Raw genomic sequence first — 57,671 nt, 5'->3', positions numbered from 1 at the left:
CGTCCCCGATGTAGTGGACGGCACGGAGCCCCGGACAGCGGGGCCGCACCTCGTCGACGAGCGCGCGGTAGTCGCTGCTCTTGTGGGCCTGCGAGGCGACGAGGACGGAGACGCCCGCCTGCTTGAGCACGAACTCCAACTCATGGGCTCGGTAAGCCGGATTGATGTTCACCATGATGGCGCCGATGCGCGCGGTGGCGTACTGCACGAGCACCCACTCGGCACAGTTCACCGCCCAGATCCCGACGCGGTCCCCCTTGGCGACGCCCGCCCCGATGAACCCGCGCGCCAACTCGGCGACGGCGGCGCCGAACTCGGCGTACGTCCACCGCGTGCCCGCGGCGACATCCACAAGCGCGTCCCGCTCCGGCCAGGCCGCCACGGCCCGGTCGAGGTTCCGCCCGATGGTGTCACCGAGCAGTGGCGTGCCGCTCGTGCCGTGCGCGTAGGACAGGTCACTCATCGGAAGTCCTCCTCGCGGTACTCGGCGTCCGAGCCCGCGGCGGTCGCCTCGCGCAGCTCGATGCGGCGGATCTTGCCCGACACGGTCTTGGGCAGCGCACCGAACTCGATGCGGCGCAGCCGCTTGTAGGGGGCGAGCACCGCGCGGGAGTGCTCGAAGAGCAACTTCGCCGTGTCCGGGCCGGGTTCGAAGCCCTCGGCGAGTACGACGTACGCCTTCGGGACGGCGAGCCGCACCGGGTCGGGCGCCGGCACGACGGCCGCCTCGGCCACCGCCTCGTGTTCCAGGAGCGCGCTCTCCAGCTCGAACGGCGAGATCTTGTAGTCGGACGCCTTGAAGACGTCGTCGGCCCGGCCGACATAGGTGATGTAGCCGTCGGCGTCGCGCGACCCGATGTCACCCGTGCGGTAGTAGCCGCCCGCCATGGCCTCCGCCGTGCGCTCGGGGTCGCCGTGGTAGCCGGCCATCAGGCCCACGGGGTCCGCCCCGAGGTCGAGGGCGATCTCCCCTTCCGCCGCGCCCGGCGCGCCGGTCACCGGGTCGAGGAGTTCGACGGCGAAGCCGGGCGTGGGCCGGCCCATGGAGCCGGGCTTCAGCTCCTGCCCGGGCGAGTTGGCGACCTGGACGGCGGTCTCGGTCTGCCCGAAACCGTCGCGGATGGTGACGCCCCAGTCGCGCCGCACCTGCTCGATGACCTCCGGGTTGAGCGGCTCCCCGGCCGCGACGACCTCGCGCGGCGGGGTGCGCAGCTGCGTCAGATCTGCCTGGATGAGCATGCGCCACACCGTGGGCGGCGCGCAGAACGACGTCACACCGGCCCGGTCCATCTCCGCCATGAGCCGCCCCGCGTCGAAGCGGGCGTAGTTGTGGATGAAGACTGTCGCCTCGGCGTTCCAGGGGGCGAAGAGGTTCGACCAGGCGTGCTTGGCCCAGCCGGGCGACGAGATGTTCAGATGGACGTCGCCGGGCTTGAGGCCGATCCAGTACATCGTCGCCAAGTGCCCGACGGGGTACGACACGTGGGTGTGCTCGACGAGCTTGGGGCGGGCGGTGGTGCCCGAGGTGAAGTAGAGCATCAGCGGGTCGTCGGCGAGGGTGATGCCTTCGGGCTCGAACGCCTCTGGGGCGTCGCCCGATCCGGCGTACGGCGACCAGCCGGGGCGCTCGCCGCCCACGACGATCCGGGTGTAGTCACCGGGCACGTCGTCGAACTTCGCGGTGTCCTCGGCGCGTACGACGACGTGCCGGGCGCGGCCCCGGTCGATGCGGTCCCGCAGGTCGACGGGGCCGAGCAGCGGCGTCGCCGGGATGACGACGGCGCGCAGCTTCATCGCGGCGAGGGCGATCTCCCACAGCTCGGCCTGGTTGCCGAGCATCACGACGATGCGGTCACCGGCCCGGACACCGCCCGCCCGCAGCCAGTTGGCGACGCGGTTCGAGCGGGCGGACAGCTGCGCGAAGGAGAACCGGGTCTCCGCACCGTCCTCCTCGACGATGTGCAGGGCGGTCCTGTCATTCCCCTCGGCGATGACGTCGAACCAGTCGAGCGCCCAGTTGAACCGCTCGGGCCGCGGCCAGGCGAAGCCCTCGTACGCGGTGGCGTAGTCCTCTCGATGCCGCAGGAGGAAGTCCCGTGCGGTACGGAACTGCTCCGTGGCACTCGTCCCGTCAGTCGTCATATGCACCTCTGCTCCTCGTGCCGCCGTACTCATTGCCGGACGCTACGCGACATCGTGTAATTCGTGATGCGGGTTGCACTACCCCCGGACGGGGGTGTCGCGGGACGAGAGGGCGGATGCGTGTCGGCTGACGGCGGCGAGACGGCGGAGATGCGGACCGCCCTGCTGCGGCTGCGCCGCGGCACGGGTCTCCCGGTGGCCTTCGGCGGTCTCCTCGACGGCCCTGGCCAGGTGCGGATCGGCGAACTGAGCGGCACGGGGACGCACGCCCTGCAAGGCCTCGCCATCTCCTCCGGGAACGGCCTCGGCGGCAAGGCGGTCGCGCTCTCGCGGCCGTGCGCGGTCACCGACTACCACGGGTCGCGGCACATCAGCCACGAGTACGACACGGTGGTGGCGGCGGAGGGCCTGCGGTCGGTGCTCGCGGTCCCTGTGGTGGTACGTCGCCGGGTGCGTGGAGTCCTGTACGGCGCCCTGCGCGCGGCCCAGCCGCTCGGCGACCGGACGCTGTCGGCGGCGGTGGCCGCGGCGCGCGACGTGGAGCAGGCCCTTCTCGTACGGGACGAGGTGCGGTCGCTGCTCGCGGTGGCCCGGGGGTCGGTGGCTGGGCCGGGGGTGCCCGGCGCGGTGGCGGGGCCGGGGGTGCCCGGCGTGACGGCGGGCCCGGGGACGCCCGGCGCGGTGGCGGATCCTGGGACGCCCGGCGCGGTGGCGGACCCGGGGGCGTGGGAGCGGGTGCGTGAGGCGCACGCGGCGCTGCGGGCCCTGGCGCCGCGCATCGTGGACGCGGCGCTCCGGGCCGAACTCGTCGCGGTGTGCGGCCGGTTGGAGTCGGCGGTGACGGTCCCGGACCGCACCGGAACCCGCCCTGTCGCCCTCGCTCCCCGCGAGGTCGACGTGCTGTCCTGCGTGGCCGCGGGCGTGACGAACGCGACCGCGGCCGAGCGGCTCGGACTCCGCCCGGAGACGGTGAAGGGGTATCTGCGCTCCGCGATGCGGAAGCTGGGCGCGCACACACGCCTGGAGGCGGTGGTGGCGGCGCGGCGGACGGGGTTGCTGCCGTAGGGCCCACCCGGTTGACACCGGGCGTGATGGGCTCGCCCGGTCAGGCGTCGACGACGGCCCCGAAGCGGATGTCGTACGACGAGGACGTCTCCGCGATCCGCGTCAGCATGCGCTCCGCCTCCCGGACCAGTTCGTCGCGCTGAGCGCGCCCGGGCCGCCCGAACGGCTCGATGGTGACCACGGCACTCCCACACCCGGCGCTCCCGCTCTTCGTGTCCTCGGTCAGCCGCCACACGCCGGCAAGGAACCCGTCGAGCAGAAAGACGGAGTAGGAGTAATTCCCCTTCCAGGTACGGCCCTTGTATTCGGCGGGGACGACGCGGGACCGGTCGGCGTGCGAGAGGAGGAGGTTGTCGTACTCGGGCAGGAAGCGGGCCGGGGCAGGGGTGTCGGCGTCGGGGCGCGGCGCGTCGGGCAGGTCGAAGAGTTCGACGCCGTTCTCGTCGCGGAAGGTGACCAGCCGGGGCCGGAGCCGCTCGAAGACCTCGCGGAGCCGGGTGAGGCGGGCCCAGGTCTGCATGTCCTGGACGGAGGCGGGCCCGAAGGCGGCGAGGTAACGCAGGACGGTGCCGTCGAGGGAGGCGGCATCGGCTTCACGGCCGCCATCACCCTCACCGTCGCCGAGCCACGTCCCGAGGGTGGTGAGCGCGACCTGCCCGCTGCGCCGCCACAGCCCGCGCGGGGTGACCTGGACGAGCGGCAACGTGCAGCGGGCGGCGACGGCGAGGGACTGGGGATCGGCGTCGGGCCACCGGACGAGCAGCAGCTCGCGGAGCTGCTTCATGGTGCGGGGCTCCACTTCGACGGCCTCGCGGGCGAGCTCGGCGAGCTCGGTCAGGTCGACGCCGGCCAGCCCCGCGCGGAAGGCCGACAGCTCTCGTGCGCGCGCGTCCTGCACGAGCGGGCGCAGGGTGCGGGCGTCGGCGGCGGTGTGCAGGTGGATGGTGGAGCGCAGGGTGACGATACGGACCAGCTCGCGTGCTTCGAGGAGCGCGGAGAGCTCGGCGGGATCGAAGTGTTCGAGGCGCGCGGCGAGAGCGTAGTAGGGCGGTTTGACGTTCTGCGCCTGGAGGCCGACGAGGTGGGCCACGGCGTCCTTGACGGACAGGCCGTCCGCCCGCCGCAGCAGGAGCTGCCGCTCAAGAGTGGCCCGATTGAGGTCACGCACCCCCAGGACGGGTACGGAACCTGCCGGGACCGGTTTCGTCGTCTTCATGGCGGCACGCTAGCGCGGCCCGAGGACAGATACGGTCCGCAACCACACGAGGCTCTGCGCCCACCGAACACCGGAGGCCCCGGACATCAGAGCCCCCCCCCCCGCACATCGGAGGCACCGCACATCGGAGGCCCCGCACATCGGAGGCCCCGGACACCGGAGGCACCGGACATCGGAGCCCCCGGCCCGCCGCGCCCGCCCCGCCCGCACCTTTTGGCCCGCATATCCTGCTCCGTGACCATATAGGCGAGCGATCGACGAAGGAGGCGGCCAGCATGGCGGAGCGCCGCACCCGTCCCACACCGACCGCGAACACCAAGAAGCACACATGGCGGCGTGCGACGCGCCCCCCGGCGGCCCCGCCTCCCGAGAGCACCCAGCCACACCCGGAGCCTCCGGAGGCCCCTCCCCGGCCGGCCGCGGGCAGCGTCGTCGAGGCGGCGCTGTACCGCGACGGCGTCCGCGTGGCGACGCCCGGCACCCTGGCCAACACCTTCCGCGAGCTGCGCGACGCACCGGACGGAATGGCATGGATCGGCCTGGCACGCCCGACCGAGGCGGAACTCCTCTCCCTGGCCGAGGAGTTCGACCTCCACGAGCTGGCACTCGAAGACGCGATGGAGGCCCACCAGCGCCCGAAACTGGAACGCTACGGAGAGACACTCTTCGTCGTCCTGCGCGCGGCCCGCTACCTCGACGCGCCCGAGGAAGTCGAGTTCGGCGAACTCCACGTCTTCGTGGGCCCCGACTTCGTCATCACGGTCCGGCACGGCGCGGCCCCCGACCTCTCGGCGGTCCGCCGCCGCATGGAGGACTCCCCCGACCTCCTCAGGCTCGGCCCCGAGGCGGTGCTGTACGCGATCCTCGACGCGGTGGTCGACGGCTACGCCCCGGTCGTCTCCGGCGTCCAGAACGACATCGACGAGATCGAGACGGAGGTCTTCCGCGGCGACCCGGAGGTCTCCCGCCGCATCTACGAACTCTCCCGCGAAATGGTCGAGTTCCAACGCGCCACCCGCCCCCTGGTCAGCATGCTGCACGCCCTGATGGCGGGCTTCGCGAAGTACGGCACGGACGAGGAACTCCAGCGCTACCTCCGCGACGTCGCCGACCACGTCACCCACACCAGCGAACGAGTAGACGGCTTCCGCCAGGCCCTGGCCGACATCCTCACGGTCAACGCGACCCTGGTCACGCAACAACAGAACGCGGAGATGCGGGCCCTGGCGGAAGCAGGCTTCGAACAGAACGAGGAGATCAAAAAGATCTCGTCATGGGCGGCGATCCTCTTCGCCCCCACCCTCGTCGGCACGATCTACGGCATGAACTTCGACACGATGCCCGAGCTGAAGTGGGCGGTCGGGTATCCGTTCGCGATTCTGCTGATGGCCGTGGTGTGCGTGAGCCTGTACTTCATCTTCAAGCGAAGGGACTGGCTGTAGGGGGCGGGGTGGGGTCCGGCCGCGTGCGGTCGACTTCCGTGACGCTCAGTACGTTGATGAGCTTGTCGAGTTGCTTGGTCACCTGCTCCAGCGGGGAGCGGTCCGCGTCCACCACGAGGGTGACGCGGGAGAGGCCGTCCCCCTCGGTCGGGGCGACGGCCAGGGAGTCGATGTTGAAGCCGCGCCGGCTGAAGAGCGCGGTGATCCGGGTGAGCGCGCTGGGCTTGTCCTCGACCAGGACCGACAGCGTGTGTTTGCTCATGATGCGTCGCTCTCCCACTTCGGAGTCATGTCTCGGGCGATCTGAATGTCGTCGTTGCTGGTGCCGGCGGGGACCATGGGCCAGACCATGGCGTCCTCGTGGACCACGAAGTCGACGACCACCGGCACGTCGTTGATCTCCATCGCCTTGGCGATGGTGGCGTCCACGTCCTCGGGCCGGGTGCACCGCAGGCTGACGCAGCCGTAGGCCTCCGCCAGCTTCACGAAGTCGGGGACGCGCTCGGTCGTCTGCAGGTCGGAGTTGGAGTACCGCTGGCCGTAGAAGAGCGACTGCCACTGGCGGACCATGCCGAGTTTGCCGTTGTTGATGACCGCGACCTTGATCGGCGCGCCTTCGAGCGTGCAGGTGGCCAGCTCCTGATTGGTCATCTGGAAGCAGCCGTCCCCGTCGATCGCCCAGACCGTCGCGTCCGGCCGGCCCATCTTGGCGCCCATCGCGGCGGGCACGGCGAAGCCCATCGTGCCGAGGCCGCCGGAGGTGATGAAGCCGCCGGGCTTCTCATGGCCGATGAACTGGGACGCCCACATCTGGTGCTGGCCGACGCCGGCCACGTAGAGGGCGTCCGGTCCGACGAGGGAGCTCAGCCTTTCCAGGACGTACTGCGGAGCGAGCTGGCCGTCCGCGAACTCCTCGTACCCGAGCGGGTAGGTCTCCTTCAGGCCGTCGAGCAGTGCGCGCCACTTGACGTAGTCACCGGGGCGGTCGATCGCGTGGACGAGGGCGTCGATGACCTCCCGGCAGTCCCCCACGATGGGCACGTCAGCCGTCCGGTTCTTGGAGATCTCCGCCGGGTCGATGTCCGCGTGGATGACCTTGGCCCGCGGTGCGAACGACGACAGCTGCCCGGTGACCCGGTCGTCGAACCGCACTCCCAGGGCGATGAGCAGGTCCGCCTTCTGCAACGCGCCTACCGCCGGCACGCTGCCGTGCATGCCGGGCATCCCCATGTGGAGCGGGTGGCTGTCGGGGAAGGTGCCCCTGGCCATCAGCGTGGTGACGACCGGAATACCGGTCAGCTCGGCCAGGCGGAGCAGTTCCGCCGAGGCGCGGGCCTTGTGCACGCCGCCGCCGACGTACAGGACCGGCCGCTCGGCCTCGGCGATCAGCCTGGCCGCCTCCTGGATCTGCTTGGCGTGCGGCCGGGCGACCGGCCGGTAGCCGGGCAGCTGTGGCGTCGGTTCCCAGTGGAACTCGGTGCGGGCCTGGAGCGCGTCCTTGGAGATGTCGACCAGTACCGGGCCGGGACGGCCGCTGGAGGCGAGGTGGAAGGCTTCCGCGATGGTGCGCGCGATGGCGTCGGGGTCGGTCACCAGGAAGCTGTGCTTGGTGATCGGAAGGGTGATGCCGCAGATGTCGGCTTCCTGGAAGGCGTCCGTGCCGATCATGCCGCTCGACACCTGACCGGTGATGGCGACCATCGGGACGGAGTCCATGTACGCGTCGGCGATCGGGGTGACCAGATTGGTGGCGCCCGGGCCCGAGGTGGCCATGCAGACGCCGACCTTGCCGGTGGCCTGGGCGTACCCCTCCGCGGCGTGTCCCGCGCCCTGCTCGTGCCGCACCAGTACGTGGCGGACCTTGGTCGAGTCGTAGAGCGGGTCGTAGGCGGGGAGGATGTGGCCGCCGGGATACCCGAAAACGGTGTCGACTCCGACGTGCTCCAAAGCCCTGACCAGAGCTTGAGCACCTGTCATCTGTTCAGCCATCTGTGGTTCCTATGAGTTCGGTGTTGCGAAGCCGACCGGGGTCGGCGGGAAGCCTCCGGGTCACGCGGCCGTCGCGGGGCGCCGCGGCACCAGCTCCGTCAGGTAGTAGAGGGCCGCCAGCAGCGGGAAGGCGATGCCGCACCATGCGATGCCCTCCCAGCCGTACGTCGCGTACACGGACCCGGCCACGGCAGAGCCGACCGCGCCTCCGATGAAGAAGATCGCCATGTACAGGCCGTTGAGCCGGCTCCGTATCTCCGCCCCCAGCGAGAAGATCGCGCGCTGGCCGAGGACCAGGTTGAACGAGATGCCGACGTCGATCAGGAGCGCCGCGAAGAACAGGGCCGCGACCATGTGCCCGCCACTCGCGAACACCAGGAGGAAGCAGGCGACGACGGTCAGGATCGCGAAGGCCGTCGCGGGCTTTGTCAGACCGCGGTCGGCGACACGGCCCGCTATCGGCGCGACGAAGGCTCCTGGGACCGCCGCCAGGGAGAACAGGGCGATGCCGCCTTGGCTCAGACCGCACGCCGGGCTCGCCAGGATCAGTGGCACCGCAGTCCAGAACAGACTGAACGCCCCGAACAGCAAGGCGTGGTAGAACGCCCGTCGCCGCAGGATCGGCGTGTGGACGAGCAGTTGGCCCATCGACCCCAGCAACGTCAGGTAGCGGAAGGACGTGCTCGGCTTCCGTTCCGGAAGGACCGAGCGCAAGGTCACGGCGAACACCAGCATCAGTCCGGCGGAGATGGCGAATATCGCACGCCAGCCGAGCAGATCCGTCGTCATGCTGGCCACGGGCCGCGCGAGCAGGATGCCCATCAGCAGGCCGCTCATGACATTGCCGACGGCCTGGCCACGGGTTTCCTCCGGGGCGAGATGGGCGGCGAAGGGCACCAGCATCTGCACCACGACCGAACTCAGGCCGATGACCAGAGAAGTGGCAAGGAACAAGCCGGCGTTCGACGCGACGGACGCGCTCAGCAGCGCCGCCATGCATGCCACCAGCGTGACCATGATGAGACGCCGGTTCTCGAAGATGTCACCCAGCGGAACCAGTACGACGAGGCCGACACCGTAGCCGATCTGGGTCAGGGTCACGATCAAACTGGAGGCGTTCTCGGTCAGGCCCACGTCGGGGCCGATCAGAGCCACCAGGGGCTGCGCGTAATAGATGTTGGCCGCGACCGCGCCGCAGGCCAGCGCCATCAGGAAGGTCAGTCCGCGTGACATGCGCAGCTGCGTCGGCCGGCTTGTTGCACTCTCAGTGGTCATTGCTCTCTCGACAGAATAGGAATTCGACGTTTACACGGCGCGTGCTTGGACGACCGAGAATTCGGGACGCGCGGACAGCACCTGAGGGGCGGAAAAGCCTGCCGCGTGCAGGAGCCGCTTGAAGTCGTCCAGGGTGCGCTCGCGCCCTCCGTGCAGCAGCTGCATCTGCAGATCCAGCACCAGGTCGAGCGGGTCGCACTCCTGCGGTGATTCCTGCAGCACGCGGTCCACGACCACGAGTCGTGCGCCGGCGTCCATCGCCTCGCGGCAATTGCGGAGAATGGTCTCGGCCTTGTCGTCCGGCCAGTCGTGCAGAATCCACGACAGGATGTAGATGTCCCCGCCCGTCGGTACCGCGTCGAAGAAGCTGCCCGCACGCGTGCTCAGCCGTTCGTCCCCGGACGCCGCGGGCCAGGCCGAAATGACGCTGGCCTGGTCGTACACCACTGCTTGCGCGCTCGGATTCCTTTCGAGAATCGTCCGCGCCAGGCTGCCGGTTCCACCGCCGACGTCGATCACCCGTTGACCCGGGGCCACGGGGAGCACATCGGCGATGGCCGCGTAACGCCCCGGATAACCACTCGCCATGTAGCGCTGATAGAGCGCTTCCTCTTCAGGGCTTCCGTTCATGTACGAGAAGAAGTCCTGACCGTTGACGTGGGCGAACGCTTCCTCGCCGGTGTCGACGCAGTGACTCAGTGCTCCCCAGGACCGCCAAATGCTCGGCATCGCCCAGAACCGTGCGGTCCAATGGAGCGTGGGGCCGGGGGCGGTTCTCAGGAGCCGCGAGGCCTCGTTGTGGCGGATTCTGCCGTCCGCCTCGACCTCGAACACGCCGAAGGACGACAGTGCTCGGGCCACCCGGGTCAGGACATCTGTGTGGACCTTCAGGTGCTCGGCCAGGGAGGCCAACGAGGTTCCCTCGTCGTCCACCGCGTCGGGCAGTCCGACTTCGCAGGCCGCAGCGATCAGCTGCGTGACCGCCATACCGCGGATCAGCTCTTGCATCCTGCGGATGGTGCCGGCTTCCGGCACCCCGGCCTCGGCCCCGACCTCGGCCTCTACGTGCGTAACGGGCTCCGCCTGGAAAGACGTCTGGATAGTCATGCGCACCTTCTCTACTCGGCCATCGCCATATCCGGACGAGCCGCTGAGGCTCGCTCATCATCTCGACCAAGAATGTCGAGCAAGGCTGCGCGCAGCGATTCCTCGGCTTCGCCAGAATCCGCCTTGCGCCAGGCGATAAACGAATCCGGTCGCACCAGGAGACAGCCGTCCTCCGGTATCTCCGCGGCCTCCGCCCAATCTCCGTAGAGGTCCTGCAAGGCGTGTCCGGGGCCGATGACATGCGCGGCGATCTCGATGTCCAGCTCTTTGGAGACGCGCTCGGCGGCAGCAAGCCACACTTCGCCGTTCAGCCCCGTCAGCAGGGAGAACTTGCCCTTGCCCACCACGTCCAGGCTCGAGATCTGCGTACCCTGCCGGTCGAGCCACGCATGCGGCAAACGGGCGCCGGGCCGGCTGGACGCCTGGTAGTACAGCTCAGGGTCGCGGAGCCAGGCGGGCTGCGCGGTACCGTCCGGGCGGACGGCGTCGGATGCGTAACGCTGGTTGAGTTCAACGCCTTGCGTGGCAAATTCGTACGACTTGAGCTCGATGGCCTCGCGCAACATTCTGCGCTTTTCGGCACCCGCGGCAGAACCCTCCTTCAAGAGGGACATGTTGGCGCGCATCTGCTCCGCATCGAGGTTTGCGTCCAGGCCGAGTGCAGAGAAGATGCCTCCGAACTGCTCGATGCTCTTGTTCGCGCGCTCCACGATCTGCTTGCCGATCGGCGCGCGTTCCTGGTCGTACGTATTCAGCAGTCGGTCCGAAGCCTGACCCTTCAGGACCATCGCCATTTTCCACGCCAGATTGTAGGCATCCTGAATCGACGTGTTCGAGCCCAGGCCGTTGGACGGGGGATGACGATGCACCGCATCGCCCATACAAAATACCCGCCCTTGGGAATACTTGGTGGCGTACTTCTGGTTCACCGTCCACGTCGAGACCGAGCGTATGGTGATGTCCACCGAATCGTCGCCGATCAGTTGACGGGCAATGCCGACCGCGTCGATTTCGGAGACGTCGGGCTCGCCGGCGCTCATGTCGTAGCCCCACACGATCTGCCACTCGTTCCACGGCCTGACCATGCGCAGGAGGCCCATGCCGATGCCCCCGACATTGGCGCCCGGCTGCATGATCCACCAGAGATAGCCGGGCCGGTGCGCCACGAGGTGGGAGAGATCCGCGTGCAGAATGATGCTGATGCTGCCGGCGAGCCCCATGTGGCCTTCCATGGGCAGACCGAGCTGCTCCGCCACACGGCTGTTGCCGCCGTCCGCCCCGATCAGGTACTTGGCCCGAATCTCGTACGGCTCGCGCTTCAGCCTGTCGAAGACATGCGCGGTGACACCCTGCTCGTCCTGGTCGAGCCGCAGGAATTCCGTGTCGAAGCGCACATGGCTGCCGCGCGCAGCGGCATTGGACAACAGGATGGGTTCGAGGAGGGTCTGCGGCAGGTCGCAGTGCTCGGCGGGGCTGGCCAACGCGTAATCGCTCTGCCGTTGTGGCCTGTTGGCGCCATAGGGCAGGCGGCCCAGTTCCTCGCCGACCAGACTGGTGCAGAAGACGACATTGCCCATGACCTCTTTTGGCGAGGCCTTGGCAAGGATTTCGTCCGCCACGTTCAGGTCCCGGAAGACCTCCATGGTGCGCTGGTTCTTGTAGTGCGCGCGCGGGGTGTCGGCGAGCCAGCGATGCTTCGTGATCACGAGGTTCTCGATGCCGTACGTGCTCAGCATCAGTCCCGCGGATGACCCCGCCGGACCGCTCCCGACGATCAGGACGTCAGTGTCGTACACGTGATGTGTCTCCTGAATTCATGTTCAGCCGTCTCATGTGGCGGTGAGGGCGCTGGACCGGCGCGGCACCAGATCAGTGGTCATCGCGTCATGGCTGAAGACCCAAGCCGGGTCTTCGGCGTCCTTGAGCCACGAGTTGTCGGCGGACACGGCCTGGACCCGGCCGGTCCGTTGCTTACGGCTCTCCGCGTAACGCCAGAACGCCGCCTCGATCTCGTCCTCGCCTTCCAGGCAACGCAGCAGCAGTACGCCGTCCTCGATGGCCATGGCCGCGCCTTGGGCCATGTGCGGCCTCATGGGGTGACAGGCGTCGCCCAGGAGCGCAATGCGCCCTCGGCCCCATTGCTGCAACGGCGGGCGCTCGAAGAGCGGCCATTTGCTCAAGGATTCCGCCGCGTTCAGCAGGTTGAGGACTTCGTCGCAGGAGCCGGTGAAGGCGTCCAGCAGCTCGTCCTTGTCGCCGCCGACCCAGGACTGGGGATGCGTCCATGCGTCAGCCGCCGTGCCGGCGACGAAGTAGTAGTCGTCGCTCCGGGAATCGGTCGGGTAGCCGATGACGAAACTGTCGTCGGCCCACCACTTGGTGATGCACCGCCTGTCGACGGGGACCCGGATGTGCGCAGGCACGATCGCCCGGTACGCGATCTGGCCGGCGAACGCGGGGCGTTCAGCGCCGTGCATCACCGCACGGACCTGAGATCCCAGACCATCGGCGCCAATGACGCAGGAGGCTTCGACGGTGCTGCCATCGGCGAAGCGCAGCCGCACCGACTCGCCACCGTCGTCGAGCGAGACCAGTCGCTTGCCGTATTGCACGCTGCCCGGCCGCAGGGCGTTGATCAGTTCCCGATGGAGCACGCCGCGGCCGACGGTGAGATAGGGAGCTCCATACCTCTCCGTCGCCGGGCCACCGAGCGTCAAGGTGCACCTGACGGAATTCGATGCCAGGTTCCGACTCGTGAATGATGCGGGCAGGTAACCGGACCTGATCAGCGCATCACCGATGCCTATGTGACTCAAGATGCGCATCACATTGGGCGTCAGATGAATTCCGGCGCCGGCGGGCTCGAATGTGTCCGCCTGTTCGTATACCGCTACGGAGTAGCCTGCTTGCTGCAGCAACGCTGCGGTCGCGGCGCCGCCCAGACCGCCGCCGACGATGGCAATGGAGTTCATGTACTTTCCCCCTGATTCGATGGCGTAAAACTAGGCCTGCGCCTCAATTTCATCATGCATCAGGTTGAGGAGAGTCATGCGCCGGTCGCTCGGCAGCCAGTCAGGTCTGTCCTCCACGACGTCCTTGACGAAGTCCCAGAAGTCGGCACTCTGATTGATGCCGTAGTCGCGAGCCATGGTGACCAGACGAATACGGGACATGAAATCGGGCTCTGTGATGTCCTGGTTGCTCTTCACGACCTTGCCCGCGTTCATGAAGTACGGGAGGATCGAGCTCTCCGGCGTGTCCGGCGTCCAGACCAGCCACATCTCTTGGGTGACATTGGATGTGTTGACGAAGCCATGCGTGTAGTTGCGCGGAACGTAGAGCAGTTCCTTCGGGCGCATCGGCAGCATGGCGACTGTTTCCTTGTCGGCACCATTGCCAGGGGTGACGTCCAAGTCGGGGAATTCGTTGGGCCCCATGAAGATGCTGAAGCCGCCGTTCGGCGCATAGAACCATTCGTCGGTACGGTGATGGATATGCGGCGGCGGCCCGACGTGCGGCGGCACGGTGAGCTTGGAGAACAAGTACTTGCCGCCGTTGCTCTCGCCCGTCTGCACGAAGTTGAAGACCTCGCCGGCCGGGCCGAGTACCAACGGCTTCTCCGGGCCTGGCTTGACCTCCGGAAAGTCGAACACTTCGTATTCTGTGGTCATCGATATTGCCCTTCTTCTCGGGGAGCCGGCGTCCCCACGCCGTCCAGCATCACGGGTTCGCGACCAGGGAAGCAGTTGCTGAATTCATCGCCGCCGATGTGACCTCGCGCAGCGCGGTCATGCCTTGTCGCGCCAGCGGCGCAGGCGGCCGCAGCTTGTATTGGTCATTGAAGATTTCGAGTGAGACCGGGCCGTCATAGCCGTTGGCCAATACGGGTGCCAGGAACGCTGCTACGTCGAAATCTCCCTCGCCGGGCAGGCAGCGGTGATGCCGGCTCCAGGACCGCACATCCAGATCCATCCAGGGGGCATCCGATACCTGGATCAGCGCGATGCGATCAGCGGGTATGCCGGCCAGATCCTCGAGAGAGTCGCGCAGTGCGAGGGTGTGAAAGCTGTCCAGCACCAGGCCGATGTTGTCGGCGCCGGAGCGCTCGATCATGCGCCAGGCCTGACGGAACGTATTGACTCGCAGGCCCCAGGACAGTGCTTCGTAACCGATCGAAAACCCTCTGGCGGCGGCCCGTTCGCCCAGGCGCGCCAGATCATCGGCGAGGACACCGTCGTCGAGGTCCGAGACGTCGCTGACGTTGCTGCACAGGATCAGCGTGCTCGTCCGCAACTGCTCCATACGGTCGAAGATGCGCTCGATGCGGTCCAGCCTCGGCACCAACTGGTCCCTGGGGCCGCCTTCGAAGTCCCTGAGCGGCTGATAGTTCACGATCTCGAGGCCGAGGTCTGCCGCCATGCCCCGGGCGGCAGACGCCGAATACTCCTGCAGGTCCCATTCCATCAATTCGACACAAGAGAAGCCTGCGTCAGCGATTGCTTGCATCTTGCCCGGCAGAGGGCCACCCAAGGTGACCGTAGCAATACCGTAGTCCACTTCGCTTACCCCTCGATCACGGAATGGCACGTCACAGTGCGGACGGCCAAAACTAGAAGAGGGGTCGACCCGTCAGCAATATCGTTATGCCGAAGGAGACATCAGAATGTCTCCAAAGACTCATGCCCGCCTCGGCGAGACGTGTCCCGGCAGGTTGCCTGCTCTCGGTCCGCGCGGCATCGGCGATGCACTGCACCCGGGGCCGGGTTGTGTCTTTAGTTGCAGACGAGGCACATTTCCGTCCGACCGACTGCGGAGTGCTTGTATCCTCCACCTGTGGCTGAGTTCATTCGCGCCCCATGGTCGGATATTGACGACCCTTCAGGGCGCATTACGTTGCGCAGAGTTGCGCGGGCAGCGCGGCTGTGTGTGAGGGAAGCTCGGCCGGTCGTCCAGGTGGTTTTCGTCCTGAGGTACGTGGTGGGTGTGGGACTCGCGATCCACCAGCCCGTGCACCCGCTCCACGTGGCACTCGGCGGGCTCGCATGGTGGTGCGCGATCGTCTTCGTCTACCTGATCAACGGCGTCATGGATGTCGAAGAGGATCGCCACAACAACTCGAATCGTCCCATTGCCCGCGGGGACCTCGCGTTGCCGACCGCCGGCGTGTTCACCGCTGTCCTGGCCCTGGGAGCACTCGGAATAGCCTGGTGCGTACCGGGACTCATCGGATGGGTCGCTGCCTTCTTGGCCCTCGGGTGGGCCTATTCGGCACGGCCGTTCATGGCGAAACGGCACAGTACCTCCTGCGCGCTCGTCGTATTCGGGCTCGGCTGGACCTCCTATGCGGCCGGAGTGGCGGCTGCCGGCGGCGACATGGGAAGCGCCGTGCCCGTGATGTTCGCCAGTGTCATGGCCGCATGGATGGCGCTGGTGGGCGCGGTGGTGAAGGATCTGGGGGACGCCGAAGGAGACGCCGCGGCGGGGCGGCGCACCTTCGCGGCCGTGAGGGGGCCGCAAGCGGCGACGCGGCTCGCGGTACTCGGCGCGGTACTGGTCGGTGGAGCGAGTCCGGTCGCCGCGGCGATCTGGGCGCCCGTGGAAATCCCCGGTGCGACGGTGCTGTCGTTGGGTGCGGTCTGGGTCACCGTGGAATGCCTGCGCTTCAGCCGGTCGGCGACGCAAGGAGGAGACCGGAATGCCCGCCGCAGCGCCTACCGGGCCTTCATGTTCACTCAGTACGCGGCCAATGTCGTGATGCTCGCGGCATTGCCCATCTGGAGCGGTGCGGGCTCACTCGCCTCATGAATGCGCCGGGCCAGGACAAGTAGGCTAGGACAAGCGGGCTGCGGCCGCCTTGCGCACCGCGTCCATGCGGGAGGAAGCACCCAGCTTTCCGAAGATATTGGAGAGATGGCGTTTGACCGTTCCTTCGCTTATCCCCAGATGGTGGGCGATCTGCCGGTTGGTCATGGCATGGGAAACGGCGTCGATGACCTGGCGCTCCCGCGTGGTCAACTCGTCGCGCTGTTGCCCGCCCTCTTCCGTTTCCGGCGAAGACTCGCTGTGGGGCACGGGCTGGGTGCTCTGGCGTTCGAGGGCGAGAATGCGGCTTCTGGTCTCGTCGTAGCCGAGTGTCCCCGCGTAAAGACGCTCGCTTGTCGCCCGCCGAAAGGCCGAGTTGACCGTTTGCCAGACCAGCAGCCGGTGCGCGGGGGCTTCGCAGGTCGTGGCGACGTGCACCGCGGCTTGCAGGGACGACCAGAGGACCTCGACGGCACGGATGGACTCGGCCGCGGGGATGCGCTGCAGTGCCCGATGGGCCCCCAGCAGCCGGGTGTACCCATCCGCTTCCGTCGCCTGCGGAGAGGCACCGCTCTCCAGGCTGGCCACGCATTCCCGGATGATCGCCACCGCCTGACGACGGCACTGTTCCCATGCCTCCGGATGCAGGACGAGCAAGCTGTTGAGGCGGAGGAGTCCCATGCGATAGGACTCAACAATGCCTGGTAGGGCCGAACTCAGACTCTGGGCCGCCAGCGGATGCGACATGTCTCCCCGTTTCGTACTCATACATCGCGACGTCTGGTTCGCTTTCGCTCGATGATGTACGACGGTGTACGGAATCTATCGATCGAGGTAGACCTGAGTCGCTGCTGCTGTGTCGTCCGAGGTTTGTGGCCTTGATGACAGTCGTCAGATCCCAACGCGGTCGGCAGGAAGCTGCCTTGGGCTCGTGACCTTGATGGCAGTCGTTGAATCCTCAACGCCGATGTGGATGGCAATGTAGATCAACTAGGTGGTTGGTGCAAGATTGCAGTGAGCGTATTTCCGGCTTCCCGGAATGATCGGTCCAAACCTGCCTGAATCCACCGACCGAAGGCCCGCGGCGTCCGCATGCACTACGTCATGGGTGACGAGCCGCCGACTGCAACCACCATCAGATTGCGACGCCTTCCTGTCTTGATCTGTCATTTCGCGGCATCTGTCGCCACGCCCCGGACGTCGGCGGAGATCCGGACTACTCTCCCGCTCACAGAACGTGAGGGGGCGAGGGATCGCAGCGCTCCGTCCGGGCCAGGAAGGCGCATCGTTGGAGCCGACTGAGCGGCGGCCGGGAAACCTGCCGCCGGAGACCACGAGCATGGTCGGCCGCAGCCTCGAACTGCGGCAGCTGGAGCGGCTGTGCGGCCGGTCCCGGCTGGTCACGGTGACCGGGGTGGGCGGCGTGGGCAAGAGCAGACTCGCCCGGCGGGCGGCCGCCGGGCTGCGGCCCCGGTTCGCGGACGGTGTCTGGTGGGTCGAGCTCACCGGGCTGCGGGAGGGCGCCCTGCTGGCCCACTCGATCGCGGAGGCGCTGCCCCTGGCCGACCAGTCCACCCGGCCCCTGCTCGATGTGGTCGCCGACTATCTGGCCGACCGGGAGCTCCTTCTGGTGTTCGACACCTGCGAGCACCTGACCGACGCGTGCGCGATGGCCGGCGAGGCCCTGCTGCGCGCCGCGCCGGGACTGCAGATCCTGGCCACCAGCCGGCGCCGCCTCGGTCTCATGGCGGAGGAGGTGCTGACCCTGGAGCCGCTGCGGGTGCCGCGCGGCCGGGAGGACATGGACGACTCGGAGGCCGTGACGCTGCTGGTCGAGCGGGCCGCCGACGCCGTGCCCGGGTTCACCGTGTCCGCCGCCGACGCGGCGGATGTCGTACGCCTGTCCCAGCTACTCGAAGGCCTGCCCCTGGCCATCGAACTCGCCGCGGCCCGGCTTGGCCGGCTGCCCGTCGACGAGCTGGTCAAGCGGCTGCCGGACCGCTTCGAGGTCTTGCAGGAGTCCGTGGCGGCTCCCGAAGACGGGGCGCCGGAAGACAAGGCCCACGGAGGCGACGCTCCGGAAGCCCCTCCCGCCCCGGCCACCCGCCCGCGCCCCGCCCCAGAAGTGCCCCCCTGGCACCGAGCCCTGCGCACCACCATCGGCTGGAGCCACGAGCTGTGCACGCCCGCCGAGCGGCTGCTGTGGGCACGGCTCTCCGTCTTCGCCGGGTCCTTCGACGCCGACGCGGCCGTGGCGGTCTGCGCCGACGAGCATCTGCCCGAGGACGACATCCCGGGGCTGCTCGGTGTGCTCGTGGACGACTCCGTCGCCAACTGGCTGCCGTCGCCGGAGGGTTCGGAGCGGTTCCGGATGCTGGAGACCGTACGGGAGTACGGCGCGTACTGGCTGCGCGAACTGGGCGAGGAGGAGCGCATGCGCCGGCGGCATCTGGCCCACTACCGCGCGTTCGCCCGGCGGGCGGACGCCGAGTGGCTCGGCCCGGAGCAGCTCACCTGGTACGCGCGGACGGCCGCGGAGTACACCAACCTGCGCGCCGCACTGGACCTGAGCCTCCTGCGGCCGGACGGACACACCGCACTGGAGCTGGCCGGGAACCTCTGGTTCTTCTGGCACGCGTGCGGGTTCCCGAGGGAGGGCCAGTACTACCTGGCACAGGCCCTCGCCGCGGACCGCGCGCCGAGTCCGGAGCGCGGCAAGGCGCTGTGGGCCGAGGGGATGGTGTACGCCACGCTGGGAGAACCGGCGGAGATCACGGCTCGGGTCGGCGAAATCGCCGCCGCGGGCGCCCGGTTCGGCTGCGCCGCGGCGGCCGACCGCGCCGACACCCTCGCTTCGATCGCGGCGGTGATGGCCGGCGACCACGCACGCGCCGCCACCCTCTCCCAGGCGGTCCTCGACCGGCACCGGTGCACCCCGATGGCCCAGCCCACCCAGTCCGCCGGCTGTGTCCGCAGCCTGGCGTACCTCAGCGAAGGCCGCGTCGACGAGGCCGTCGCCGTGCTGGAGCACCTGCGTGCCGACTGCGACCGGCACGGCGAGCAGTGGTCGCGCGCCTTCGTCGACTACATGTGCGCACGCGCCGAACTGGCCCGCGGCCGGGTGGAGGCCGCGTTCGCACACGGCCGGGCCTCGTGGCTCACCAAGCGGCGTCTCGACGACTCGCTCGGGATGGCCGTCGCCCTGGACGTCCTCGGCGCCGCCGCGGCCGCGTCCGGTGACGCCCGGCGCACCGCCCACCTGCTCGGTCTCGCCCAGCGGACGTGGGACACCCTCGGCGTACCGCAGCTCGGCATCTCCGAATGGATGGCCACCCGGCGGACCTGCGAGGAGCAGGCCCGCCGGGCCCTGGGCGACGACGTCTACACCGCCGTCTTCGAGAACGGCTACCGCACGCCTCAGGACGCCCCCGACCCGCTGACCCCCGAGGCGGAGGCGGCGCCCGGCCACCGGCAGGGTCAGTGAGTGCCGGGCAGGAGTGCGGTACGCAGCCGTTCGTACGTCGGGGCGAGCCGGCGCAGGCGGTCGGCCAGGGTCGGGTCGTCGCCGGTGACGAGCGGGTGCTGGAGGCTGCCGATCAGCCGGGACTGCTCGGTCGCGACCGCCGCAGCGCCGGAGAGTCCCAGGGACGCCAGGCAGTGCGCGGCGTCGGCGGCGCGGCGTGCGCCGAGGCGGACGGCGAAGTGGGCCATGAGGTCGCGCGTCGCCGCGTCGAGTCCGCCGTCGGCGCGGGCTGCCAGGGCCGCCAGGCCGGCGGCCCCGCCGAGTGTTCCCGGCGCCACGGGCAGGTCGTCGCGGCCTGCCAGCCAGCGCCGCGCGTCCGGCAGGGAACGCCGCAGCGCCTCTTCCGGCGCGACCTGCCGCTCCCGTACGAAGTTTGTCCGCAGTACGTAGGGGGCGTCGATGTAGTCGATCGTCTTCGCCTCCCACGCGGTGAGGAAGTCCGCCACCGGCAGCGTCGCGTACGGATGGCCGTGCGGGTCGTGGAAGAGCACGGTGTTGTCGTCTACCTCCAGCGCGACGACGTAGTGGTCGGCGCCGTCGTCGCCGGTGGGTGTGCCCGGCTGGTGGAGCAGCAGCCCCATGTCGACGGGGCCGACCAGGACGGGTCCCCGGGCGGCCGCCGCGCGCAGCCGGTCCGCGGCCTCCTCGGCCGTGCCCCCGGCGGTCCGCTCACAGCGGACGCCGAGCAGCGACACGGCCGCGTCCAGACCCAGGTCGGGGTTCCAGCCGTAGGGGTCGAACAGCGGCAGCCTGCCGGCGATGAACTGGAAGCCGAACGGCGAACCGGTCAGCACCTCGATCACGGCGGGCGGCGGGGCCGTCCCACCGAGCACCATGGCCAGGGAGTGGGCGTAGCAGTACGGGCCGGAGCCCACGTAGTACGTCATGGGTGTCCTCGTGTCGTCTCTTCGGCCCGTCAGAGGGCGGTGATGGGCTGCTGGAGCTCCGTCACCCAGGCGTCGGGGTCGTCGGGGCAGTCCAGGGAGACCTCGCGGGTGAGTCCGAGGGGGCGGTAGCCGTGCGCGGCGATCCACTGGTCCAGGGCGTGCGCGGTGGACAGGACGCCGTCCATCGGCCCGTGGTGGATGATCGTGGCGGCCAGCGGGACGCCGGGCACCTCGACCACCGGCAGCTCGCCGGCGTCTGTCCCGTCGGCGACCGGTATCGCGGCCCGCACGGTGATCTGGTCCTCGCCGGACGCCTCCTCGTAGCGGGCGATGCCGGGCCCGGCCGGGGTGGCTCCGGCGGCGTCGAGCCGACGGCACAGCTCGGCGAAGAGCGGGCCGACGACCGGCCCGATGTCCTGGGGCGCGAAGCTCGCCGCGGTGGCGGTCAGCTCGGCCACCCGGACCGGCGGGAGGGAGGTGACGACGACGTCGTCGGTAGGCATGGTGCCCTCGCTTTCGATCGTCCGGAGCCTCGCCTCGACCCGGGTCATCCGTGCCGCGGCCTCGGCGGCGGCTGCCGCCAGCTCGGCCCGGCGCAGCCGCAGCATGCCGCGGAGCTCCTCGGTGCTCACGTCCTCGTCGAGGATCGACCGGACCTGTTCCAGGGTGAAGCCGAGGTCCTTGAGGGCGATGACGCGGTTGAGGCTCGCGAACTGGGCGGCCCGGTAGTAGCGGTAGCCGCTGGAGGGGTCGACGTGGGCCGGGCGCAGCAGTCCGACGGCGTCGTAGTGGCGCAGCATGCGCACGGACACGCGGCCGTGTCTGGCGAAGTCTCCGATGGTGAACATCACGTCTCCCAGTGCAGGCCCTGACACGGTGGGAGAGTCAAGCACGAGGTCACGCGGCCGGCCGGGCGGTCATGGGCCCGGCAACGGCGAAGGCCCGGACCAGCCGGTCCGGGCCTTCGTCCTGCGTTGCCGAGGGCGGGCGATCAGACCTCGCCGCGCCAGGCGCCGGTCTCCGCGCCGTCACGCCGCTCGATGAACTTCTTGAACCGCCCCAGGTCACCGGTGACCTGCCGCTTGACGAAGCCGAGCTTGTCGCCGACCGTCTCGGCCAGGCCTTCGGGGTCGTAGTGCATCTGGAGCATGACCTTGGTGCGTGAGTCGTCCAGGCGGTGGAAGGTGACGACGCCGGCCTGCTTGGCCTGGCCGTCCACCGTGGTCCACGCCACGCGTTCGTCCGGGATCTGCTCGGTGATCTTCGCGTCGAACTCGCGCTCCACACCGTCGATCTTCGTCACCCAGTGGGTGAGCTTGTCGGTGCGCTGTTCGATCCGCTGCACACCTTCCATGAACTCGGGGAACGTCTCGAACTGGGTCCACTGGTTGTACGCCGCACGGACCGGCACGTTGACTTCCACGGACTCTTCGACCTGCGACACGGATGTCACCTTTCTTCGACGTCGTTCCTCGTTGTTCCTCGTTTCTCCTTCACCGGCCGAGTGCCCAGGTAGTGCGGGTTCACTCCCGCCCCGTCCGCGACGAAGGGCGATGGCTATAGTTCGTGAGTGTTTTCACGAATAGACCGCGGGACCGTGTTCGCCGCATTGCGCCGGCCGCGCACGATCCTGTGGGCCGTGGCGGGGGCGGTGGCCGTCGCGTTCCTCATCGCGCTGGAGATCGCCGCCCGACGCTACGGCGGTGTTCCCGGGCCGATCACGAACCAGGCGCGTGAGGTGTTGTTCCCGCCCAAGCCGGGGCCGCTGTACGGCGGCCTCGCGCTGATGATGGTGGTGCTCACCTGGCGGCAGCGGTTCATCGCGGCCGGTGTCGCGATCGGCATCGACGTCGTCTTCGTGCTGGTGCGCTGGGCGGTCGACGCCGAGGTGCCCGAGGGCCAGTTCTTCGGCAACGGCGCGCTGTGGGCGATGCTGGGCTGCGCGGTCTTCGCCCTCACCCGCCGGACCGGCGAGGAACGCGTCCTGCTGCTCAAGGGCGTCGGCCTCGGCCTGCTCCTGGTGGCGGGCCGCAAGACCGGTGACACCTGGCTGCTCATCACGGCGAAGACCCACCCGACCGTGCTCGACCCCTATGTGGCGGCCGCCGATCACGCCCTGGGCAACCCGTCGTGGCTGGCCGGCCGGATCCTGGAGGCCTCGGGGCCGGTCGCCCACGTGCTCGACCTCGTCTACGCCCAGCTCGCGGTGGCCGCGGTCGTCGCCGCCCTCTACCAGCTGCGCAACGTCGTGGGCGAGCGCCGCTTCCCGCGCCACCACCTGGTGCGCACCTTCCTGGTGATCGGTCTCCTCGGACCGGGCATCTACATGATCTTCCCGGTGGTCGGGCCGATCTTCGCCTACGGCCCCGGCACCTCGGGCACCGGCGGCGTGGAGTGGGCGGTGACCAACATATGGCCGCACACGCCACCGACCCTCACCGCCCCGCACCCGGTGCCGTACGACGGGATCACGCCGCGCAACTGCATGCCGAGCCTGCACACGGCGTGGGCCACCGCGATCTTCATCCACTCCCGCACGGGCCCGCGCCTGCTGCGGTACGCCGGGACGTTCTGGCTGGTCGCGACGCTCAGCGCGACGCTCGGCTTCGGCTACCACTACGGCGTCGACCTCGTGGCCGGCGTGGTGTTCGCCCTCACGGTCGAGGGCGCCCTCCGCGCGTACGACCGCGGCTGGGACCGGTCGGGGATCCGGCTGGTCGCCCACGGCACCGCGGTCTTCACCGCGCTCCTCGTGTCGTACCGGTACCTGCCGATGGAGATGGCCGAGCACCCGTGGCTCGCCGGGCCGCTGGTCCTGCTGTCGATGGCTTCGGTGATCTACGCCTACGTACGGACCACCCGTCGGTGGGACGCCCGACCGACGACGGTACGCCTGCCCCGGCAGGCGAAACCCCGGCAGACGCCCGAAGCGACACCCGAACCGGCAGCCAAGCCGACATCTGAAGCGACATCCGAAGCGACATCCGAAGCCGCGCCCGAACCGGTCTGAGCCGGCCGGCCGGTCGGCAGCGGTCACCTCGCGTCAGCACCTCGCACGTGGGTACCGGGCCTCTATGAGCAACATCCTTGTGGGCACTTGTTCCTGGACCGATCCGGCGCTGGTGCGCAGCGGCTGGTACCCACGCGGGCAGCGGGACGCCGCGGGGCGGTTGCGGTACTACGCCGAGCGGTTCCCCGTCGTCGAGGTCGACTCGACCTATTACGCGCTGCCCCGCGAACGCAACAGCCGGCTCTGGGCGGAGCGGACACCGGACGGCTTCACGTTCGACGTGAAGGCGTTCTCGCTGCTCACCGGGCACCCGACGTCCCGGGTGACGCTGCCGGCCGACTGGCCGGCCGGACTGCCCGCCGACAACCGGAGCGAGGAGGCCCTCGCGGAGGCCTGGGCGCGGTTCACCGCCGGGATAGAGCCGTTGCGGCACGCCGGGCGGCTGGGCAGCGTGCTGTTCCAGTTCCCTCCGTGGCTGCGGCCCGGAGAGCGCGCCGAGGAGTTCATCGCGGCGACGGCGCGCCGGACGCGGGGGTGGCCGGTGGCGGTGGAGTTCCGGCATCCCGACTGGTGGAGCGGGGAGAACGCCGAGGCCACCCACGCGCTCCTGGCCGGCCACGGCATGGCGGCGGTCGCCGTCGACATGAACCAGTCGCTGCCGTCCGCCCTGCCGCCGTACGCGCCGGTCACCCGGTCCCGGCTGGCCGTCGTGCGGTTCCACGGCCGCAGCGCCGCGTGGGGGCGCGGCAGCAAGGAGGACCGCTTCCGGTACGCGTACTCCGACGACGAACTCGCCGAGTGGCTGCCCCGGTTGCGCACCCTCGCCGAGCGGGCCGAAGAGGTCCACGTCCTGTTCAACAACTGCTGTGCGGACGCGGCCGTGCGGGCCGCCGAGGCGATGACGCGCCTGCTCGGGGCCGACGCGTACGCAGCACCCGCTGTCATGCGATAAGATCAATATCGCCTCCTCGCGCCGGACTTCCGGTCGGGGGACAGGCGTTGGTCGTCCAAGGAAAGACGCCCCGCTTCCTGCGGGGAAATGCAGGTGCAAGGCCTGCCCAGCGCTCAGGACAAGCCCCGGACTCCGCACATATGGGTCCGGGGTTTCTGTTTTCCACCCCCGGGCGACGCGTCCCCGCGTCACACCGCACCGCGCCGCGTGTCCGAACAAGGGCAAGGGAAGGAAGACGGCACCCACGCCGCCGAGACGCGAGAAAGAGCGGCCCTCATGGACAGTTCACCGCCCGCCGGCCCCGCCGCCCCCGCGAACCGGCCCGTGCGACGCACGGCGCTGCGCCGCACGCCCGTGTCGATGTGGAACGACGACGTGTCGGACTGGGCTGCGGCGTTGACGTACTACGCGATCCTCGCGGTGCTCCCCGCGCTGCTCGTCACCGTCAGCCTCATCAGTCTCGTCAGCCCCGCCACGACCCAGGACCTCATCGCCGAGGTCACCGACTGGGCGCCGGCGGAATCGGGCCGCTCCCTGAACTCGGCGCTGAGCGAGATGGCGGAGGCGCGCTCCGCGGCGCTCACGGTGGTGATCGCCGGTGCGGTCAGCGCGCTGTGGTCCGCGTCCAGTTACGCGGCCGTGTTCCGCCGGGCGCTGCACGCGATGCACGGCGTCGAGGACTGCCGGCCCACCTTGCGGAAGGCGCACCGGGTCCTCATGACCGCGCTGACGCTGCTCGCCCTGCTGGTCGCCAGCGCGCTGCTGCTCGTCCTCACGGGCGGGATCGCGGAGGGTGTGGGGCGGCGCATCGGCCTCGGGAACGCGGGGCAGACGGCGTGGGCCGTCCTGAAGTGGCCCGCGCTGGTCTGTCTGGTGCTGGCACTCGTCCTCGTCCTGTTCCGCAACGCGCCGCCGGCCGCCCGCGGCTGGCGCCACATCCTGCCCGGCGGAATGCTGTCCGCCCTGCTCTGGCTGCTCTCCTCCGGCCTCTTCACGCTGTACGCGACCGTCTTCGGGACCTACGGAAAGCTGTACGGATCCCTCGCGGGCGTCGTCGTCTTCCTCGTGTGGCTGTGGGTGTCGAACCTCGCTCTGCTCGCCGGGGCACAGTTCACGGTGGAGGTGGAGCGCGCCCGGTCCGCCCGGGGAGACGTGTCACTCCCGTCGCGCACACCACGCATCAGGTTGCCCTCGCCGGGTATCGGAGCCAGAACGGACCAGAGAGGCAGGCACTGATGTCCCCATCTCAGGACGTGGTCGAGCTGATCCTCAAGGACCACAGGATCGCGGGCGATCTGCTCGGCCAGCTGCGCAGCGGCACCGAGACCGTCCGCTCCCACGCGCTCCACGAGTTCGCTGATCTGTACGTCGCGCATGTACGCGCCGAGGAGTCCGAGGTCTATCCCGAACTCACCCGGTACGAGGGCATCGACCAGGACGTCATCGAACGCGGCGTGGCCGCGCACGAGGAGGGCGCGGAGGCGTTGCTCGACCTGTTCGAGGCCCATGACGACGCTCCGCACGCCTGGGACGACAGACTCGACGAACTCGTCACCGCGGTGACCGAGTACACGCGGGAGACGGAGGGGACGCTGCTCGTGGACACCCGGGAGAGCGTCACGCGCGAATGCCGTGTCCGGCTCGGCGCCGCGTTCGCCGAGGAGCGCTGCCGGCAGCTGCGGGCGCGCTGCGGAGACGTCGACAACGTACGCCGCTACGTGAGCGGTTGACCGCCGCCGGACCGGAAGGAGCTCAGCATGGGCATCACCCTGGAAGAGCTGCTGGAGCAGGTGCGGGAGCGAGGCGGTTTCGCCAGCCGTCAGCAGGCGGCGGGGGCCGTGGAGAACGTACTGGCCGTCCTGGGCGCCCACCTGGTCGGGGACGACCGAACCGACCTGGCCAGACTGCTGCCCGCCGGGTGCGGGGCGCTGCTCGCCGACGCGGAACCGGCCGGTGAGCCGCTGCCGCCCTCGGGGTTCGTCGACGCGGTGGCCGCGCGGACGGGCGAGGACACGGCAGGGGCGCGCCGTGCCGTCACCGCCGTGCTCGGCATCGTGGCGGGGGCGGCGGACGACGCGCTGCTGCGCCGCGTCCTCACCCAGCTCCCGCCGGGGCACGCGGGTCTGTTCGGCCGCACCGAACCGATCTGAGAACGGACGGCACGGTCCACCCAGTCCTTCACTGGAGGAACTGATGGCACGGAGAGATCGTTCGAGAACCGGCGCGCAGGCCGACGACGCCGGGTACCGGAGCGCGGCACCGCTGCGGCCGCTGGCCCGGGCGGTGACCATGCTGGTGGCCTTCGTCTGCATGGTCGCGTTCGGTGTGGTGCTCGCCCGGCTGACGCTGGAGCCGTCCGCGGGGTCCGAGGCGCTGACCCACAGCAACTTCACGCCGGGTGACTCCATCGACGACTACCTCTCGCAGCCCGCCTTCCGCGACACCGTCAAGCAGCTCGGCGGGAACATCCTGCTGGGCGTGCCGTTCGGCATGCTGCTGCCCGTCGTGCTCCCCCGTACGCGGGGGCTGGTGCGGGTGGGTCTCGCCACCGCGGTGACGATGGTGCTCGTCGAGCTGGCGCAGGGCGCGTTCGTGACGGGCCGCACCTTCGACATCGACGACGTCATCCTCAACACGACGGGTGCCCTGCTGGGCTATCTCCTGCTGGGCCGCCGGCTGGGACGGGCCGTGCATCCGCGACGGCGGCACTGGTGGCATCGCTTCACCAAGCGGGACGCGGCGGACGCCTGAGCGGTCTGTTCCGCGAACCGGTCTACTCCGCGAGTCGGCCCATGCCCAGGCAGTGCAGCGTGGCCGCGGTACGGGGGCAGGCGCCTCGTACCGCGAAGGAGCCCTCCACGGCCTTGAGGGCTCTGAGCGTCCCGAAGAAGACGCCCGCGCTCTCCCTGGCCAGGTAGGTGACCTCGGACAGGTCGACGGTCAGATGGCGGCAGCCGTCCTGGACCAGTGTGCGCAGCTGCGCGGCGAGGGAGTCGGCCTGGTGCGCGGTGATCTCGCCTTGGAGGGACACGCGGACGCGGCAGCCCGTGACCGTCACACCCCCTATGCCCGCGCGCCGCAGTCTGCGCGCCGTGCCGGGATGCGGCAGCCGGAGGGTCCTGCGGGTGTTCGGCGCGCTCGCCGCGGCCGGAGCGGGGGCGGGAGCGTGTTCGTCAGCTTGCACGGGAGAGACCTTCCGGCGGGACGCCGTCCATCGGCCGAGACGGGCCGAAGAGGTACTTCTTTCATACGTCTATACCACGCTGTGACTACTGCTGCCAAGGGTTCCTATGGGGCGCCTGGCCTGTGGAGAGGGCTCCGAGCGCTCGTCGTCGGCGCGTACACCATTGGTCTACTCCACTTCGCAGACCTGGGGCAGCTGCTGGATCAGCTGACCGGATTTTCAGGAGGCTGTTTCCAGCAGCGCCAGTTCGGCCCGGACTGCTCCGCGCATCAGCTCGCGTGCGTGGTCGAGCCCGAGGCCGCCGCTGAGCCAGCGCGTGCTGAGGCCTTCGAGGAGAGCCGTGAGGCGTTCGCCCGCCGCGGCGAGTGCGGGGGCCGGGGCCGTCGGCCGCACCTGGCCGATGAGGGCCGCCACCTCCTGCACCCACACCAGGGTCGCCCTCGCGAGGTCCTCCCGCAGCACCTCGTCGAAGACAGCGCTGGCCCGCAACTCGCCCCAGGCCGAGCTGTTCTCCCTGACCTCCGGGGTGTCCTGCAGTTCCAGGAGGAGGATCTCCTCCAGCTCCTCCCGCGGCGTGAGCGGTTCGGCACCGGCGGCGCGGCCGGTCGTGTAGCGCTCGGCGCGGGCGTTGATGAACTCGAGCGTGTGCCGCAGGATCCCGGTGCGGTCCTTGAAGTGGTAGTAGATCAGCCCGGTCGAGACGTTCGCCTCGGCGGCGAGCTCTTCGACACGCAGGCCGCGGACGCCGCGACGGGCGATGAGCCGTGCGGCGGCTTCGAGGATCTGGGTGGTGCGGGGCGCCATGGGTCCGCACCCTACCTTTCCGTCTCCCGACATCTTTGACTGAATTTTCAGTCCGTGTCAGAGTCGGGAGTGGAACCCCTCGCCCGATGACCGGAGCTCACCGTGGCCCACCGCCTCCCGCCCCGTCGATCCGCCCTCCGCCTGCTCGCCGGAATCGGCGCCGTCACCCTCGGCGCCCCGGCGTGCGGGCCCGACAAAGTTGCAGAAGGGGCGGCCGCGGCGGCCCCGGGCCGGCGTATGGGAGCCGAGTGGGAGCGGCACGCCCGCACCTTCATGGCGTGGCCCGCGCTGCGCTCCGTGTGGGGCGAGGAGCTGCGGTCCGTACGGGAGGACATCGCCCGGGTGGCCCGCGCCGTCGCGGAGTACGAGCCCGTCGTGATGCTGGCCCGGCCCGGCCAGGCGGCGGCCGCCCGGAAGGCGTGCGGGCGCGGCGTCGAGGTCGTGCCGCTGGCCGTCGACGACCTGTGGGCGCGCGACACGGTGCCCGTGTTCGTGGAGGACGACGGCAAGGTCACCGGTGTCGACCTCAACTTCAACGGGTGGGGCGACAAGCAGGAGCACGCCAACGACGCGCGGGTGGGCCGCACCCTCCTGTCCGAGTACGGCATTCCCCGCAGGAAGGCGCCCCTGGTCGCCGAGGGCGGGTCCCTGGAGACGGACGGCGAGGGCACGCTCCTCGTCACCGAGAGCTCGGTCGTCAACGACAACCGGAACCCCGGGAAGAGCCGGGACCGCGTCGAGGCCGAGCTGAAGCGGACCCTGGGCGTCGAGAAGGTCGTCTGGCTGGCCGGGGTGCGCGGGCAGGACATCACCGACGCGCACGTCGACAGCCTCGTACGGTTCACCGCGCCGGGCGTGGTGCTCCTGGACAAGGCGCATCCCGGCACGCCCGCCGACGTCTGGTCACGCGCGGCAGACCAGGCGAGGGCCGTGCTGAGTGAGGCGAAGGACGCCAGGGGCAGGCCCTTCGAGGTCGTCGACCTGCCGCAGCCCGATCCGTCGCGGATCACCGGTGAGGGCGACGACTTCGTGTCGACGTACATCAATTTCTACGTCGCCAACGGTGCCGTCCTCATGCCGCGGTTCGGGGACCGCGGGGCCGACAGCCGCGCCCGGAGCATCCTGCGGGAGCACTTCCCCGGGCGTGACGTCGTGCCGGTGCGGATCGACACCATCGCCGCCGGCGGCGGTGGCATCCACTGCTCCACGCACGACCAGCCGGGCCGCCCGGCCGACTGAACGGGGCAGGTGCCTCAGGCGAGTTCGCCGCTGAGCTTTTTGTGGATCTCGGCGCTCGGCGTGTTCAGGCCGATGATCTCGACGGTCTTGCCGCGCTGGGCGTACTTGGTCTCGACGGCGTCGAGCGCGGCGACGGACGAGGCGTCCCAGATGTGGGCGGCGGTCAGGTCGATGACCACCTTGTCTGCGTCGGTGGTGTAGTCGAACTGTCCGACGAGGTCGTTCGACGAGGCGAAGAACAGCTCACCGGTCACGGAGTACACCACGGTGCGCGCGTCGGGGCCCGGGGCCGCGGTGACGTTCGCGAGGTGGGCGACGCGCCTCGCGAAGATCACGGTGGCGGTGAGGGTGCCGACGACGACGCCGACGGCGAGGTTGTGCGTGGCGACCACGCAGACCACGGTGACGACCATGACGGCGAGCTCGCCCGCGGGCATCCGCCTGAGCGTCTTCGGGGCGACGGAGTGCCAGTCGAACGTCGCGAAGCACACCATCACCATCACGGCGACCAGCGCCGCCATCGGGATGTCGGAGACGACGGGACCGAAGACGATGCACAGCACCATCAGGAACGAGCCCGCCAGGAAGGTGGAGAGGCGGGTGCGGGCCCCCGACACCTTCACGTTGATCATCGTCTGGCCGATCACGGCGCAGCCGCCCATGCCGCCGAGGAAACCGGTGACGATGTTGGCGATGCCCTGGCCGACGGACTCGCGGGTCTTGGAGGAGTGCGAGTCGGTGATCTCGTCGACCAGCTTGGCCGTCATCAGGGACTCCATCAGGCCGACCAGCGCCATGGCGAGCGCGTAGGGGGCGATGGTGGTGAGGGTGTCCATGGTGAAGGGCACGTCGGGCAGGCCCGGGACCGGCAGAGAAGAGGGCAGCTCGCCCTTGTCGCCGACCGTCGGCACGGCGATGCCGGCAGCGACCGTGATCGCGGTGAGGACGACGATCGACACGAGCGGTGCCGGGATCACCTTGCTGACCTTCGGGAAGAACACCATGAGCGCGAGGCCGCCGACGATCAGCGGATAGACGGCCCACGGCACGTCGTGCATCTCGGGGACCTGCGCCATGAAGACCAGGATGGCGAGGGCGTTGACGAAGCCGACCATCACGCTGCGCGGCACGAACCGCATCAGCTTGGCGACGCCGAGCGCGCCGAGGGCGATCTGGATGACGCCCGCCAGGATGACGGCGGCGATCAGATAACCCAGGCCGTGCTCGCGGTTGAGCGGGGCGATCACCAGGGCGACGGCGCCGGTGGCGGCGGAGATCATCGCGCGGCGGCCGCCGACGACGGAGATCGTGACGGCCATGGTGAAGGAGGCGAAGAGGCCGATCGCCGGGTCGACCCCGGCGATGATCGAGAACGAGATGGCCTCGGGGATCAGCGCCAGGGCGACGACGAGGCCGCCCAGGATCTCGGTGCGCCACACCTTCGGGTCGGACAGCCAGTCGGGCTTCAGACCGCGCAGCCGCGCGGCCGGGGACAGTGCGGACGTGGACAAGAGCGGGTCACCTGTCGTCGTGCTCGGGCACGCCCGGTGCCGTGAGGGGGGCGAGCGGAGGGCTTCGTGCGCCCGCTTCAGGCGCTTGGCGCTTCGGGGGCGAAGGGTGTGCCTCAGGGAAGGGTCGGCTTCGGAGGCGAAGGGTCCGCTTCGGCGGCGAAGCGTGTGCTTCAGGGGAGGGTCTACTTCCCCGGGTTCCCCGTGCTGGTCACGGCGGGCAGGCTGCGGCGCCGGGCGTCATCGGCATGCGCACGCTCGCTCCCACGGTCATCGGTCTTCGCCGGGGCGGCACCGAGCCGCCCCCAAGGCTCCCCTACTTTACCCGCACCTGACGGACGGCCGCCCTCAGCGACGGCTGCGTACGAGCAGGTAGAGGAAGTACGGCGTGCCGATGACGGCGGTCATGAGTCCGGCGCCGAGCTGGGCCGGGGCGATCGCCGTGCGGCCCACCAGGTCCGCGGCGCACACGAGGACCGCCCCGAGGAGCACCGCGACCGGCACCACCCGGACGTGCCGGCGGCCGACGAGGGCGCGGGCCGCGTGCGGCGCGACGAGTCCGACGAAGCCGATCGTGCCCGCCGCGGCCACGGCGGTGGCGCTCAGCAGGACGCTGAGGACGAGGAAGCCCAGGCGGCCGCGGCCCAGGTGCAGGCCGAGCAGTCTCGGGGTGTCCTCGTCGAGCGACACGAGGTCCAGTTCGGTGCGGCGTACGACCGCGACGGCGAGGCCGACGACGAGGGCGACGGCGAGCGGCACCACGTCGGGCAGGGTCCGTCCGTAGGTGGAGCCCGCGAGCCAGGTCAGCGCCTTCGTCGCGTTGAACGGGTCGGTGAGGATGATGAGCAGGCTGACCACGGCCGCCGACCCGGTGGCGACGCCGAACCCGACGAGGACGAGCCGGTTCTGCCGGAACCCGCCCTTCGCCGCGAGGCCGAAGACGAGGACCGCGCTGAGTGCGGCGCCGGTGAAGGCTCCCGCGGCGATGCTCCACGAGCCGGCCGCAGGGACCGTCGTCACGAGGAGGACGGCGCCCACCGCGGCGCCGTTGGTGACGCCGAGGATGCCGGGGTCGGCGAGGGGGTTGCGGGTCACGGCCTGGATGAGGGTGCCGGCGAGGGCGAGGGCCGCGCCCGCGAGGAGGGCGGCGAGGACGCGGGGCACCCGGGTGTCGAGGACGAAGGAGACGGTCTGTCCCGCCCTGCCCTGCGCCCAGTTGACCACGTCGCCCAGCAGCAGCTTGCTGTCGCCGACGAGTACGGCGGCGATGGTCAGGCCGACGAGCACGACCACGAGGACGGCCGTCGTGCCGATGAACGCGGTACGGCTGCGGATGCGCAGCTTGTCGGGCGGGGCGGCGCCCGCCGTGTCCCGGACGCGCGCGGCCATGACGATCAGGAAGAGGGCGCCGACCAGGCTGGTGACGACGCCTGTCGGTACGGCGACCGCCAGGTCCGAGGGGACGAGGGCGCGCAGCAGCACGTCGGAGCCGAGCACGAGGGCCGCCCCGGCGAGGCCCGCGAGCGGCAGGCGCGCCCGTGACCGCGTGAACGCGCGGAATCTGCGGCTCAGCGGGCGGACGAGTGCGGGGGCGCACAGGCCGACGAAGCCGACGGGTCCGGCGAGGGTGACCGCGGACGTGGAGAGCAGGGCGGCGAGGACGACGGCGGTGACGCGCGTGGCGCGGACGGGCACGCCGACGCCGCGCGCCGCGTCGTCCCCGAGGGCCAGGGCGTCGACCCTGCGGGAGAGCAGCACCAGGCCGACAAGGCCGACGACGCCGATGGGTGCCGTCTGCAGGACACCGTCGAAGCCGTTCTGCGCGACGCTGCCCTGGTTCCACTCGTAGAGGCCGTGCGTCTCCTCCGGGAACAGCAGGAGCAGTCCCTCGGTGACGGCGGTGAGGCCGAGGGTGAGGGCGCTGCCCGCGAGGACGAGCCGGACGGTGCCCGCGCCGAGGCCGGAGAGGCCGAGGACGACGGCCGCCGCGGCGAGGCCGCCTGCGAACGCGATGCCGGATGAGGCGAGGAGCGGCAGTGAGATGCCGGTGGCGGCGGCGATGCCGAGGGCGAGGTAGGAGCCCGCGTTGACGGCGAGGGTGTCGGGCGAGGCGAGGACGTTGCGGCTGATGGCCTGGAGGGCGGCGCCCGCCGTGCCGAGCACGGCGCCGACGAGCAGCGCCGCGGTCATCCTGGGCAGCCGGGAGGCGATGACGACGGACGCGTCGCCCGGGTCGGCCCGGCCGGTGAGGGCCTTCCACACCTCGGACGGGCCGACGGCGGCCGTGCCCTGGGTGATGTCGACGACCGCGAGGGCGGCGACGAGGAGGAGCAGTGCGGCCGTCACCGCGGTCGCGCCCGTGCGGGACGCGGCTGTCGACGGACGGGGGGTCTGGGTGGTCGCGGTGACGGCCATGGCGTTACTTCTTCAGAGCCTTGCCTTACTTTCCAGGGCCTTACTTCTTCAGAGCCTCGACGACGGAGTCGACGTACTGGTTCATCGACGCGGGGCCGCCGAACATCCAGACGCCGTCGGGCAGCCGGTGGACGTTGCCCTTCTTCACGAACTGCAGGGAGGTCCACACCTTGTCCTTCTTCAGGACGCCGCTGAAGGGGTTGCTGCTCTTGTCGCCGTCGTTGCCGATGTAGGCGAACTGCACGTCCTTGTCGAGCTTGGTGAGGCCTTCGACGTCGGTGGTGCCGAGGCCGTAGGCCTTGTCGCCCTTGACCGACCAGTCGTTCTCGAGGCCGAGCTTCTCGTTGACCGCGCCGATGAGGGAGCCGCTGGTGTACGGCCGGACGGAGGTCTGGTTGCCGGTGACGTAGCCGTCGGCGAAGGCGTACTTCGTGCCGGCGTGACCGGCGGCGGCGAGCTTCTTCTTCCCCTCGGCGAGCTTGGCCTCGAAGTCCTTCTTGAGCTTCTCGGACCGCTTCTCGGTGCCGGTGGCCTTGGCGAGGAGGTCGAGGTTCTCGGTCATCTGGCCGATGGGGTCCGCGGCGTCGGCGGGGCGCAGGTTGAGGACCGGGGCGATGTCCCGCATCTGCTTCACGGCGGCGGCCGGCAGGTCGGTGGTCGCGATGATGAGGTCGGGCTTCAGGGACGCGATGGAGTCCATGCTCGGCTCGCCGCGGGTGCCGACGTCCTTGGGGTCGTTCTTCAGCGGGGCGGCGGTGTCCCAGGTCTTGTAGCCCTTGACGTCGGCGACGCCGGTCGGCTCGACGCCGAGGGATATCAGGCTCTCGACGGCGTTCCACTCGGTGCCGACGATCTTCTTGGCGGGGCCGTTCAGCTTCACCTTCGTGCCGGTGCCGTCGGTGAGGGTGATGGATTCCGCGGTCTTCTTCGCGTCGTCGGCGGCGGGCTCGGTGGTGCCGCAGGAGGACAGGGCGAGGGCCGCGGCGGTGGCGGCCGCCGCGGTGAGGAGGAGGCGTCTCATGAGGTGGTGCTGAGCCTTTCGCTTCGCGAGTGGTGACGGCCGATGGCGCGGGTGCGCAGGCGGCCGGTGAGGGGGTCGGAGTCGACTTCGATGCGGATGCCGTAGGTGTCCGACAGGCGCTCCGGCGTCAGTACGTCTTGGGGGGCGCCGTCCGCGACGACGCGTCCCGCGTCGAGCAGGAGGATCCGGTCGGCGACCGCCGCGGCCTGGTCGAGGTCGTGCAGGACGGCGCCGACGGCGATCCCGTGGTCGTCCGCCAGATCCCGCATGAGGTCGAGGAGTTCGACCTGGTAGCGCAGGTCGAGGTGGTTCGTGGGCTCGTCGAGGAGGAGCACGCCCGTTTCCTGGGCGAGGCAGCCGGCGAGCCAGACGCGCTGGAGCTGCCCTCCGGACAGGTGCTCGGCTCCGCGTTCCGCGAGGTCGGCGACGCCGGTCATGGCGAGCGCCCGGTCGACGGCGGCCCGGCCGCCCGGGTCGGCACCGCCCCAGCGGCCGCGGTGCGGGTAGCGGCCGAATTCGACCACGTCCCGCACGGTGAGACCGGTGGGTGTGGGGCGTCCCTGGGTGAGCAGGGCGACGTGGCGGGAGAACTCGCGGGCGCTGAGGGCGAGGCCGTCGGTGGCGTCGTCGATGACGAGGGTGGCGGTGCGGGGCCGCTGGAGCCGCGCGAGCGTGCGCAGCAGCGTCGACTTGCCGCTTCCGTTGGGTCCCACCAGGACGGTCACGTCGCCGGGGCGCAGCGTCATCGAGGCGTCGTGTACGACGTCGACGCCTTCGTACGCCACGGTGACGCCCGTGGCCGACAGTTGATGACCCTGGGGGCGCGTGGCCGTCTCGGTCTCTTCACCTTCATGCACGCGGCAGAGGTTAGCCTAACCTAACCGTGGCGCGAAACAGGCCCCCAACTGTTGGACACAAGAGGATATTCGGCCAGATCGAATCCGATGCGTGTCCGGGAACCGTCTGACCAGCGGAACTCGATGCTGTCCGGGGTCGCCCGCACGACCTTCACCACTTGGGAAAGCGGTTCCGGCCCCGGTCCCGGTACCGGTTCCGCGGTGAGGGCGGCCAGGGCGGCGAAGAGGGCGGAGCCCGTCACCTCCGCGGTCAGCCGGGGAACGTCCACCGAGCGCGCGTACGCCGTGCCGTGGGGCGCGCGGATCTCGTCCCGGGCCGACCAGCCGTGCAGAGCGTGCAGGGCGCCGCGCACGGGTCCGTCGGCGGGCGTGGCCCAGCCCGTCTGGGTCGCACGGGCTCCGGGCGGGGCGCCCGTCACGCGGTGCACGCGCAGCTCGTACCGACCCCGGGCCACCGTCACGCTCTCCACGCGCAGGCCCGGCACCATCGGCGGCCCCTCCATGAAGACGGGACGGTGCCAGGACGCCGCCCAGTCGGGGCCGCTGCCGAGGGGATGGATGCGGCGGCGGACGCTCGGGACACCGGCGACCTCGACGGCGAAGTGGTTGTCGGGGATGTTCCCCAGCGCCGTCGGGCCGGTGCGCGTGGAGTAGGCCTGGTGGCCGTAGAGCGGATCCTGTTGCTCGGCCGACTCCCCCTCGTGCGGGCGCACGTCGTCGCTGCCGTGGTTGTGGAGGCGGACGATTCCGTCGGCGCGCGTCGACTGGACCAGGAGGCCCGGTCCCGGCAGGGCCAGGACGTGGTCGGCCGTCTCGACGGGGGCCCGCTCTTCGGTGGCCGTCCACAGTGCGTGGTCCGCGGGGGCCAGCAGCGCCACGAACGCCTTCGACGCCCAGTACGGCGACGCCGGGCCCGAGTAGCGCTGGACGGTCGGCTCGTGCGGGCCGTGCCAGCCGAGGGTCAGCAGGCCGTCGCCGTCCACCGCGCCGCGGTCCAGGAAGTGGCGCAGGGCTCCGCTGATGAGGCGCCGCGAGACGCCGGGGGCCAGCGGCGTGTGGCCGGTGAGTGCGCCGAGGGCCACGCTCGCCCCGGCGGCGAACCGGTAGGTGAGGGAGCGGCCGAAGTGGACCGGGGCCCCGTCGCCGCCGAAGAGGTGGCCGTAGCCCTCCAGGTGCGCGCCAAGCCTCGGGCCGAGGTGCTCCAACAGCGCGGTGTCGCCCGCCAGATGGGCCTCCAGGACCGGATACAGGTGCAGCGCCCAGCCGTTGTAGTGGTCGAAGGCGCGGCCGTCGCCGTCCGAGTACCAGCCGCCGCCGACGTACCAGCTCTCCAGGAGCTCCCGTGCCCGCTCCCGCGCACGCCGCGTCTCCTCGTCGCCGCGGCCGACCGATTCGAGGAAGGCGGCGACCGTACAGGGGAAGAGGTACCAGTTGTTGGGAGCGGGCAGGTGGCGCAGGGCGCCGCGCAGCCAGGCCTCCGCCCGGTCCCGTACCGGTTCGTCGAGGGCGTCCCACAGCCACGGCCGGGTCAGGCGCAGACCGAGGGCCACGGAGGCGGACTCCACCATGGGCTGGCCCTGTATGTGGTGGTCCAGGACGAGCGGCCAGGACTCGGTGTCGTGGCGGCCCGGGGCGGCGGTGCCCGCGGCGAGGCCCCGCGCATAGCGGTCGAGCCAGCCGTGCGGGTCCTCGCCGCCGGCGCCCGCCACGCGGAACGCCGCGGCCAGGAACGTACGGGCGTATCCCTCCAGGCCGTCGGAGCGCACGCCCGACACGGACGGCCGGCCCGGCAGGTCCAGGAGCGCGCACCCGGGCGTGGACCATCGCCAGGCCGCGCGCAGCAGACCGTCGGCCGCGGCTACCCAGTGGGCGCGCGTGTATCCCGTGTGCGGGCTCAAGTCGTGGTCGGGTGGCGGTAGTTGCACCCCCGGTGAGGTCGTGGGCCGGCTCATGCGAGGTACGCCAGTCTGTCCCGGTGCACGGGGTGGGCGAAGCCGTCGCCCGCGGTCCAGCGGCGCACCTCGTCCACGGCGTGCTCCGCGAGGCGCCGCCACTCGTTGCCCTGGGAGCCCGCGAGGTGCGGGGTGAGCAGGGCGTTCTCGGCGTCCCACAACGGGTGGTCGGGCGGCAGGACTTCGGGATCGGTGACGTCGAGCACGGCGCGGACACGGCCCTCGGTGACGGCCTCGGTGAGCGCGTCCTGGTCGACGACGGCGCCGCGTGCGGTGTTGATGAGCACGGTGTCGGGGCGCATGGCGGCGAGCAGGTCGCGGCCGACCAGGCCGCGGGTGGCGGGCAGCAGCGGCGTGTGGACGCTGACGGTGTCGCTCCGTACGAAGAGCTCGTCGAGCGGCACGAGTTCGGCGCCGAGTTCGGCGGCGTCGTCCGCCGACACGTACGGGTCGTGCAGCAGTACCCGCAGGTCGTAGGGGCGCAGCAGTTCGATGACGCGGCGTCCGATGAGCGAGGCGGAGAGGATGCCCACCGTGCGGCGGTAGTTGCCGGTGCCGCGTGACGTGCGCAGCCAGTCCACCTCCGTGCGGGTGGTGCGGAAGTCGCGGGCGCTCTCCAGGACGCGCTTGCCGGTGAGCAGGATCATCGCGACGGTGTACTCGGCGACGGGCAGGGCGTTGGCCGCGGCGGCGGACGACACCTCGATGCCGCGCTCCCAGCACGCCTCGGTGACATGGGCGCGGATGGAGCCCGCCGTGTGGACGACGGCGCGCAGCGCGGGGGCGCCCGCGAGGACGTCGGCGGTGAGCGGCGGGCAGCCCCAGCCGGTGACGAGGAGTTCGGTGCCGGCCAGCACGGCCTTCGCGCGGTCCGTGCCGAAGTCGTCGAGGACGGGCGGGGGTTCGAGCTCCACTGTCCGTGCGAGGGCGTCGAGGGCGGACGGCTCCAGGACGGCCTCGGCCGCCCTCCGCGACATGGCGAGAGCGGCCCGGGGCCGGTGGGACGGTGACATCTTCCTCCTCGTTGAACGGGCGGTGCGATGTGCGGTCGTGCTCGTGGGGTTCGAGGACAGGCTCTCAGCGCGGGGCCGGCGCGGTGCTCTCGCGCACCACGAGCCGGGTCGGCACCAGGTCGGTGCCGGGGGTCGCCGGTGTCCGCTCGCGGATCTGCCGCAGCGCCTCCACCGCGCTCCTGCGCCCCACCTCCGTGAAGTCCTGGTGGACCGTGGTCAGCGGCGGGACGAAGTGGGCGGAGTCGGGGACGTCGTCGAAGCCGACCACGCTGACGTCCGCGGGGACGGCCCTGCCCCGCTCGTGGAAGGCGCGCAGAAGGCCGAGCGCCATCTGGTCGTTGGCGGCGAACACGGCGGTGCAGTCCGGCACTTCGGCGAGGACGAGGCCCGCCGCGTAACCCGAATCGGCCGACCAGTCGCCGCTCAGCGGTTCGGGGACCCGGCGCCCGGCCTCCTCCAGGGTGGCGCGCCAGGTCCGGGCGCGGCGCTGGGCGGCGAACGACTCCTCGGGGCCCGTCACGTGCCAGACGGTCTCGTGGCCGAGGTCGAGCAGATGGCGGACGGCGAGCCGGGCGCCGCCGACCTGGTCGGTGTCGACCACGCGGTAGCGGTCGCCCGAGTCGGTGTCCACCACGACGACGGGCACGCCGGGCGGCAGCGTCACCGTGCCCGCGTCGAGCAGGTGCACCTCGATGAAGACGATGACGGCGTCGACGGCGAGCTCGCCCATCCTCGTGAACGCGCCAAGGACGTTGTCCTGGGTCGGCACGTCGATGGGGATCATCGTGATGGCGTACCCCTCCGCCGCCGCGTGCGTGGAGATCGCGCCCACTGTCTGGCTGCGGCCCGTGGCGGAGAGGTTGAGGAGGATGACGCCGATGGTGTTGAACTGGCCGTAACGCAGGGCGCGGGCCGCGCTGTTGGGCCGGTAGCCCAGTTCGCGCATGGCTTCCAGGACCTGTTCGCGGGTGGCCGCGACCACGCCGGGGTGGCCGTTGGAGACCCGGGAGACCGTCTGGGAGGAGACGCCCGCCCGCTTCGCCACGTCGGCCATGGACACGCGCTGCTTGCGCCGTCCGCCGGGGATGCCCGAGCCGCCCCGCTGCGCGCCGCCGTGACCGGGGAGGGGGCTCCCCTCTTCGTGCAGCCCCATCGCCTCTCCTCCTCCGCCCCGCGGACACCGCGTGGAACTTTACGTGTGAGAAACCTTGACCGACCGATGTGACGGGTGCCACCGTACGCGTCACCGAAGTTTACGTAAACATTCCGCCCCGGCCGCCGCTTCGCGCGGCGCATGTTTACGTAACCACCCACCCCCCCCTCTCCCCGCCCCTCCCCCACCGCACCGCGCACGCGTCCGAAAGGGAACACCACCATGGCCATATCCCGGCGTCAGGCCCTGCTGATGGGCGCCGCCCTGTCGGTCTCGCTGACCGCGGGTGCCTGCGGCTCGTCCGATGAGGGCGGCTCGGATGCCGAGCCGCTGTCCGACGCCGACCTGAAAGCCGCGCTGAAGGAAGGCGGCAGCCTCACCGTCTGGTCCTGGAACGAGCCGATGAAACAGGTCGCCGAGGACTTCATGGCCAAATACCCCGAGGTGAAGGTCGACCTGGTCAACGCCGGTACGAACACCGACGAGTACACCGCGCTTCAGAACGCCGTGAAGGCCGGCAAGGGCGTCCCGGACATCGCCATGATCGAGTACTACGCGCTGCCGCAGTTCACCCTCGCCAAGTCCCTCGCCAACCTTGCCGAGTTGGGCGCCGACAAGCTGAAGACCTCCTTCGCGCCGGGCCCGTGGGCCGCGGTGCGCGCCGGGACCGACGGGGTGTACGGGCTGCCGATGGACTCCGGCCCGATGGCCTTGTTCTACAACAAGGAAGTCTTCGACAAGCACCGGATCAAGGTGCCGGAGACCTGGGAGGAGTACTTCGCCGCGGCCGAAAAGCTGCACGCCGCGGACCCCAAGGCCTACATCACGAACGACACCGGCGACGCGGGCTTCACCACCAGCATGATCTGGCAGGCCGGCGGCAAGCCCTACAGCGTCGACGGATCGGATGTCAGCGTGGACTTCGCCGACGCGGGCAGCGAGAAGTTCGCCGCCTCCTGGCAGCGGCTCATCGACGACAAGCTCCTCGCGTCCGTCACGTCCTGGAGCGACGAGTGGTACAAGGGCCTCGGTGACGGCACCATCGCCACCCTGGTCATCGGCGCGTGGATGCCGTCGAGCCTGCAGTCCGGGGTCAAGGCCGCGGCGGGCAAGTGGCGCGTGGCTCCCCTGCCCCAGTGGGAGCGCGGCGCCGCCAAGTCCGCCGAGAACGGCGGCAGTTCGCTGGCCATCACGCAGGCCTGCGAACAGAAGGCGCTGGCGTACGCCTTCCTCGAGTACGCCACCGTCGGGGCGGGCGTGCAGACACGCATCGACCAGGGCACCTTCCCCGCCACCACCGAGCACCTCGGCTCCCGGGCGTTCCGGAACAAGAAGGTCGCGTACTTCGGCGGCCAGCGGATCAACCAGGTCCTCGCCGAGTCGGCGAAGCAGGTCGTGCCCGGCTGGTCCTACCTGCCCTACCAGGTCTACGCGAACAGCGTCTTCAACGACACCGTCGGCAAGGCGTACGTCAGCGGCACCACCCTGCGGCAGGGCCTGAAGTCCTGGCAGGACGCGTCGGTCAAGTACGGCAAGGAGCAGGGCTTCACCGTCAAGTAGCCCCACGCCCGGACCGACCGAGGAATCACCACACCATGGCAACTCTGCACTCCGCGGCCGCCGGCCAGGCCCCCGCGCGACAGACCCTCCCCGTACGGAAGACGCGACGGTCCTGGACCGGCTGGGGGTTCATCGGCCCGTTCGCCCTCGTCTTCACGCTCGTCTTCCTCGCCCCCATCGCCTACTCCGTCTATCTGAGTCTCTTCCAGGAGCGGCTGATCGGCGGCACCTCCTTCGTGGGTCTGGACAACTACCAACGCACCCTGCAGGACCGGGAGTTCTGGGAGGGCATCGGCCGGGTGGGGTTGTTCCTGGCCGTTCAGGTCCCGGTGATGCTGGGCCTCGCGCTGCTGGTGGCGCTCGCGCTGGACAGCGGCAGACTCTACGGAAAGAGCTTCTTCCGGATCGCGATCTTCCTGCCGTACGCCGTGCCCGCGGTGGTCGCCGCGCTCATGTGGGGGTTCCTCTACGGCACCCGGTTCGGCCTGGTCGGGGACCTCAATGACGCCCTGAACAGCACCCTGCCCGACCCGCTCTCGCCGGACCTCGTCCTCGCGTCCATCGGCAACATCGTCACGTGGGAGTTCGCGGGCTACAACATGCTCATCTTCTACTCCGCGCTGCGCGTCATCCCGCACTCGCTGTACGAGGCGGCGGAGATCGACGGCGCCGGGCAGCTGCGCGTCATCACCGCCATCAAACTGCCCGCCATCCGGGGCGCGTTGGCCATCGCCACGATCTTCTCGGTCATCGGCAGTTTCCAGCTCTTCAACGAGCCGAGCATCCTGCAGAACCTGGCGCCGAACGCCATCACCACCTCGTACACCCCCAATCTCTACACATACTCGCTGTCGTTCAACGGGCAGCAGCAGAACTACGCCGCGACCGTCGCCATCGTCATGGGCCTGATCACCATGGTGGTCGCCTACGTCGTCCAGCTGCGCGGCATGCGAAAGGCAGCGTGACCCATGGGCAGCCCCGGCACCCTCACCTCCAAGGCCGCGCCCGCCCGTCACCCGCGCGGCACGGCGCCCGCCCCCCGGCTGCGCTCCCGGCGGCGGCACAGCGTCGCCCGGCCCCGCCGCAGTGTGCTGCTGACCGCGCTCACCGGGCTCGTGGTGGTGTACTCGCTGCTGCCGCTGGTGTGGCTGGTGATCAGCGCGACCAAGACGCAGAAGGGCCTGGCCTCGTCGTTCGGCCTGTGGTTCGGCGGCGACTTCGCGCTGTGGGACAACATCACCGAGACGTTCACCTACGACGACGGCGTCTTCACCCGCTGGCTCCTGAACACGCTGCTGTACGTGGTGCTCGGCGCGGGCGGCGCCACCCTCCTCGCGGTCCTCGGCGGGTACGCCCTCGCCAAGTTCGCCTTCCCCGGCAAGCGCGCGGTGTTCGCGGTCGTCATCGGCGCGGTCGCCGTGCCGGGCACCGCCCTCGCGATCCCCACCTTCCTGATGTTCAGCGAGCTGGGCCTGACCAACACGCCGTGGGCGGTCATCGTCCCGTCGCTGATCTCGCCGTTCGGCCTCTATCTGATGTGGGTCTTCGCCACCGAGGCCATTCCGACCGAGCTGATGGAGGCCGCCCGCGTGGACGGCGCGGGCGAGCTGCGCGTCTTCTGGCAGGTCTGCCTGCCGCAGCTGGCCCCCGGCATCGTGACCGTCCTGCTGTTCACGATGGTGCACACCTGGAACAACTACTTCCTGCCGCTCATCATGATCAAGGACCCGGACTGGTATCCGCTGCCCCTCGGCCTCAACGCCTGGAACGCGCAGGCGGCGACGGCCGGCGGCCAGCCCGTCTTCCATCTGGTGATCACCGGATCGCTGATCACCATCCTGCCGCTGATCGCCGCGTTCCTGCTGCTCCAGAGGTACTGGCAGTCCGGTCTGGCCGCGGGCAGCGTCAAGGAATAGCTCCCGCACCTGCCCTCTCGCTCAGGCCCCCACGAACTTCCCCGTAGCCGCCCGTAGTCGCCCGTAGTCGAAGGAAAGATCCCGCATGCCCGCACTGACCACGACGTCCGACGGTTTCCTCCTGCACGGCGAGCCGTTCCGGATCGTCTCCGGCGCGATGCACTACTTCCGTGTGCACCCCGGCCAGTGGGCCGACCGGCTGCGCAAGGCGCGCCTGATGGGCCTCAACACGGTCGAGACGTACGTCCCGTGGAACCTCCACCAGCCCGACCCGGAGGGGCCTCTCGTCCTCGACGGCCTTCTCGACCTGCCGGGTTATCTGCGGCTGGCCGAGGCCGAAGGCTTGCACGTCCTCCTGCGGCCCGGCCCGTACATCTGCGCCGAGTGGGACGGCGGCGGACTGCCCGCGTGGCTCACCGCGGATCCGGACATCGGGCTCCGCAGCAGCGACCCCCGGTTCACGGACGCGTTCGACCGCTATCTCGACCTGCTGCTGCCCACGCTCCTGCCGCACATGGCGGCGTCCGGCGGCCCCGTCATCGCCGTCCAGGTCGAGAACGAGTACGGGGCCTACGGCAACGACTCCGCGTACCTGAAGCACCTGGAACTGGCCCTGCGCTCGCGCGGCGTCGAGGAGCTGCTGTTCACCTGCGACCAGACGGACCCGGCGCACCTGGCGGCCGGCACCCTGCCCGGCACGCTCGCCACCGGCACCTTCGGCAGCCGCGTCGCCCCGTCCCTGGCCTGCCTCCGCGAGCACCGGCCCGAAGGGCCCCTGATGTGCGCGGAGTTCTGGATCGGCTGGTTCGACCACTGGGGCGAGCCGCACCACGTGCGGGACACGGCCGACGCCGCGGCCGACCTCGACGCGCTGCTCTCGGCGGGCGCCTCGGTCAACATCTACATGTTCCACGGCGGCACCAACTTCGCGTTCACCAACGGCGCCAACCACGATCACGCCTACTCCCCCATCGTCACCTCCTACGACTACGACGCCCCGCTCACCGAGTCCGGTGACCCCGGCCCGAAGTACCACGCCTTCCGGGAGGTCATCGCCCGCCACGCGCCGGTGCCGGACGAGCCCGCCCCCGCGCCCGCACCCAAACTCCCTTACACCGCAGTCCAGTTGTCGCGCCGCGCGCCGCTCCTTCCGTACGCGCGCGCCCTGGCCGAGCCCGTACGCGCGGACCTGCCGGTGACAATGGACGAGCTCGGGCTGCGAGCCGGGTACGTGCTCTACCGCACCACCCTGCCCGAGGCCGGGGACGGACTGCTGCACTTCTCCGGCGGTGTCGGCGACCGCGCCCAGGTCTTCCTGGACGGCGCACCCGTCAGCGTACTCGAACGCGAGCGCCACGAGGAGAGCCTGCCCGTCCGGGTGCCGCGCGCCGGCGCGGCTCTCGACGTGCTCGTGGAGAACATGGGCGGGGTCAACTACGGGCCCCGGATCGGTGCCCCGAAGGGCCTGCTCGGCCCGGTCGACCTCGACGGCACCGTGCTGCGCGGCTGGGACTGCCATCCCCTGCCCCTCGACGACCTGGCCGCGGTGCCCTTCACCCCCTCCGCGGCGACCAGCGACTCGGTGCCCGCCTTCCATCACGGCACCTTCGACGTCACCACCCCGGCCGACACCTTCCTGTCGCTGCCGGGCTGGACCAAGGGCCAGGCCTGGGTCAACGGCTTCCACCTCGGCCGCTACTGGAACCGCGGACCGCAGCGCACGCTGTACGTCCCCGCGCCCGTCCTGCGCCCCGGCACCAACGACCTCGTCCTCCTGGAGCTGCAGGCCACCACCGGCACCCGGGCCCATCTGGTGGAGGCCCCCGACCTCGGCCCAGTGACCCCCTGAAGGGCACGGAACCCTGAGAGGAGACCCGATGCTCCACCGCACCCTCACACCCATATTCATGGCATGCGCATGCCTGGTTCTGCTTCTGAGCGCCTCGCCGGCCGCGCACGCCGCGCCGGTCACCGTGACCAACGGAACGCAGTTCACCGACACGGCGGGGAACGCCGTCCACGCCCACGGCGGCGGCGTCATCAAGGTCGGCCCGCACTACTACTGGTTCGGCGAGAACCGGCACGCCGACAACACCTTCAAGGCGGTCTCCGTCTACCGCTCCACCGACCTGAAGACCTGGGAGTTCAGGAAGAACGTCCTGACGCAGGCCAGTGACCCGGAGCTGGACGTCGCGTACATCGAGCGGCCGAAGGTGATCTACAACAAGGCCACGCGCAAGTTCGTCATGTGGATGCACAAGGAGAACGGCAAGGACTACCACGAGGCCCGCGCCGCCGTCGCGGTCTCCGACACCGTCGACGGCGACTACACCTGGAAGGGCAGCTTCCGGCCGCCGAGCGGTACGACGTCCCGCGACCAGACGCTGTTCCAGGACGACGACGGCACGGCGTACCAGATCACGGCCACCGAGAACAACGCCGACCTGCACATCTACCGGCTCGACGCCGACTACACCGGTTACGACGAGCTGGTGGCGAACCCGTGGCCGGGCCAGTGGCGGGAGGCGCCCGCGCTGTTCAAGCGGGACGGCGTCTACTTCATGCTGACCTCGGGGACCAGCGGCTGGGACCCCAACCAGCAGAAGTACGCCACGGCCGAGAGCCTCACGGGCCCGTGGAGCGGGATGAAGGACACCGGCAACGCGAACGGCCACGGCTCGCAGACCGCCTTCGTCCTGCCGGTGCAGGGTTCGTCGGCCACCTCGTACCTCTACATGGGTGACCGCTGGGGCAACTCCATGGGCGGCACGGTCAACGACTCGCAGTACGTGTGGCTGCCGCTGGACTTCCCCACCAGGACCACCATGAGCCTGCCGTGGTACCCACGGATCTCCGTCGACACGGAGGCCGGCACCGTCGAGGGTGTGGGCGGCGGCCCCCACTACACCTTCGCCGCCCGGCACAGCGGCAAGTGCGTCGAGGTCTCCGATGACTCCTCCGACGACGGCGCGAAGGTCGTCCAGCGCGGCTGCGACGGTGGACTCAACCAGCGGTGGCGGTTCGAGGACGCGGGCGGCGGGTACGTCCGCGTCCTCGCCCAGCACAGCGGCAAGTGCCTGGACGTCGCCGACGAGTCCACCGCCGACGGCGCCGCGGTGCTCCAGTACCGCTGCTCCTCCGGCGCCCACCAGCAGTGGCGGTTCGAGGACCGGGGCGATGCCACCCACCGCCTGGTGGCCCGGCACAGCGGCAAGTGCCTGGACGTCGCGGACGAGTCGGCCGCGGACGGCGCCCGGCTCGTCCAGTGGACCTGCGGCACCGGCGACAACCAGCGGTTCGAACGACGTACGGCTTGACGACCGCAACTGGCTTCACCTGTACGGAATCTGACGCTGCCTCGGAAGGGAACGCAATGGCACACCGCATACGGCGTACGCGGCTGCTCACGGCCCTCGGCACCACCGCCCTGGTCACCACGACCGCTCTCGGCGCCGCCCCGCCCCTCCCCTCCCCCACGACGGAGGACGACAGCACCGCCGCATCCGTCACCGTCCGGCCCGACCCCGCGCTGGCCCAGGAGGAGTTCGAGGGCTGGGGCACCAGTCTGGTCTGGTTCGCCAACGCCACGGGCGGCTACCCGGCCGAGGTCCGCGAGAAGCTCGCCGACCTCGTCTTCGGCGACAGCGGGCTCGGGCTCAACATCGCCCGGTACAACATCGGCGGCGGCAACGCGCCCGACGTCAAGGACTACCTCCGCCCCGGCGGAGCGGTCCAGGGCTGGTGGAAGGCGCCGGCGGGCACCACCCGCGAGGACACCGACTGGTGGGACCCCGACGATCCGGGCGACTGGAACCGCCGCGCCGACCGGACACAGCGGTGGTGGGTCGACCGCGTCAAGGGCGACATCGACCACTGGGAGACGTTCAGCAACTCGCCGCCCTGGTTCATGACGAAGAGCGGATACGTCTCCGGGGGCTTCGACGCCTCGGAGGACCAGCTCAAGACCGAATCCGTCGACGACTTCGCCGCCTACCTCACGGGCGCGACCGAACGCCTGGAGAAGGCCCACGGGATCGAGGTCGACACGATCGACCCCTTCAACGAACCCAACACCACCTACTGGAGCACCCGCCTCGGCCCCGACGGCCGACCGGTCGGCGGCCGGCAGGAGGGCGCGCACATGGGCCCCGAACTCCAGCAGAAGGTGATCCGCGCGCTCGCCCCGGCGCTGGCGAAGTCCCGTACGGACGCGAAGATCTCGGCGATGGACGAGACCAACCCCACCCTGTTCGCCCGGAACTGGAACGCCTACCCCGCCGAGGTCCGCGACCTCGTCGACCAGCTCAACGTCCACACGTACGGCACTCAGGACCGCACTGTCGTACGGGACTTGGCCAAGGCGGCGAAGAAGCCGCTGTGGATGAGCGAGGTCGAAGGAGAGTGGGATCCGGACGGGCAGGACTTCACCGACATGAAGTCCGGCCTCGGTCTGGCCCAGCACATGGTGGACGACCTGCGCGAACTGGAGCCTTCGGCCTGGGTGTTCTGGCAGCCCGTCGAGGACTACAACAACATGAAGCCCGGCGGTGAGAGCGCGAAGGGCGGCAACTGGGGCAGCATCCAGCTCCCCTTCGACTGCACCGCCAAGGACACCCTGAAGACCTGTCCGATCAGGACCAACACGAAGTTCGACACCGCCCGCAACTTCACCCACACCATCCGGCCGGGCGACCGCCTCGTCACGGTGGACGACACGTCCAGCGCCGCGGCGGTGAGCGGGGACGGGAAGGGCGCGACCGTCGTCCACGTCAACTCCACCGGAGAGGAGCGGGCGGTGACGGTGGACCTCTCGAAGTTCGACCACGTGGAGCGCGGCGCCACCATGACGCCGATCGTCACCAGCGCGGGCGGAGCGCTCCAGGAGCGGGACCCCGTACCGGTCGTGGACGGGCGCGCCACGTTCACCGTGCCGGCCGAGTCGGTCACCAGCTTCGTCGTCGACGGCGCTTCCTGACAGGCGTCACTGCTGGTCCGTGACGTCCGCCCAGGTCCAGGGCGCAGCAGGTCTGCCGTCGAGCTCCACGCCGTAGGGCAGACAGGGCTCGACGGGCAGCTGTCCTGCGGCGCGCGCCCACCGGGCGAACTCGTCGGCCTGCGGCGACCCGGCCCTGCGGAGAGCGGTCAACAGGGCCACGTGGCAGGCCTCCGTGGCCCGGCCCCGGTCGATGTGCGCGAGCGGGTCGCGGCGCAGGAGCTCGTCGACGGCGTCGGCGGCGCCGGCCGCGCGGAACGCCTCGATCAGCCGGGCGACGCTGTTCATGTGGGTCAGGTCCGCCCCCGCCGCGGCCCGCCGGACGAGGGCCGCTCGCGGTTCGGTGAAGCCGTGGTCGGTCATGGCGGCCAGGAGAGGTGCGATGCCGTAGGGCTCGGTGAGGTCGGCCGCGTCGGCGGCCCGGGCGGCGAACGTCCGGGCCGCCTCGGTCTCGCCCGCCCGGCACAGGGTCTCCAGCAGCCCCGCGGGCGCTTCCCAGACGTGGTGGTCGCGCGCGTCGAGCCCGGCCACGAGGCCGCGGTCGAACAGGATCTGCCGCGCCTCGGCCGCGTCGGCCTCCTCGAAGCTCCAGAGCAGGAACTCCATGGTGTCCACGTCCGGGCTCTCGACGTTCTCGGCGATGTGCCGGGCCAGCCGCAGGGCGGGCTCCCGCGCGCCGGCCTGCGCCAGCTCGCGGACCACGAAGACCATGTCGTAGGGGGGATCATGGGCCAGGGCCCGCTCCAGCAGCGGGGCGATGCCCCGCTCCCCGCCCGTCTCCCACAACACCTGCACGACCTCCCCGACGAAGTCCGGATCGGTGAGGTACACGTCGGAGGCGATGCCCGCCGCCAGCGCGTCGAACTCGGCCTCCGCACCGGCCGCGCGCAGCACGACCAGGAGGTCGCGCAGTTCCTCGGGGTCCTCGTAGAAGAGGTCGGTCACCGGCTGCCGTGCCAGGACCTGGCGTACGTTCTCGTGCCTGCCGGTGTTGTGGAACACGTCGAGCAGCGACGCCAGCGTCTCCGCGCTCTCCAGGTCGGCGCCCGCCGCCATCCGGTCGGCCAGCACGGCGAACTCCTCCAGCGCGGCGAACTCCTCTTCGAAACTCAGGTCCCGCAGCTCCATGAGAAGCAGGCACAGGATGCCTTCGATGTCGAAGACGTCCGGGTCGCCGACCACGTCGATGTGCCGGGCGGGCGAACGGGCGAGCAGGGTGCGTACGCCGTCGTCGTCCCCGGCGTCGCGGAGCACCTGGAGGAGCCGCAGCACGACGTCGGCGCGGGTGAGGCCGATGCGGGCGGCCGGGTCCAGGGCGAGCAGGGTCCGCGCGGCCCGCCCCGCCCCTGCCTGCCGCAGGGCTTCGATCAGCCGGGGCAGGCAGTCGGGGGACAGGTCCGGCGCACGGGCCTCGATGCGGGCGACGAGGGCCGCGGTGGCGTCGGAGGGCCCGAACGTATGCAGAGTGCGGAGGAGTTCACCGACGCGCCAGGTGTCGGTCAGGTCGGCGTGGGCGGCCGCGCGGTGCGCCAGCGGTCCGATCGCGCGGCGCGCCGCCGTCTTCGCGAGGCCCGGCAGGATCCGGACGATGTCCTCGGGGGCGGTCCGGGTGGCACGGGAGACCAGCGAGTCGACGAGAGGTTCGACGACGTCCGCCGACACGCCCTCCCGCGTGAGGCGTTCCACCAGGTTGCCGACGGCCCGGGCGTCCGCCGGATCGGCCGCGGCGGTGGTGGCGAGGCGTCCGGCGAACGTGTCCACGGCCTCCTGGTGGCCCGACTCGCGCAACGCGGCGAGAAGCCCGTTCGCGATCGAGCCGTCGGACGGGTCCGCGTGCGCCGCGGCCCAGGCGGCGGCCCGCGCGCCGTCGGGGTGGCGCCGGGTGCGCTTGACGATACGTACGTACGCGTCGTCGCTGCCCGCGAGCGCGGCGCGCACGTCCAGGCAGAGGGCGTACCGGAACAGGCCGCGCCGCCAGGCGGCGGCCTGGAGGCGGTACAGATCTTCTACGTCCTCCGTGTGCCGTACGAGCGCTTCCCACAGGGACTTGGTGCCCGCGCGGCCCGCGTGGTGCGGGGCGGTGTGCTGGAGAAGGTAGTCGGCGGGTTCGTAGCGGGGTGGGGCGCCGGCGTGCTCCCGTACCGCGCTCAGCGGGGTGAGGGCGCGCCGGATGTCCGCGCGGGAGCCGTCGTGACGCACGCCGGTCGTCAGCGCGTCCAGCTCCGGTCCTGCCCAGTCGGCGGAGGCCGCCCGGTCGTGCGGGGCGAGGGAACCGTCGGCTGCCGCCGCGAGGAGACCACCGGGGGTCGGTGTCTGGTGGCCGAGCCTGCGGGCGTCGAGGGCGGCGGTGACCAGGGCGTGCTCGCGAGCGGTGAAGTGGCCGTCGGGTCCGCTCAGATAGGCGTCGAGCAGTTCGGGCCCGCCGCTGAGGTGCTGGACGACGCGACCGTCCGCCGCTCCGGCGTCCCCGGCCGATCGGAGCCTGAAGTCCGTGTGCCGATTTGCGAGTTGCCGCCACCGGGTGCGCTCGTCGGGGGTCAGCCGGAGCGGCACCCGCACGCGGTGGGCGTGTGAGCCGGTGAGGAGGTTCCTGGTGTGCCGGGAGGGGTCGCCGGGGTCGCCCTGGGCGGTGAACTGACGCCAGTACGGGTCCTCCCAGAGCGAGGCGACGGCGACGATCCCGGGCCGCTCCTGGAGCACGGCGGTCAACTCCGCGGCGGCGTCGTCCCCTTCGCGGTCGAGCAGGAGCCGCTGGAGCTCGTTCAGCCACAGCACGCACCCCTCGCCGACCTCACCGTCGGCGATCAGCCCACGCAGGGCCCGGGCGGTCGACGGCCGCAGCAACCTGTGATCCGGCGCAAGCTCCAGCACCGCTTCGTACAGCGCCCGCGTCTTGCCGGTCGACGACTCCCCGATCAGCACACCGAGCACCGAAGGACCACCTTCAGCGGCAGGCTTGAGCCGGGCGCGCAGGGTGTGGTCGTGGGGGCGGGTGAGGTAGGGGGTGAGGGTGGGGGGTCCGGGCCAGCGGGGGCTTTCGGGCCGGCCGGGGCCTCCGAGGTCTCCAGGGCCTCCCGGGCCTCCAGGGCCTCTGAGGTCTCCGGGGCCTCCGGGGCCTCCGGGACTTCCGAAGCCTCCCGGGCTTGCGGGACTCCTGGGACTTCTGGGACTTCCGGCGCTTCCGGGCGAGCCAGGGCCTCCGGGTTCTCGGAGGTCTCCGAGGCTTCCGGTGCCCCCCGGGGCTCCGGGGCCTCCGGGCCAGCCAGGGCCGCCGGGGCCGCCGGGCAACAGTGCTTCGCGTACCTCCAGTTGCCAGGGGGTGAGGTCCCGGACCGTTCGGTGTTCGGTGGGTGGCCGGGGCGGGGTGGTGTTGGCTCGGTCGGCGGTCAGCTCGTCGGAGGCCTGCTCCAGGAGGTCGCGCAGTGTGCGGGTGGGCGCGGGGGCTCCCGCCCACTCCGCCCAGAGGTGGGCGAGCGCGACGACCTGGTCGTGGCTGCGGGCCCGGGGGACCTGCATCTTCGACGGTTCCTTGGGGGCCCAGTCGCTGATCCGCTGCTTGGAGAAGCCCCTCAGGGCACCGACGCCTCCCCGGCCGGGCGCCCGGAGTTCGCGTACCACCGTGTCCTGCGACGCGGACAGGCCCTTCGCGTGCCGGGCCGCCTCCGCCCGGACGCGCAGATCGCGCAGGTAGCCCCACAGCCGCCGGCGCGCCACCCCCATCGCTCTGCCCCCCCATGCATGTCCGCTGCCCGTTTCCGCCGGAGCGGGCGTTCCGGGTGCCGGTCCGTGGGGCGTTGACCAGCAGGATAGTTCGCCGGGTGCCCGGTCCGCCCGGGAGTGCGAGGTCGGGGCGCCGGGCCGCCGCAGGGTGATGTCACGGGCCGCGCACCAGGTGCGGTCAGGGGCGATGCGCCCTCGGTGCAAGGAGGTTCCCATGCAGGGTCCGATGCGGTACGGCAGCGGTGGCGACCGGCGGGCTTCGTTTCGGAGGGTCTGGAGGGAGGCGGGGCGTCGGGCCGTCCTCAGCCTGGCCGACGTCTCGGGCCCCCTTCTGCTGGTGTTCGCCGAGGGGTGGGTCCGCCTGCGCTGAATGTCCGGTGGATTGTCCGGTTCCGGTGGCCCGGCTGCGGGCGGCCGGGCCGGACAATGAGGGGCGGGGGTGGTGGCGGTGCCGCGGGGTGAGCGTCCGCTGGAGGACGACGGTGGCTTGCTGACCGAATTCGCCGCCGATCTGCGGCAGTTGCGGGAGAAGGCGGGCAGCCCGCCCTATCGCCGGCTGGCCCGCGACGCCCACTACTCCTCGACGACACTCGCCGACGCGGCGGGCGGCCGCAGGCTCCCCAGCCTGCCCGTCACGCTCGCCTATGTGCGGGCCTGCGGCGGAGACGTGGCCGCGTGGGAGGACCGGTGGCGGGCGCTCGGTGCCCGGCTCGCGGCTGCGGACCGCGCGGAGGAGGTCCCCGGCGCCGGGGACCGTGACCAGCGCGGCCCCTATGTGGGGCTCGCCGCGTTCCAGCCGGAGGACGCCGCCTGGTTCTTCGGGCGGGAGCAGCTGACCGACGATCTGGTCGAACGGGTACGCTCCCGCCGCTTCCTGGCCGTCTTCGGTGCCTCCGGGTCGGGGAAGTCGTCGCTGCTGCGGGCCGGGTTGCTGCCTCGCGTCAACGGGGACACCGGGTCCGGGGCGTCCGGGCTGGGGGCGGTGTCCGGGACCGGGCTGTTGCCCGCGTCCGGGCCCGGGCTGTTGCCCACGTCCGAGCCCGGGGGCGGGCCCTCGTCCGGGGCCGGGTCCGGGGAGAGGTCCGGGGCCTCCGGGTCGGGGCCCGCGTCCGGGGCCGGGGGCCCGCCCTCGTCGGGCTCCGGGTCCGGGGAGAGGTCCGGGGCCTCCGGGTCGGGGCCCGCGTCCGGGGCCGGGGGCCCGCCCTCGTCGGGCTCCGGGTCCGGGGCGAGGTCCGGGGCCTACGGGTCGGGGCCCGCGTCCGAGCCCGGGGGCGGGCCCTCGTCGGGGTCCGGGTCCGGGGCGAGGCCCGGGGCCTACGGGTTGGGGCCCGCGTCTGGGGCCGGGGGCCCGCTGGGGCCCTCATCGGGGCCCGGGGCCGAGGCCGGGAGCAGGTCCGGGAGCGGAACCGGTACCGGGGTCGGGTCCGGAACCGGGGCCGGAACCGGAACCGGAGTCGGGTCCGGTACCGGGGTCGGGTCCAGAACCGGGCCCGGGCCCGGAACCGGGTGGGTCACCGTCCTGTTCTCACCCGGCGCCCACCCCCTGGAGGAGTGCGCCGCACGGCTCGCCGCCGCCACCGACGGCTCGGCGACCGTCCTGCGCAGGGACCTAGCGACGGACCCGCGAGCCCTGCACCTGACCGCGCTGAAGGCCTTGGCAGGCCGTCCGCCCGACGCCGAACTCCTGCTCGTGGTCGACCAGTTCGAGGAGATCTTCACGCTCTGCTCCGACGCCCGGGAGCGTACGCGGTTCATCACCGCGCTGCTCACAGCGGTACGGGCGCCCAACAGCCGCACGCGCGTCGTGCTGGGCGTACGCGCCGACTTCTACGCACGCTGCGCACGCCACCCGGACCTCGTCGAGGCGTTGCGCGACGCCCAGTTGCTCGTGGGGCCGATGACCACCGACGAGCTGCGCCGCGCCATCAGCCGGCCCGCCGCGCGGGCGGGCTGCACCGTCGAGGGGGCGCTCCTCGCCCGTGTGATCGCCGACGCCACCGGCCGCGCCACGGTCCTGCCGCTGGTCTCCCACGCGCTGCGCGAGACCTGGCGCCGCCGCCGCGGCAGCACGCTCGCCCTGTCCGGGTACGAGGCCGCGGGCGGCATCCGGCACGCCCTTGCCCAGACCGCGGAGGCGGTCCACGCCGGACTCGACGGCGGCCAGCGGCGCCTCGCCCGGGCCCTCCTGCTGCGCCTCGTCGTGATCGGCGAGGGCACCGACGCCACCAGGCGGCGCCTCGCCCGCGCCGACCTGGACTCCCTCGGCACCGACCAGGCCGACGTGCAGACGGTCCTCGACGCGCTGGCCGGGGCCCGCCTCATCACCCTGGACACGGAGACGGTCGAGCTGACGCACGAGGCCCTGCTGGAGGCCTGGCCGCGGCTGCGGCAGTGGATCGACGAGGACCGGGCGCGGCTGCTGCTGCGCCAGCGGCTGAGCGACGCGGCGACCGCGTGGGACCGCGAGCGTCGCGATCCGGGGGCGCTGTACCGCGGCACGCGGCTCGACGCGGCCGAGGACTCCTTCGCGGCCGCCGGCAGCGAACTGACCGCGCTGGAACGCGACTTCCTCACGGCGAGCGGCGCGGCCCGCGACCGGGAGCGGCTCGCCGCGGCCCGCACCACGCGGCGGTTGCGCCGGCTCACCTTCGCCCTGTCCGTCCTGCTCGTGCTCGCGCTCCTCTCCGGCCTGCTCGCCTGGGACCAGTACCGGACCAGTGAAGGCCACCGGCGCGAGGCCGTCGCCGAGCAGCGCAGCGCCCTCTCCCGGCAGCTCGCGGCGCAGTCGGCGGCGCTCCTCTCCGAGGAGACCGACCTCGCCTCGCTCCTCGCGGTCTACGCCTACCGGGTCCGCCCCACCGCCGAGGCGACCTCCGGCCTCTTCACCGCGGCCTCGCTGCCGCTCCAGCAGCGCATGGCCGGGCACCGGGGCGACGTACAGGCGGTGGCGTTCAGCGCCGACGGGCGGACCGTGGCGAGCGGGGGCCGGGACGGCACCGTACGCCTGTGGAACACGGTGACGGGCGAGTCCTTGAAGGTGCTGAGGGGGCATCAGGGGCCTGTGGCTTCCGTGGCGTTCAGCCCGGACGGGCACACCGTCGCCAGCGGCGGAGACGACGGGAACGTACGCCTGTGGAACACCGCCACCGGGGCGTCGCGTGCCATGGACGCCGGGAGGCGGGGTGACGTGGGGGCGGTGGCGTTCAGTCCGGACGGCCGTACGGTGGCGGGCGGCGGGCAGGACGGCAGCGTGCGGCTGTGGGCGGTGGCGACGGGCAAGGAGCAGCGCGCGGCGGACGGACGCCGAGGGGTGAGGGATCATCAGGGTCCGGTGTCGGCACTGGCGTTCAGTCCCGACGGGCGGACGGTGGCCAGCGGCGGGCGTGACGGAACCGTACGGCTGCGGAACACGCGGACCGGCGGGACACGTGTCACGGAGACCGGGCGGGACAGCGCCGTGGAGTCGGTGGCGTTCAGCCCCGACGGCCGTACGGTCACCGGCGGCGCCCGCGACGGCACGGTACGGGTGTGGGCGGTGGCCACCGGCGAGGAGCGCGGCGCGCTCGCCGAGCGCCGCAGGGACGCCGAGTCCGTGGCGTTCAGCCCCGACCGGCGCACAGTGCTGAGCGGCGGACACGACGGCACCGTACGGCTGTGGGACGCGGCGACCGGGGCGCTGCGGGCCGTGCTGGCCGGGCACCGGGGGACGGTGTCCGCCGCGGCGTTCAGCCCCGACGGCGGCATGGTGGTCAGCGGTGGCCGGGACGGCACGGTGCGGCTGTGGGCGGTGGCCACCGGCAAGGAGCGCATCGCGGTGCCGGGACGGCAGGGGCCTGTCGAGTCGGTGGCGTTCAGCCCGGACGGGCGCACGGTGGCCGGTGGCGCCCGCGACGGCACCGTACGGCTGTGGGACGCGGCCAACGGCCGGGCGCGGGAGGTACTGCGGGGGCACCGGGGGCCGGTGCGTTCGGTGGCCTACGGGCCCGACGGCCGCACCGTCGCCAGCGGGGGCGACGACGGGAACGTACGCCTGTGGGACGCGGCGACCGGTGAGGCGCGGGGCATCCTGACGGGACATCAGGGGCCGGTGCGGTCGGTGGCGTTCAGCCCGGACGGGCGCACCGTCGCCGGTGGCGGAGACGACGGGAACGTACGCCTGTGGAACGCGGCGGCCGGGACACCTCGCAGCGCGTCGGACGAACAACCGGGCACCGTGTGGTCCGTGGCGTTCGGGGCCGACGGGCACACCGTCGCCATCGGCGGCGACAAAGGGACCCTGCGGCTGTGGGACGCCGCCACCGGGAAGACGCGCTCGGTGCGCACCGGCAGCAAGTCCCCTGTTCGGGCAGTGGCGTTCAGCCCGGACGGACGGACCGTCGCGGGCGCCCGTGAGGACGGCAGGGTACGGCTGTGGGACACGGCCACGGGTACGGCCCGCGTCACCCTGACGGGGAAGATCCGCGGCGCGCGGTCGTTGGCGTTCAGCCCGGACGGGCGGACCGTGGCCGGCGGCGGCCGGGACGGCATGGTGCGGCTGTGGGACGCGGCCACCGGGCTGCAGAACTCCGTGCTCGCCGGGCACGAGGGCACGGTGTGGTCCGTGACGTTCAGCCCGGACGGGCACACCGTCGCCAGCGGCGGCGAGGACGGCACCCTGCGCCTGTGGGGCGTGCTCCGCAACGCCGACGAGGCGATCGACAGGATCTGCCGCTCGCTCCGCAGGGACCTGACCGGGCAGGAACGCGCCCGCTACCTCAATGCTCCGGGCGGCGAGTGGCCCCGCAGGGCGTGCGTGCGCTGACGCGACGTCACGGCGTAACCACCGAAGCCGTGTTGTCCGGGGCTTGTTGTCCGGTGCCCGGCGGCCGACCCCGGACAACCCCGTACCGGTAGAAGCATGGCCATGACGTCTCTCACGACGACCGCGACCGGCACGGCCGGCCCCGCCCCGGGCCCGTCGCCACGCCGCCGGCTGCTGTTCTGGCGCTCCCCCGCCGACCAGCCCCGGTGGGCGCGGCCCGCGCTCCTCGGCATCGCCGCGCTCGCCGCGCTGCTCTACACCTGGAACATCACGAGCAGCGGCTTCGCCCCGTACTACTCGGTGGCGGCGCGCAGCATGTCGGTGAGCTGGGAGGCGTTCCTGTTCACCAGCCTCGATCCGTCCGCCACGCTCACCCTGGACAAGATCGGCGGCTTCCTGTGGCCGCAGGCGCTCTCGGCGCGGGTCTTCGGCTTCCACGACTGGGCGCTGACCCTGCCCCAGTGCCTCATGGGCGTGATCTCCGTGCTGGTGATGTACCGGATGGTGCGCCGCTGGCAGGGGCCCGCCGCCGGGCTGCTCGCCGCGGGACTGCTCACGGTGACGCCCGTGCTGGCTTCCATGTTCGGCCACGCGATGCTCGACGGCTCGCTCCTCATGTGCCTCGTGCTCGCCGCCGACCAGTACCAGAAGGCGGTGGGCACCGCGCGGCTGCGGTCGCTGCTGCTGAGCGCCCTGTGGGTCGGGCTCGGCTTCCAGGCGAAGATGATGGAGGCGTGGATCATCGTGCCCGCGCTGTTCGTCGGCTATCTCGTGGCGGCGCCGGTCCGGCTCCGGCGCAGGATCGGCCAACTGGCGGTGGCGGGCGTCGTGCTGTTCTCGGTGTCGCTGTCCTGGGTGGCCCTGATGACCTTCACCCCGGAGGACGACCGCCCGTACGCGGACGGCTCCACTGACAACAGTGCGGCCGCGATGGTCTTCGGCTACAACGGATTCAATCGGTTGCACGCGGGGTTGGTCGACGGGGCGGCGTTGTCCGACGCGGACAGAGGCGGCGGGCGCCCGGCGCCCGGGCCCCAGGAGCGGAAGCCGGGGCCGGACACCGGCAAGCCCGGACCGACCCCCGACAGCACCGACCGCGGCAATAGCGGCAACAGCAACAGCAAG

43 protein-coding genes and 1 pseudogene (2 of these 44 cut by a window edge) are annotated in these 57,671 nt (G+C 71.1%); 19 read left to right on the top strand and 25 right to left on the bottom strand.

The annotated features are described in order from the left end of the window. Both ACZ56E_RS16510 and ACZ56E_RS16505 read right to left on the bottom strand, forming a co-directional pair. A protein-coding gene (locus tag ACZ56E_RS16510; protein ID WP_471214690.1) for an AMP-binding protein crosses the window boundary here: on the bottom strand, positions 1–463 show its 5' portion. Its footprint begins 1,169 nt before the window's first position; 463 of the gene's 1,632 nt are visible here — the first part of the coding sequence; the start codon lies at positions 461–463; its stop codon lies beyond the left edge, outside the window. Further along, positions 460–2,142, bottom strand: a complete 1,683-nt coding sequence (locus ACZ56E_RS16505) for an AMP-binding protein (protein ID WP_471214688.1) — start codon at positions 2,140–2,142, stop codon at positions 460–462. Before ACZ56E_RS16505 ends, ACZ56E_RS16510 begins: the two co-directional genes overlap by 4 nt. Positions 2,143–2,262: 120 nt before the next feature. Here ACZ56E_RS16505 and ACZ56E_RS16500 point away from each other — a divergent pair, with 120 nt between their 5' ends. Next, positions 2,263–3,207, top strand: a complete 945-nt coding sequence (locus tag ACZ56E_RS16500; RefSeq protein WP_471214687.1) for a response regulator transcription factor — start codon at positions 2,263–2,265, stop codon at positions 3,205–3,207. Between the two features lie 40 nt (positions 3,208–3,247). Here ACZ56E_RS16500 and ACZ56E_RS16495 read toward each other — a convergent pair whose 3' ends face one another. Further along, a complete protein-coding gene (locus ACZ56E_RS16495) occupies positions 3,248–4,423 on the bottom strand; it encodes a winged helix DNA-binding domain-containing protein (protein WP_471214685.1) in 1,176 nt (391 codons plus the stop codon). A 275-nt stretch (positions 4,424–4,698) separates the two neighbouring features. On the opposite strand from ACZ56E_RS16495, the gene ACZ56E_RS16490 reads away from it, so the two are divergent. Then, the gene (locus ACZ56E_RS16490) at positions 4,699–5,865 is read left to right on the top strand and encodes a magnesium and cobalt transport protein CorA (protein ID WP_471214684.1); all 1,167 of its coding nucleotides are present in this window, start codon (positions 4,699–4,701) and stop codon (positions 5,863–5,865) included. Positions 5,866–5,893: 28 nt separating this feature from the next. Here ACZ56E_RS16490 and ilvN read toward each other — a convergent pair. The 8 genes and pseudogenes from ilvN to ACZ56E_RS16450 form a co-directional block, all read right to left on the bottom strand. Then, positions 5,894–6,127, bottom strand: a pseudogene (gene ilvN / locus ACZ56E_RS16485) (acetolactate synthase small subunit); the annotation flags it as partial. Beyond that, complete coding sequence (locus ACZ56E_RS16480) at positions 6,124–7,854, bottom strand: acetolactate synthase large subunit (protein WP_471214682.1); 1,731 nt, start codon at positions 7,852–7,854, stop codon at positions 6,124–6,126. The gene ACZ56E_RS16480 and the pseudogene ilvN, both read right to left, overlap by 4 nt. Positions 7,855–7,914: 60 nt before the next feature. Then, positions 7,915–9,063: an MFS transporter gene (locus ACZ56E_RS16475; RefSeq protein ID WP_471214680.1), complete on the bottom strand. Its 1,149-nt coding sequence runs from the start codon at positions 9,061–9,063 to the stop codon at positions 7,915–7,917. A gap of 96 nt (positions 9,064–9,159) precedes the next feature. Continuing rightward, on the bottom strand, positions 9,160–10,236 hold the full coding sequence (locus tag ACZ56E_RS16470) for a methyltransferase (RefSeq protein WP_471214678.1): 1,077 nt from the start codon (positions 10,234–10,236) through the stop codon (positions 9,160–9,162). Positions 10,237–10,247: 11 nt separating this feature from the next. Next, positions 10,248–12,032: an FAD-dependent oxidoreductase gene (locus ACZ56E_RS16465; protein WP_471214676.1), complete on the bottom strand. Its 1,785-nt coding sequence runs from the start codon at positions 12,030–12,032 to the stop codon at positions 10,248–10,250. Positions 12,033–12,065: 33 nt separating this feature from the next. Next, positions 12,066–13,208, bottom strand: a complete 1,143-nt coding sequence (locus tag ACZ56E_RS16460) for an FAD-dependent monooxygenase (protein ID WP_471214674.1) — start codon at positions 13,206–13,208, stop codon at positions 12,066–12,068. A 30-nt stretch (positions 13,209–13,238) separates the two neighbouring features. Further along, positions 13,239–13,907, bottom strand: coding sequence for a cupin domain-containing protein (locus tag ACZ56E_RS16455; protein ID WP_471214672.1), 669 nt, complete (start codon positions 13,905–13,907; stop codon positions 13,239–13,241). Positions 13,908–13,956: 49 nt separating this feature from the next. After that, positions 13,957–14,793, bottom strand: coding sequence for a sugar phosphate isomerase/epimerase family protein (locus ACZ56E_RS16450; RefSeq protein ID WP_471214671.1), 837 nt, complete (start codon positions 14,791–14,793; stop codon positions 13,957–13,959). 276 nt (positions 14,794–15,069) lie between these two features. Here ACZ56E_RS16450 and ACZ56E_RS16445 point away from each other — a divergent pair, with 276 nt between their 5' ends. Then, positions 15,070–16,041, top strand: coding sequence for a UbiA prenyltransferase family protein (locus ACZ56E_RS16445; RefSeq protein ID WP_471214669.1), 972 nt, complete (start codon positions 15,070–15,072; stop codon positions 16,039–16,041). A gap of 24 nt (positions 16,042–16,065) precedes the next feature. On the opposite strand, the gene ACZ56E_RS16440 is transcribed toward ACZ56E_RS16445, so the two are convergent. Then, on the bottom strand, positions 16,066–16,785 hold the full coding sequence (locus ACZ56E_RS16440; RefSeq protein ID WP_471214668.1) for a helix-turn-helix transcriptional regulator: 720 nt from the start codon (positions 16,783–16,785) through the stop codon (positions 16,066–16,068). Positions 16,786–17,377: 592 nt separating this feature from the next. Between ACZ56E_RS16440 and ACZ56E_RS16435 the strand changes: the two genes are divergently transcribed. Beyond that, positions 17,378–19,522, top strand: a complete 2,145-nt coding sequence (locus ACZ56E_RS16435) for an ATP-binding protein (RefSeq protein ID WP_471214667.1) — start codon at positions 17,378–17,380, stop codon at positions 19,520–19,522. On the opposite strand, the gene ACZ56E_RS16430 is transcribed toward ACZ56E_RS16435, so the two are convergent. The 3 genes from ACZ56E_RS16430 to ACZ56E_RS16420 form a co-directional block, all read right to left on the bottom strand. After that, complete coding sequence (locus ACZ56E_RS16430; RefSeq protein ID WP_471214665.1) at positions 19,516–20,448, bottom strand: cysteine peptidase family C39 domain-containing protein; 933 nt, start codon at positions 20,446–20,448, stop codon at positions 19,516–19,518. The two genes, ACZ56E_RS16435 and ACZ56E_RS16430, sit on opposite strands and share 7 nt — an antisense overlap. Positions 20,449–20,477: 29 nt before the next feature. Next, positions 20,478–21,296, bottom strand: coding sequence for a MerR family transcriptional regulator (locus tag ACZ56E_RS16425; RefSeq protein ID WP_471214663.1), 819 nt, complete (start codon positions 21,294–21,296; stop codon positions 20,478–20,480). Positions 21,297–21,439: 143 nt separating this feature from the next. Then, positions 21,440–21,892, bottom strand: coding sequence for an SRPBCC family protein (locus ACZ56E_RS16420; RefSeq protein WP_468602176.1), 453 nt, complete (start codon positions 21,890–21,892; stop codon positions 21,440–21,442). 153 nt (positions 21,893–22,045) lie between these two features. On the opposite strand from ACZ56E_RS16420, the gene ACZ56E_RS16415 reads away from it, so the two are divergent. The 6 genes from ACZ56E_RS16415 to ACZ56E_RS16390 all read left to right on the top strand — a co-directional run bounded on the left by ACZ56E_RS16415 (position 22,046) and on the right by ACZ56E_RS16390 (position 27,161). Then, a complete protein-coding gene (locus tag ACZ56E_RS16415) occupies positions 22,046–23,458 on the top strand; it encodes a phosphatase PAP2 family protein (RefSeq protein ID WP_471214661.1) in 1,413 nt (470 codons plus the stop codon). Positions 23,459–23,522: 64 nt separating this feature from the next. Next, on the top strand, positions 23,523–24,410 hold the full coding sequence (locus ACZ56E_RS16410; RefSeq protein ID WP_471214659.1) for a DUF72 domain-containing protein: 888 nt from the start codon (positions 23,523–23,525) through the stop codon (positions 24,408–24,410). 276 nt (positions 24,411–24,686) lie between these two features. Beyond that, positions 24,687–25,646, top strand: a complete 960-nt coding sequence (locus ACZ56E_RS16405; protein WP_471214657.1) for a YihY/virulence factor BrkB family protein — start codon at positions 24,687–24,689, stop codon at positions 25,644–25,646. Next, complete coding sequence (locus ACZ56E_RS16400; protein WP_471214655.1) at positions 25,646–26,140, top strand: hemerythrin domain-containing protein; 495 nt, start codon at positions 25,646–25,648, stop codon at positions 26,138–26,140. The genes ACZ56E_RS16405 and ACZ56E_RS16400 overlap by 1 nt, the downstream gene beginning before the upstream one ends. Positions 26,141–26,167: 27 nt before the next feature. After that, positions 26,168–26,560: a DUF2267 domain-containing protein gene (locus tag ACZ56E_RS16395; RefSeq protein ID WP_468602189.1), complete on the top strand. Its 393-nt coding sequence runs from the start codon at positions 26,168–26,170 to the stop codon at positions 26,558–26,560. Positions 26,561–26,603: 43 nt separating this feature from the next. Further along, positions 26,604–27,161: a VanZ family protein gene (locus ACZ56E_RS16390; RefSeq protein WP_468602191.1), complete on the top strand. Its 558-nt coding sequence runs from the start codon at positions 26,604–26,606 to the stop codon at positions 27,159–27,161. Between the two features lie 22 nt (positions 27,162–27,183). Here the strand turns inward: ACZ56E_RS16390 and ACZ56E_RS16385 are convergent, their stop codons facing one another. After that, positions 27,184–27,594 (bottom strand): STAS domain-containing protein, encoded by a 411-nt coding sequence (locus ACZ56E_RS16385; protein ID WP_471214652.1) that lies wholly within the window; start codon positions 27,592–27,594, stop codon positions 27,184–27,186. Between the two features lie 219 nt (positions 27,595–27,813). Then, positions 27,814–28,398: a TetR/AcrR family transcriptional regulator gene (locus ACZ56E_RS16380; RefSeq protein ID WP_471214650.1), complete on the bottom strand. Its 585-nt coding sequence runs from the start codon at positions 28,396–28,398 to the stop codon at positions 27,814–27,816. Positions 28,399–28,500: 102 nt separating this feature from the next. Here ACZ56E_RS16380 and ACZ56E_RS16375 point away from each other — a divergent pair, with 102 nt between their 5' ends. Next, positions 28,501–29,637, top strand: a complete 1,137-nt coding sequence (locus ACZ56E_RS16375) for an agmatine deiminase family protein (RefSeq protein WP_471214646.1) — start codon at positions 28,501–28,503, stop codon at positions 29,635–29,637. Between the two features lie 14 nt (positions 29,638–29,651). On the opposite strand, the gene ACZ56E_RS16370 is transcribed toward ACZ56E_RS16375, so the two are convergent. The 7 genes from ACZ56E_RS16370 to ACZ56E_RS16340 form a co-directional block, all read right to left on the bottom strand. Next, entirely contained in the window at positions 29,652–31,148 is a 1,497-nt protein-coding gene (locus tag ACZ56E_RS16370; RefSeq protein ID WP_471214644.1) for a SulP family inorganic anion transporter, read from the bottom strand. A gap of 345 nt (positions 31,149–31,493) precedes the next feature. Beyond that, a complete protein-coding gene (locus ACZ56E_RS16365; RefSeq protein ID WP_471214642.1) occupies positions 31,494–33,560 on the bottom strand; it encodes an iron ABC transporter permease in 2,067 nt (688 codons plus the stop codon). Between the two features lie 40 nt (positions 33,561–33,600). Beyond that, positions 33,601–34,581, bottom strand: a complete 981-nt coding sequence (locus ACZ56E_RS16360) for an ABC transporter substrate-binding protein (protein ID WP_471214640.1) — start codon at positions 34,579–34,581, stop codon at positions 33,601–33,603. Then, positions 34,578–35,438, bottom strand: coding sequence for an ABC transporter ATP-binding protein (locus ACZ56E_RS16355; protein ID WP_471214638.1), 861 nt, complete (start codon positions 35,436–35,438; stop codon positions 34,578–34,580). Before ACZ56E_RS16355 ends, ACZ56E_RS16360 begins: the two co-directional genes overlap by 4 nt. Before the next feature lie 20 nt (positions 35,439–35,458). Continuing rightward, complete coding sequence (locus ACZ56E_RS16350) at positions 35,459–37,390, bottom strand: DUF2264 domain-containing protein (protein WP_471214637.1); 1,932 nt, start codon at positions 37,388–37,390, stop codon at positions 35,459–35,461. Continuing rightward, on the bottom strand, positions 37,387–38,403 hold the full coding sequence (locus tag ACZ56E_RS16345) for a hydroxyacid dehydrogenase (RefSeq protein WP_471214636.1): 1,017 nt from the start codon (positions 38,401–38,403) through the stop codon (positions 37,387–37,389). The genes ACZ56E_RS16350 and ACZ56E_RS16345 overlap by 4 nt, the downstream gene beginning before the upstream one ends. A 64-nt stretch (positions 38,404–38,467) precedes the next feature. Further along, positions 38,468–39,556 (bottom strand): LacI family DNA-binding transcriptional regulator, encoded by a 1,089-nt coding sequence (locus ACZ56E_RS16340; protein ID WP_471214634.1) that lies wholly within the window; start codon positions 39,554–39,556, stop codon positions 38,468–38,470. A gap of 222 nt (positions 39,557–39,778) precedes the next feature. Between ACZ56E_RS16340 and ACZ56E_RS16335 the strand changes: the two genes are divergently transcribed. The 6 genes from ACZ56E_RS16335 (at position 39,779) to ACZ56E_RS16310 (ending at position 48,007) form a co-directional block, all read left to right on the top strand. Beyond that, positions 39,779–41,116 (top strand): ABC transporter substrate-binding protein, encoded by a 1,338-nt coding sequence (locus ACZ56E_RS16335; RefSeq protein WP_471214633.1) that lies wholly within the window; start codon positions 39,779–39,781, stop codon positions 41,114–41,116. 35 nt (positions 41,117–41,151) lie between these two features. Then, positions 41,152–42,081, top strand: coding sequence for a carbohydrate ABC transporter permease (locus ACZ56E_RS16330; RefSeq protein ID WP_471214631.1), 930 nt, complete (start codon positions 41,152–41,154; stop codon positions 42,079–42,081). A 3-nt stretch (positions 42,082–42,084) separates the two neighbouring features. Further along, positions 42,085–43,032: a carbohydrate ABC transporter permease gene (locus tag ACZ56E_RS16325; RefSeq protein WP_471214630.1), complete on the top strand. Its 948-nt coding sequence runs from the start codon at positions 42,085–42,087 to the stop codon at positions 43,030–43,032. 85 nt (positions 43,033–43,117) lie between these two features. Beyond that, the gene (locus tag ACZ56E_RS16320; protein WP_471214629.1) at positions 43,118–44,881 is read left to right on the top strand and encodes a glycoside hydrolase family 35 protein; all 1,764 of its coding nucleotides are present in this window, start codon (positions 43,118–43,120) and stop codon (positions 44,879–44,881) included. 28 nt (positions 44,882–44,909) lie between these two features. Beyond that, positions 44,910–46,349 (top strand): RICIN domain-containing protein, encoded by a 1,440-nt coding sequence (locus ACZ56E_RS16315; RefSeq protein WP_471214628.1) that lies wholly within the window; start codon positions 44,910–44,912, stop codon positions 46,347–46,349. 56 nt (positions 46,350–46,405) lie between these two features. After that, positions 46,406–48,007, top strand: a complete 1,602-nt coding sequence (locus ACZ56E_RS16310; protein ID WP_471214627.1) for a glycoside hydrolase — start codon at positions 46,406–46,408, stop codon at positions 48,005–48,007. A 6-nt stretch (positions 48,008–48,013) separates the two neighbouring features. On the opposite strand, the gene ACZ56E_RS16305 is transcribed toward ACZ56E_RS16310, so the two are convergent. After that, positions 48,014–50,956: a hypothetical protein gene (locus tag ACZ56E_RS16305; protein ID WP_471214626.1), complete on the bottom strand. Its 2,943-nt coding sequence runs from the start codon at positions 50,954–50,956 to the stop codon at positions 48,014–48,016. A 1,276-nt stretch (positions 50,957–52,232) separates the two neighbouring features. On the opposite strand from ACZ56E_RS16305, the gene ACZ56E_RS16300 reads away from it, so the two are divergent. Both ACZ56E_RS16300 and ACZ56E_RS16295 read left to right on the top strand, forming a co-directional pair. Beyond that, positions 52,233–56,546 (top strand): nSTAND1 domain-containing NTPase, encoded by a 4,314-nt coding sequence (locus ACZ56E_RS16300; protein ID WP_471214625.1) that lies wholly within the window; start codon positions 52,233–52,235, stop codon positions 56,544–56,546. A gap of 102 nt (positions 56,547–56,648) precedes the next feature. Further along, positions 56,649–57,671 carry the 5' end (the start) of an ArnT family glycosyltransferase gene (locus ACZ56E_RS16295; RefSeq protein WP_471214623.1) on the top strand. Its footprint extends 1,239 nt past the window's final position, so 1,023 of the gene's 2,262 nt are visible here — the first part of the coding sequence; the start codon lies at positions 56,649–56,651; its stop codon lies beyond the right edge, outside the window.

Source organism: Streptomyces sp. NPDC039480, from assembly GCF_055597165.1.
The sequence above is the reverse complement of the archived record's forward strand: the minus strand, read 5'-3'. Positions and strand labels throughout refer to the sequence as shown.

Excerpts from the sequence above, each read along its gene's own strand:
- ACZ56E_RS16505 (WP_471214688.1), bottom strand. The coding sequence starts at position 2,142 with ATGACGACTGACGGGACGAGTGCCACGGAGCAGTTCCGTACCGCACGG.
- ACZ56E_RS16495 (WP_471214685.1), bottom strand. The coding sequence starts at position 4,423 with ATGAAGACGACGAAACCGGTCCCGGCAGGTTCCGTACCCGTCCTGGGG.
- ACZ56E_RS16490 (WP_471214684.1), top strand. The coding sequence starts at position 4,699 with ATGGCGGAGCGCCGCACCCGTCCCACACCGACCGCGAACACCAAGAAG.
- ACZ56E_RS16480 (WP_471214682.1), bottom strand. The coding sequence starts at position 7,854 with ATGGCTGAACAGATGACAGGTGCTCAAGCTCTGGTCAGGGCTTTGGAG.
- ACZ56E_RS16475 (WP_471214680.1), bottom strand. The coding sequence starts at position 9,063 with ATGGCGCTGGCCTGCGGCGCGGTCGCGGCCAACATCTATTACGCGCAG.
- ACZ56E_RS16470 (WP_471214678.1), bottom strand. The coding sequence starts at position 10,236 with ATGACTATCCAGACGTCTTTCCAGGCGGAGCCCGTTACGCACGTAGAG.
- ACZ56E_RS16460 (WP_471214674.1), bottom strand. The coding sequence starts at position 13,208 with ATGAACTCCATTGCCATCGTCGGCGGCGGTCTGGGCGGCGCCGCGACC.
- ACZ56E_RS16455 (WP_471214672.1), bottom strand. The coding sequence starts at position 13,907 with ATGACCACAGAATACGAAGTGTTCGACTTTCCGGAGGTCAAGCCAGGC.
- ACZ56E_RS16440 (WP_471214668.1), bottom strand. The coding sequence starts at position 16,785 with ATGTCGCATCCGCTGGCGGCCCAGAGTCTGAGTTCGGCCCTACCAGGC.
- ACZ56E_RS16435 (WP_471214667.1), top strand. The coding sequence starts at position 17,378 with ATGGTCGGCCGCAGCCTCGAACTGCGGCAGCTGGAGCGGCTGTGCGGC.
- ACZ56E_RS16430 (WP_471214665.1), bottom strand. The coding sequence starts at position 20,448 with ATGACGTACTACGTGGGCTCCGGCCCGTACTGCTACGCCCACTCCCTG.
- ACZ56E_RS16425 (WP_471214663.1), bottom strand. The coding sequence starts at position 21,296 with ATGTTCACCATCGGAGACTTCGCCAGACACGGCCGCGTGTCCGTGCGC.
- ACZ56E_RS16410 (WP_471214659.1), top strand. The coding sequence starts at position 23,523 with ATGAGCAACATCCTTGTGGGCACTTGTTCCTGGACCGATCCGGCGCTG.
- ACZ56E_RS16405 (WP_471214657.1), top strand. The coding sequence starts at position 24,687 with ATGGACAGTTCACCGCCCGCCGGCCCCGCCGCCCCCGCGAACCGGCCC.
- ACZ56E_RS16400 (WP_471214655.1), top strand. The coding sequence starts at position 25,646 with ATGTCCCCATCTCAGGACGTGGTCGAGCTGATCCTCAAGGACCACAGG.
- ACZ56E_RS16395 (WP_468602189.1), top strand. The coding sequence starts at position 26,168 with ATGGGCATCACCCTGGAAGAGCTGCTGGAGCAGGTGCGGGAGCGAGGC.
- ACZ56E_RS16390 (WP_468602191.1), top strand. The coding sequence starts at position 26,604 with ATGGCACGGAGAGATCGTTCGAGAACCGGCGCGCAGGCCGACGACGCC.
- ACZ56E_RS16380 (WP_471214650.1), bottom strand. The coding sequence starts at position 28,398 with ATGGCGCCCCGCACCACCCAGATCCTCGAAGCCGCCGCACGGCTCATC.
- ACZ56E_RS16365 (WP_471214642.1), bottom strand. The coding sequence starts at position 33,560 with ATGGCCGTCACCGCGACCACCCAGACCCCCCGTCCGTCGACAGCCGCG.
- ACZ56E_RS16360 (WP_471214640.1), bottom strand. The coding sequence starts at position 34,581 with ATGAGACGCCTCCTCCTCACCGCGGCGGCCGCCACCGCCGCGGCCCTC.
- ACZ56E_RS16350 (WP_471214637.1), bottom strand. The coding sequence starts at position 37,390 with ATGAGCCGGCCCACGACCTCACCGGGGGTGCAACTACCGCCACCCGAC.
- ACZ56E_RS16345 (WP_471214636.1), bottom strand. The coding sequence starts at position 38,403 with ATGTCACCGTCCCACCGGCCCCGGGCCGCTCTCGCCATGTCGCGGAGG.
- ACZ56E_RS16340 (WP_471214634.1), bottom strand. The coding sequence starts at position 39,556 with ATGGGGCTGCACGAAGAGGGGAGCCCCCTCCCCGGTCACGGCGGCGCG.
- ACZ56E_RS16335 (WP_471214633.1), top strand. The coding sequence starts at position 39,779 with ATGGCCATATCCCGGCGTCAGGCCCTGCTGATGGGCGCCGCCCTGTCG.
- ACZ56E_RS16330 (WP_471214631.1), top strand. The coding sequence starts at position 41,152 with ATGGCAACTCTGCACTCCGCGGCCGCCGGCCAGGCCCCCGCGCGACAG.
- ACZ56E_RS16325 (WP_471214630.1), top strand. The coding sequence starts at position 42,085 with ATGGGCAGCCCCGGCACCCTCACCTCCAAGGCCGCGCCCGCCCGTCAC.
- ACZ56E_RS16320 (WP_471214629.1), top strand. The coding sequence starts at position 43,118 with ATGCCCGCACTGACCACGACGTCCGACGGTTTCCTCCTGCACGGCGAG.
- ACZ56E_RS16315 (WP_471214628.1), top strand. The coding sequence starts at position 44,910 with ATGCTCCACCGCACCCTCACACCCATATTCATGGCATGCGCATGCCTG.
- ACZ56E_RS16310 (WP_471214627.1), top strand. The coding sequence starts at position 46,406 with ATGGCACACCGCATACGGCGTACGCGGCTGCTCACGGCCCTCGGCACC.